Raw genomic sequence first — 56,922 nt, forward strand, 5'->3', positions numbered from 1 at the left:
GGAGAGGTGGTCGCCATGTCGACACACGCGTGGACCCGACGGTCCTACGAAGCCGACGTCCTGCTCGTCCCCCTCGACCCCACGGCCCGCGCCTCGCTCACCGCCCTGCGCGAGGAACTCCCCGGCATCACCGTCGCCGACGACCTGCCGCCCACCGACGTACTGCCCCGGTACGTCGAGGACGCCGACGTCATCACCCTGCTCGTACGGGACCTCGCCACGGTCGACCACGCCACGGTCGCCCGGCTCGGCGCGGCGGCCCGCGCCACCGGCACCCTGCTCGGCGCGGTGGTCGTCACACCCGACCTCGCCTGGAGCGGGGCCGAGGAGGACGCCGCCGCGGCGGTGGTGCGCGACCACGCCGACACCGTCGTCGTGGTCCCGGACATGCCGCCCGTCCTGCACCTGCTCCAAGTGCTCCGGGGCGGCAGCCGCGACACGGCGGAGGCGATGGCATGACCGGGCCGAACGAGGCAGCGGCCGACGGCTGGCTCGACACCGTCGTCACCGCGGCACGCCTCGAAGCCGAGGGCGTCGTCTCCCTCACCCTCGCCGCTCCCGACGGCAGCCGACTGCCGTCCTGGGAGGCGGGCGCCCACATCGACGTACGACTGCCTTCCGGCACCGTGCGCCAGTACTCGCTGTGCGGCGAGCCCGACGCCGCCGACTACACGGTCGCGGTGCTGCGGGAACAGGACGGGCGCGGGGGCTCCGCCGAGATCCACGACACCGCCCTCGTCGGCCGCGTCCTCCCGATCCGCGGCCCCCGCAACCACTTCCCGCTGCACGCCGCCGAGCACTACGTCTTCCTCGCCGGCGGCATCGGGATCACCCCGGTGCTCGCCCTCGCCCGCGAGGCAGCGCGCCGCGGCGCCTCCTGGGAACTGCACTACGGCGGGCGAAGCGCCACCAGCATGGCGCTGACCCGCGAGGTGCGCGCCCTCGGAGGTGACATCGATCTCGTCGAGGGCGCACCTCTCGACCTGGCCGGTATCGTCTCCCGCGCCCCGTCCGGGGCAGCGGTGTACGCCTGCGGACCCGCCGGACTCCTCGGCGCCGTACGGGAAGCCTGCGGCGACACCGGACCGACCCTGTACACGGAACAGTTCACCGCCGACCCGAACGCCAGCCCGACCCCGGTTGCCCCGACGGACGAGACGGCGAACCGGACGTTCGACGTCGAACTCGCCCGCACCGGCAGGACGGTCACCGTCGAACCCGGCACGTCCATCCTCGAAGCCGTGCGCACGGTGCACCCGGACGTCCTCTCCTCCTGCGAAGAGGGCTTCTGCGGAACGTGCGAGACCAAGGTTCTCGACGGTCGGCCCGTGCACGCCGACACCATCCTCAACGAGCGGGAACGCGAAGCCTGCACCTCCATGATGATCTGCGTCGGCGGCTGCGCCTCACGGCGCCTCGTGCTGGATCTCTGACCCCACCTCGCGCCCACCCACCGCAGCACCATGAACCGCGGAGGTTCGACGATGAACCTGCCCCACCCCTCTGTCCGCACGGCCGAGGTCCCCAGAGCCGACGGGGACACGGACACCATCCCCGCACCGCCCTCGCGCTACCGCTGGGTGGTGCTCACCGCCTGCTGGCTGTCCTTCACGCTCACCTCCATCGACCGCTCGACCTGGGGCCCCGCCTCCGTCTTCGTCGGGGACGGCCTCGGTGTGCCACTCGCCAGCCTCGGTGTGTTCGCCACCGCCTACTACGTCGGTTACGTCATCTCCAACGCGCTCGGCGGACTGGGCGTCGACCGGTACGGCCCCCGTATCGTCCTCACCGTCTCGCTGGCCGGCGCCGGAACGTTCATGACGGTCTTCGGCTCCACGCCCAACGCCGCCGTGGGCATCGCCGTGCAGGCCGTCGTCGGTCTCTTCGCCGGGGCCGACTACTCGGCGGGCGTGCGGCTCATCTCCAGCTGGTTCCCGTCCGGCAGCCTCGGTCTGCCCATGGGCATCTTCACCACGGCGACCTCGCTCGGCACCGCCATAGCGAACGCGGTCGTCCCCGCGATGATCGCCTGGCACGGCTGGGGCACCTCGTACCACGTGTTCGGGATCCTCTCGATCGTGGTGGCCGCGCCCCTGTTCCTGCTCCTGCGCAACGCACCGGGGCACGTCACCGAGAAGAAGAAGGCTGTGCCCAAGGCCGACGCGGTCCGCCGCGGCCGGCCCGACTTCTCCGGGATGGCCCGCAACCGTGACTACCTGCTGGTCTGCGTCACCGGCTTCTTCGCCTTCTGGGGCCTGTACGGCTTTGTCACCTGGGCCAACGCGCTCATGATCAGGGGACATGGTGTGTCGCCCGGCGACGCGGGACTCGTCGTGTCCGTCTTCGCGATCAGCGCGGTGGTGGTGAAACCCCTCGTCGGCTTCGTCACCGACCGGTTTTGCGGAGGCGCCCGCAAGGTGCCGAGCATCGTCATCTTCGGTGTCTTCGCGCTCGCCCTGCTCTGGTTCGGCCGGCTCACGACGGCGACCGGATTCATCCTGCTGTCACCGCTGCTGGGCGCGGCGGCCTACGGCTGGACCCCGCTGCTCGTCGCCCTCGTGCCCCGGCTGGTGCCGACGTCCGTGACCGGCACCGCGTCCGGTCTCGCCAACGCCATGTGGCAGCTCGGCAGCGTCCTCGTGCCGCTGGCGGTCGGCGCGGTGTTCTCGGCGACCGGTTCCTTCAACGCCGCGTTCGCCACGCTCGCCGCCGGACCGGTCCTGGCCGTTCTCGCCATCCTTCCGGTACGCGCCGACAGGACCCGGCGCGGTGTCCCGGAAGGGGTCTCGTAGGGTGCCTTCGAGGCCCCGCCGACCAGCGGGGCCGACGGAGGACCGAGCACGGGGGAGAGGCCTTGCGGATACGCGGACACGGCCGACGCTTTGGACGGCGGGGCGCGGCACTGGTGACAGGGACGCTGCTGGCCATGACCGCGGCGGCGGCCCCGGCCGTCGCCGCACCGGCAGCCGACGGACGGGCGCGGCTCACCCTCGACGTGCCCGAGAGGGCCGGGCTGTACGACGCCGACGAGGGCGCCGACGCGCTGTACGACGCGCCCAAGTGGCTGGTGGGGCCGCACGGCGGCGTGGCCCGCAACGTCGAGATCACCGTGGACGCCCGCGCCCTGCGGGACGTGGGCACGATGACTCCTGGACACCGCTGCACGGCGGACGACGACGTGTTCCGCTGCCGCTTCGCCCCGCGCTCGCTGCGCTACGCCGCCCACTTCAGCCCGTTCCACCTGCGCGGCAAGGAAGACGCAGCCCCCGGCGACGGGGGCACGGTGCACATCACCGCACGCGCCGACAACGCTCCGGCGGTGCGCGCGGACGTGCGGATGGAGGTGCAGCCGCCGGACCTGACCACGGGCGGGGCGCACCGGGTGCCCGGTCGCGTGAAGCCCGGCGAACCGGCGCTGCTGCGACCGGTCTTCGCGAACCGGAGCCGCTGGCGGGTCGACCGGTTCGCGCTGAACATGAGCACCTACGGGCGTCACCTCAGCATGGACCAGGAGTACCGCAACTGCTGGTACCCCGAGGAGGATTCGCGCGGGAGCGACCGCGTGTGGTGCGAGTTCGACACACCCCTGGCGCCGCACAGCGCGTGGCGGCTCGCCCAGCCCATCACCGGGCACCTGGACGCGGACATGCCGGCGGAGAGCGTCCGCTACGAACTGCCGTACGCGGCACGTGACAAGGCGGCCTATCCATGGCGGGGGAGCGGCCCGGAACTGAAGCTCGAACGTCTGCCCGGGGGCGACATCAAGGACGGCAGCCTCACCGGCTCACTGATCGTGCACGGCACCGCGCAACTCGACTACGCCCCGGTCGTCGAGGGAGCCGTCCACGGCAGGGTGGGCGACACCGTGACGGTGCGGATCGGCGCGCGCAACGTCAACGGCGGCAAGCTGCCCGGCATCAACCCGGACCGCGTGGAGATCGTCCCGCCCGAAGGCACCACCATCACCGGCACGCCCTACACGGTCGACGGCGACCCGATGTCCAACGCCTGCGAGCACCCGGCCAAGGGATCCCGTGCCTGGCGCTGCGCCCTGCGCGGCGACGCGTTCGAGTCGATCGACGGACGCAAGGGCGCCCGCACCACCGTGACCGCGCGTGTCCGTATCGACGAGAAGGTGCCCGGCGCGAGCGGCACGGTCCGCGTCGTCGGCAGGTACGACCGCACCCACGGCAACGACAGCGTCGCGCTGCCCGCCGACGTCGACGGCGTCCGGCGGTCCCCCTACGTCGTCGGCGGCGCGGCGGTGGGCGGCGCCGCGGCCGTGGCGGGCGGACTCGTGCTGGCCCGCCGGTACCTGCGGAAACGGCGCGGCTGAGGATCGCCCGCGCGATCCGCGCCGCCCCGCTCCACCGGCCGGGATCCGCTCAGCGCTTGATGCCGACCCCCGCGAGCAGGCTGATCTCGGCGTCCGCGATCTCCACGCCGTCGTCCGGGTGCTCGGGGCGCCAGCGGTGGCAGCAGATGATGCCGGGGTCGATCAGGTCGAGCCCGTCGAAGAAGTGGCGGACGTCGCTGTGCGAGCGGAACTGCACCGGGGAGCCGGACTTGGTGTACGCCTCCGCCACCGCGTTCCACTTCTCGGGGTCGAAGTCGGGCGTGCAGTGGTTCATGGCGAGGGCGCTGCCCGCCGGGAGCGGCTCCAGCAGCCGGCGCACGATCGCGTACGGGTCGTGCGGGTCGGTGACGAAGTGCATCAGCGCGTTCAGGGACAGGGCGATGGGCTTGCTGAAGTCCAGGACCTCGGCGTCCTCCACGGCGTCCATCAGCGAGTCCGGATCGGTGACATCGGCCTCGACGTAGGCCGTGCGTCCCTGCGACGTGCTGCGCATCAGACGCTCGGCGTACTTGAGCACCATCGGGTCGTTGTCCGCGTACACGACGCGGGCCTCGGGCACGAGTGACTGGGCGACCTGGTGCAGATTGGGCTCGGTCGGGATGCCGGTGCCGATGTCGAGCCACTGGCGGATGCCGTGCTCCTGCGCCAGCACGCGGGTGGCCCGGTGCATGAAGGCCCGGTTCTCACGGGCGGTCACGGGCAGGCCCGGATGCGCCTTGGCGGCGAGCATGGCCGCCTCCTTGTCCACCTCGAAGTGGTCCTTGCCACCGAGGAAGTAGTCGTACATCCGGGCCGAGTGGGCCTTGCTCGTGTCGAGGCCCCGCCCGGCCTGCCTGGTGGTCATGTGCTCCCCTTCGTAGGTGTGTCTTTCGGCCCACAGGCCGGGAACGCGACCGGTGTCGGCGCCCCTCCTCCAACCGGCCGCCGGTTCACCCGACGCCCAAGTGATCGGCCAGCCCCTGCTTGACGCCGCGGACGAACGCGGCGATCTCCTCCGGCGTGTAGATCAGCGCCGGTCCTGCCGGGTCGGTCGACTGCCGCACGGCCACGCGGCCGTCGGCGAGCTGTTTCGTCTCGACGCACTGACCACCGTTGGGCCCGCTCCAGGGACGCTCCCAGCCGTGCTCCCCGAGGTTGCGGGCCGGCATCCCGTTGTAGACGCCCTCTTGGGTGACCGTCATGTTGAGTACTCCTTGCGCATACGGTTCAAGAGCGCCCTGCTGTCCTCCGACGACGTCAACAGCGACATACGGGAGTGCGCCTCAAGATGGGCGACGACGTCCGCGCGCTGGTCCAGATAGACGGATGCGGACAGGAGTTCGCTGTAAACGATGTCGGGCAGCTCTGGTTCCTCGAACCGGAAGTATGTGAACGGTGCGCACGCCCCCACGTGCGCGCCGGCCGAGAAGGGCACGATGTCCACGCTGACGTGCGCGAGTTCGGACATGTCCAGGAGGCGCTCGATCTGCTCCCGCATCACATCGGCGCTGCCCACCTCCCGGTGCAGGACGGCTTCCTCCATGACCACCCACAACGTGGGGGCGTCCTCCTTCTCCAGGAGACTCTGGCGGCGCAGCCGCAGCGCCACTCGACGGTCGAGGTCCTCCTCCGTGCCGTTCGGCAGCCCGCCGCGCAGCACCGCGCGCGCGTATTCAGGGGTCTGCAAGAGGCCGGTGACGTACTGGGGTTCGTAGGTACGCAGGGTCTTGGCGTCGGTCTCCAGGCTGACGTAGGCGGTGAACCAGCTGGGCACGGCGTCCCGGTAGGAGTGCCACCAGCCCGGCTCGTTGGCCTGCTCGGCCAGGTCGACGAACTCGTCTATCTCCTGGCGGCCTGCGCCGAAGGTCTCCAGAAGCTTCTCCACATAGAGAGGCTTCAGCGCGACCTCGGCCTTCTCCAGCCGACGGATCGTCAGGGTCTTTACGCGCAGTGCCTTTGCCGCGTCCTCCAGTGACGCACCGGCAGCGAGTCGCATGTCCTGCAGCCGACGGCCGAGGATCATGCGCAGCACTGTCGGCGCACTGGTGCCGGAACGGGCCTCACTCACGCCCAACCTCCTGAGGGAATATCAACAAGACCATTCTTGCAGTGACTTGATGACGACGCCAGAGTGATACCCGCACTTCTGAAATTATCAGGGAGTCGGTTGCAGGGGGCGCACGATCACGCGCATAGTTGCACTGTGAGCGGTCGAGCCACGGTTTCGACGCAGCATCCGGCCCCGCGGGGGTCCGTGCTGCCGATGCCGGCGTCGGCATCCCCCGCAGGGCGCCGACCTGGGCATACGCCGCTCGCAGCTCGAGCTGTAGGCCGCACCCCCCACGCCGCGCCCGCCCCGCGGAAGGCACTGGAAGGCGACATTCGTGACTCTCCCCCCACCCCCGGCCCCGATCGCCGCCTTAGCGCGACCCGCTCCCGGCCGGGAGTACTGGTTCGGGCTGCCCGCTCTGCGGACCAGTGCGAGATCCGCCCGGGACACCGTGCGCGACCGGCTCCGGTACTGGGAGGTGCCGGGGGACACCTGTTGCGACGCGGTCCTGCTGGTCTCGGAATTGACCACGAACGCACTGCTGCACAGCGACAGCGGTCAGGTGCTGTGCGGCCTCAGTCTGAGCGACGACGAGCGGCGGCTGAGGATCGAGCTGCACGACGCCGGCCGCACCCCGATCGGCCCGCCCCGGCACCGGGCGGGCCCCGGCGAGGAGAGCGGGCGGGGTCTGTTCCTCGTCGAGCAACTGGCGGACCGCTGGGGCTCCGCGCGCTCCACGCGGGCCGACGGCAAGGTCGTCTGGGCGGAGTTGACCGCCTTCCCCTGATGCCGGGGGGACCGGCCGGCGCCGCACGGCCGCTCTCCCGCACCGTCGCGCGGCGAGGAATCCCTGCCCCTCGATCCCTCTATCGGAGGCGTCCATGATTTCCCACGGCGACACAGCTTCTCCCGCCGTGCTGTATGTATGTGCGGACCGGGCCCCCGGCGCTTCCGGGGCGGCCACGCAGTGCGCACAGACCGAAGGCCGCGCGTTCGCCCGGGAGCGCGGGCTGACGATCTCCGAGGTCGTCACCGACACGTTCGGCGAGCCCGATCCGGCCCGGCGCACCGGCTGGCGCCGGGTGCGCCAGCTCGTCCAGACGGGCGATGTCGCCGCGGTGCTCGTGCGCTGGCCCAGCGCCATCGCGCCGGAGTCCGCGCACGAACTCCGGCACCGCGAGACCGCCTGGCTCAAGGACCACGGCGTGCCCGTCCGCTACACGTGGGCGCCCCTCAGCCGTCCAGGCCACCTCGTTTGACGAGCTGCGCCGCGATCACGTTCCGCTGGATCTCGTTCGTCCCCTCGCCGACGATCATCAGCGGCGCGTCGCGGAAGTAGCGTTCGACGTCGTACTCGGTGGAGTAGCCGTAACCGCCGTGGATGCGGACCGCGTTGAGCGCGATCTCCATCGCCGTCTCGGACGCGTACAGCTTCGCCATCCCCGCCTCCATGTCGACGCGGCGCCCCGCGTCGTACTCGCGGGCCGCGTGCAGGGTCAGCTGGCGGGCCGCGGTCAGCTTCGTGGCCATGTCCGCGAGATAGTGCCCGATCGCCTGGTGCTGCCAGATCGGCTTGCCGAACGACTCCCGCTCCTGCGCGTAGGCGAGCGAGTCCTCCAGGGCGGCACGGCCGACGCCGAGGGCGCGCGAGGCGACCTGCAGCCGGCCGGTCTCCAGGCCCTTCATCATCTGGCCGAACCCCTTGCCCTCCGCCCCGCCGAGGACACTGCCGGCGGCGGCGACATGCCCGTCGAAGGACAGCTCGCAGCTCTCCACGCCCTTGTAGCCGAGCTTCGGCAGATCGCGGGAGACGGTGAGGCCGGGACCGTGCTCGACCAGAAGGATCGAGATGCCGCGGTGCGTGGGCGTGGCGTCCGGATCGGTCTTGCACAGCAGGGCGATCAGGCCGGAGCGGCGGGAGTTGGTGATCCACGTCTTCGAGCCGTTCACGACATACGTGCCGTCGTCCTGACGGCGGGCCGTCGTGCGCATCGCCTGCAGATCGCTGCCGCCGCCCGGTTCGGTGAGCGCCATCGTCGCGCGGATCTCACCGGTCGCCATGCGGGGCAGATACCGCGCCTTCTGCTCCTCCGTGCCGTAGAGCGTGAGCAGTTTGGCGACGACGGTGTGGCCGCCCATCGCGCCCGCGAGGCTCATCCAGCCGCGCGCCAACTCCTCGGTGATCAGCACATAGGCGGGCATGGAGACGGGGGTGCCGCCGAACTCCTCCGGGACGGCCAGTCCGTAGATACCCATCTCCTTCATCTGTGCGATGAGGGCCTCGGGGTAGGTGTTGGTGTGCTCCAACTCCTGTACGACCGGCTTGACGTGCTTGTCCACGAAATCGTGCACGGTCTCGACGACGAACCGCTCGTCGGGGTCCAGGGCGTCCAGGGTGCTCACGGGACTTCTCCTCTGCTCGCTGTGGTGTCGCTGTCGTGGTGTCGGTGTCGGTTCAGATCACGCCGTCGGCCCGCAGGCCCGCGATCTGCTCCGCGGTGCGCCCCCGCTCCGCCAGGAGCCGCTCGGTGTGCTCGCCGAGCGCGGGAACCGGATCCATCCGCGGGTCGATACCGGCCAGATCCGCCGGGGGCCGCAGCGCCCGCACGGGGCCGCCGGGCGTGCCGACCTCGTGCCAGCGCCCGCGGCCCGCGAGCACCGGGTGGTCGAGGAACTCGGCGACGTCGTTGACCCCGGCGTTCGCGACACCCGCCGCGTCGAGCACGGCGGCCGCGTCGGCACTGTCGCACTGGAGGAAGCGCTCCGCGACGAGGACGTTCAGCGCGTCGCGGTGGGCGACGCGGGCGGATCCGGTGGCGAAGCGCGGATCGTCGGCCACCTCGGGCCGCTCCAGGAACCGCTCGCACAGCGCGCGCCATTCGCGTTCGTTCTGTACGGAGATCAGGATCTGCTTTCCGTCGCGCGCGGTGTAGGCGCCGTACGGGGCGATGGTGGCGTGCTGGGTGCCGATGCGCGGCGGCTGCGTGCCGCCGTAGCGGGTGTAGTTGGCGGGCTGGCCCATCCACTCCGCGAGCGCTTCGAACAGCGACACCTCCACCGCGCGCGCCACACCCGAGGTCGCGCGGGTGAACAGGGCGGTGAGGATGCCGGTGTAGGCGTACATCCCGGCGGCGATGTCGGCGACCGACACCCCGACCCGCGCGGTGCCCTCGGCCGTGCCGGTCAGCGAGACCAGCCCGGTCTGGCACTGCACCAGCATGTCGTACGCCTTGCGGTCCGCCCAGGGGCCGCTGGTGCCGTATCCGGAGACGGTGCAGGGGATCAGGCGGGGGTACTTCTCGGCCAGCGTGGCGGCGTCGAGACCGAGGCGGGCGGCGGCGCCGGGGCCGAGGTTCTGCACGAACACATCGGCGTCCGCGAGGAGTTCGTCGAGGACGGCCCGCCCTTCCGGTGACTTCACGTCCAGGGTCAGCGACTCCTTGCCGCGGTTCAGCCAGACGAAATAGCTCGACTCGCCGTGCACCGTGGTGTCGTAGCGGCGGGCGAAGTCGCCGCCGTCAGGCCGCTCCACCTTGATGACGCGGGCGCCGAGGTCGGCCAGTTGACGGGTGGCGTAGGGCGCGGCCACGGCCTGTTCGAGGCTGACGACGGTGATTCCGGCGAGCGGGTCCTGCGGCGGCGCGGCGGCACGGTCGGGCGTCCCGGTCATGCGGTGACCTCCAGGAGCGGATGGCTGGTCGTGGTGTGTCCGGGGCGGTCGGCAGTGGGCCGCCACCTGACGAGTGACATCATGGGTCTTCATGGCGACGCTCGGGAAATAGCAAATGGTGATGCCGCCATGCGCGGCGCGGATGGCAGGGGAGGTTCGGAGCGCGATGGACATCAAACAGCTCAAGGCGCTGGTGACCGTGGCCGAGGTCGGCAGCGTCACACGGGCCGCGACGGTCCTGCACCTCGTGCAGCCCGCGGTCACCCGGCAGATCCGCACTCTGGAGGAGGAGTTGGGCGTGCCGCTCTTCGAGCGGACCCGGCAGGGCATGCGGCCGACCGAGGCGGGCGCGGCCGTCGTGGAGCGGGCCCGGCGTGCGCTGCACGAGCTGGAGCGGGCCCGCGCCGAGGTGCGGCCGACGCCCGGCGAGGTCTCCGGCATCGTCACCGTCGGCCTGCTGGAGAGCACGCTCGAACTGCTCGCCGAACCCCTGGTGACCGCCATGCGCGAGGCGCATCCGGGCGTGCAGCTGCGGGTGATGACCGCGTATTCGGGCCACCTCCAGCAGTGGCTCGACGACGGCGACCTCGATCTGTCGCTGCTCTACAACCTCGACCGGGCGCCCTCCCTCAACGTACGGCCGCTGGTGCGCGAGCGGCTGTGGGTGGCGGCCCCGCCGTCCGCCGGGCTGCGCGCCGAGCAACCCGTCCCCTTCGCCGAGGCGGCGGCCCGGCCGCTGGTGATGCCGACGTCCGGGCACGCCCTGCGGGCGCTCATCGAGTCGGCGGCGGCCCGCGCGGGCGTCCGCATCGAGGTGGCGGCGCAGACCAACTCGATGCCCGTGCAGAAACAACTCGCGCGAGCGGGCCACGGCTGGACCGTACTGCCGGGCGTGGGTATCGCCGAGGACGTCGCGGCGGGGGAGCTCAGCGCCGCCCCGCTGTGCGAACCCACCGCCTGGCGCTCCATCGTGCTCGGCACACCCCGCACCGGCCGCACCCCGGCCGCCGTCAACGTCGTCGCGCAGGAGTTGGTGCGCCAGGTCAACGCCGCCGTGGAGAGCGGCAGATGGCCCTCGGCCCGGCTTCCGGAGGCGGAGGACCGGACGGCGGGGGAGCAGTGACATCCAGTGACACCCGATGACCACCACACCGACCACGATCAGCGCCCGGGGAGAGCCATGCCCGACCACCACCACGTAGAAGCCGCAGAAGCCACAGAAGCCGTGGAAGCCACCACCACGGCCGCCGACGGCACCCTCCTCGCGTACCAGACCCGCGGCACCGGCCACCCGCTCGTCCTCCTCGCCGGGCAGGCCAACAACCACCACTGGTGGGACGCCGTGCGCGACGACTTCCACTCCAGTCGTCGCACGATCACCCTCGACTGCCGGGGCACCGGCGCGAGCGGCAAGCCCGAACCCCTGGAGAGCTACTCCACCGAGCGGTTCGCGGACGACGTGATCGCCGTGCTCGACGCCCTGGGCATCGAGCGCACCGACCTGTACGGCACCTCCATGGGCGGGCGGGTCGCCCAGTGGGTCGCCGTACGGCACCCGGAGCGCATCCGGCGGCTGGTCCTCGGCTGCACGTCGCACGGCGGGCCGCACGCGGTGGAGCGGGACGCGGAGGTGCGCCGCGCGCTGACCCGGACCGAACCCGGCGCCGCCCAGGAGGCGCTGACCGACCTCATGTACACACCCGCCTGGCGCGCCGCCCACCCCGGCCCGTACGGCACGCTCGGCGACCCCCGCATGCCGCCGCACGCCCGCCGCGGTCACCTCCGCGCCAGCAACCGGCACGACGCCCGGGACGCGCTGGCGGACATCAAGGCGCCCACCCTTGTCCTCCACGGGGACCAGGACCGGCTCACCCCGCCGGACAATGTGAGGCTGCTCGCCTCGCGCATCCCCGACGTCAGGACGCGGCTGTTCCCCGGCGCCCGCCACGCCTACTTCGAGGAGTGCAGGGCCGAGGCCGGGGCCGCGGTCGTCGACTTCCTCGACGCCGGGCAGCCGTAGCGGCAGCCGCGCGGACACACGCGACGACTCCCATGCCTGCGGCGCATGGAAGCATCACGAGTTTCTATTGTTCCGCATCCCGCATCAGCGCTCATGATGAGTGGCGTTTTGAGCCGCCCGACCACCTCGTTTCGAGCCCTGAGTACGGAGACGCCACGGATGAGTCAGACACCGGCCCCCAGCCCACCCTCCCGCGTCACCGCGAACGTCGTGCGCGGCTGCCTGGGCAATCTCATCGAGTGGTACGACTGGTTCGCCTACGCCACCTTCAGTGTGTACTTCGCCCCGGTGTTCTTCCCGGAGGGCAGCCAGACCGCCCAACTGCTCTCCACGGCCGTGGTGTTCGCGGTCGGCTTCCTGATGCGGCCGCTCGGCGGCTGGCTGCTCGGCGCCTACGCCGACCGGTTCGGGCGTCGGCGGGCACTGACCCTGTCGGTGCTGCTGATGAGCGCCGGTTCACTCGTCATCGCCCTGTCGCCCGGCCATGACGTGATCGGTCTGTGGGCGCCCGTCCTGCTCGTCCTGGCGCGACTGGCCCAAGGGCTGTCCGTCGGCGGCGAGTTCGGCTCCAGCGCCTCGTACCTCTCCGAGGTGGCACCGCCGGGACGGCGCGGCTTCTACTCCAGCTTCCAGTACGTCTCCATCGTGCTCGGCCAGCTCTCCGCGCTGCTCGTCGCGATCGTCCTGCAGAACGTGCTGACCGAGGCCCAGCTCGCCGACTGGGGCTGGCGCATCCCCTTCGTCGTCGGGGCCCTGGCCGGACTCACCGTGATGTACCTGCGGCGCACCATGGAGGAGTCCGAGCACTTCCGGCAGGAGCGGGCCCGCGCCACCACCGGCGAACGCAAGGGGCTCGTCGCCCTCTTCAAGGAGTATCCGCGCCAGCTCCTCGCCGTGTTCGGCCTCGCCATCGGCGGCACCGTCGCCTTCTACACGTACACCACCTACTTGCAGAAGTACCTCGTGAACACCGCGGGCATCGACAAGTCGACCGTGACGCTCATCGGCTTCGCCGCCCTCTTCGTGTACATGCTGCTTCAGCCGGCCGTCGGGGCGCTCTCCGACCGGGTGGGCCGCCGACCCGTCATGTTCGGCTTCTCGATCGGGTGCATGGTGCTCACGGTCCCGGTGATGACCTTCCTGGGACACACGAGCAACCCCTGGGTCGCCTTTCTCCTGATGACCCTCGCCCTCGCCTTCGTCACCGGGTACTCCGCCCTCGCCGCCATCGTGAAGGCCGAGATGTTCCCCACGAAGGTGCGCGCCCTGGGCGTCGGCCTCCCGCACGCCCTCGTCACCGCCACCTTCGGCGGACTCACCGAACCGATCGCACTGGCCCTCAAGCAGAACGGGCACGAGACCGTGTTCTTCTGGTACGTCACCGGATGCGTCGCCCTCACCCTCCTGGCCACACTCCTCGTGCGCGAGCCGTCCCGCGACTCCCACCTGGAGACCCCCGCGGCCCAGCCGTCCGAGGCCGCGCCCACCGCCCACGCGTAGCAACCGCCACCCACCGACGGAAGGCAAGCACCCCCATGGCACCCGCCGCCTCCCCACCCCCCATCGCCTCCTACGTGGAGTCCTGGGACCCCGCCGAGACCACGGATCAGGACCTCCTGCCGCCCGGCCCCGCCGCCGCCCTCTCGGCTGTCCTCGACCTGCCCGCACCGGCCGCCGAAGCAGGCGGCCTGCTGCCGCCGCTGTGGCAGTGGCTGTACTTCCTGGAGTGGCCCGCCCAGAGCGAACTCGGCCCCGACGGCCACCTGCGCGACGCCCGGTTCCTGCCGCCGATCCCCGACCGGCAGCGGATGTTCGCGGGCGGCCGGGTCACCGTCGAGGAGCCGCTGCGCCTCGGCGAACCCGCCGAGCGAGTCTGCAGCCTGGCCTCCGTCACCCCCAAGAGCGGCCGCAGCGGCGAACTGCTCTTCGTCACCGAACGCCGTGAGTTCCGCCAGGCGGGCCGCACCCGCCTCGTCGAGGAGCAGGACATCGTCTACCGCTCCGGGCGCAGCGCCGCGGCCGCCCACCCCGCCACGGTCGACACCGCGGCGCTCCCGGACTCCGCGGCCCCTTGGCGACTGCGCGCCCAGCCCGACGAACGCCTGCTGTTCCGGATGAGCGCGCTCACCGCCAACGCCCACCGCATCCACTACGACGCGCCGTACTGCCGTGACACAGAGGGCTACCCCGGCCTCGTCGTCCACGGGCCGCTCCTCGCGCTGCTGATGCTGGACCTCGTGCGCCGCAACGCGCCGGACCGACAGGTGAGTTCGCTCTCCTACCGGCTGCACCGGCCCGCCTTCGCCGGCGAACACCTGCTGGCCACCGGAGCGCCGACCGCACAGGGCGGGGGAGCGGAACTCGCCGTCGCCACCCACCGGGAGGCCCGGCACGCCAGTGCGGAGGTGACGTTCGCATGACCGACGCCCCCGTCACCCACGACGCGCACGCGGCGATCGCCGCCGCGCGCGGTCTCCTCTTCGTCCCCGGCGACCGCCCCGACCGCTACGCGAAGGCGCACGCCTCCGGAGCCGACCTGGTCATCATTGACCTGGAGGACGCCGTCGCCCCCGCCGGCAAGGACGCGGCCCGCGCGCACGCCGCCGCCTGGCTCGCCGAGGGCCACCGGCCGATCGTACGGATCAACGCCCCCGGTACCCCTTGGGCCGAGGCCGACCTGGCGATGGTGGCGGAGCACGGCTGCCCGGTGATGGTCCCCAAGTCCGAGGACCCTGCGGCCCTTTCGGAGCTCACCGCGCGGACGGCGGGCCGCTGCGTCCTCGTCGCCCTGATCGAGACGGCGCGCGGCGTGCTGCGCGCCCACGAGGTCGCCGGGGCCCCCGGTGTCGCGCGCCTCGCCTTCGGCAACGTCGACCTCGCCACGGACCTCGGCGTCGCCCACGACGACCGTCCGGCGCTGGCCCACGCCCGCTCTCAGGTGGTGCTCGCCTCGGCCGCCGCGGGCCTGTGCCCGCCGATGGACGGGGTCACCACCGCCGTACGGGACACCGACGCCCTCAAGGGGGACGTCGCGCACGGCCGCCGCCTCGGCTTCACCGGCAAGCTGTGCATCCATCCCGGACAACTGGCAGCCGTCGTCGCGGGGTTCGCGCCCACCGACGCCGAACTGTCCCGGGCGCGGGCCGTACTCGCCGCGGGGGACGCGGTGACCACGGTCGACGGCCAGATGGTCGACAAGCCGGTCCTGGAGCGGGCCCGGCGCATCCTGGCACAGGCCCGGCAGACACCGGCGGAGGGCTGAAGTCCCCGGCGGTCACGGCAGCTTGTGCCCCTGCACGATGCGCTCCACGCCGTAGTAGTCGGCGATGCAGGAGGCGGGCCACTTCGCCCGCCCGCCGTGCCGGAACGGCTCGGTCATCTTGCTCTGCGGCAGCCGCTTGTACGGCAGGGTCCGGGCGCCGTCCGCGGCCTGCGCGCTCATCCAGCGGTCCTGGCGGTCCCAGGCCCGCGCGTGCGTCTGCAGGGTCGTCGAGAGGTCCGCCAGCGACGCCGTCAGGGAGAGACAGACGGCGCCGGCCAGCAGGCCACCGGCGACCAGGACCGGCGCGGTCCGCCGGACCCGCCCCCGCGCCGCGTGGCCGGCGAGGGCGCCGACGTAGGCGAGGAGCAGGATGTAGAGCAGCAGGTAGTCGTTCCACAGGCGCGTCGACGTCACCACGTGCTTGCCGAAGACGGGGTACGTGATGACCGTGCACAGGTAGCCGGAGACGAGCAGGGCGCAGACCCCCGCGACGACGGCCGGCACATGGCTCCGCACGGTGGAGGCGCGGCCAGGCAGGCCCGGGGACGCCATGCCCAGGACGACACCCACGGCGACGGCGCCCAGGTACTGCCAGGTCGTGAGGACCGTGAAGGCGATCTCCGCGAACCCGTGCAGGGAAGCGAGGAGCGAGTCGGGGGTGAACATCGTCGACGCGTGCTTGCGCTCCCGACGGCGCGCGGCACCGGGGGAGGTGTACAGGATCAGCGTGCCGATCACGATGCTCGCGACACCGGCCGAGCAGCACAGCCGCAGGAAGCGCCTGCGTGCCATCGGGAAGACCCGGCCGCTGATCAGCACCGCGCACCCCAGGACGGTCGCGACGACGACGCTCGTCTCCTCCGAGAGCAGCCCCAGGCACACCCCGGTGAACGCGACGGTGGCCAGCGCCAGGACCTTTCCCCGCCGGGACGACGCCCGCAGCACCACGACGGCCGCCGCGCAGGCGAACACCGGGGGCAGGGTGTGGGAGACGGAGGCGGCCGGCCAGTAGAACGTCTTGTAGGTGTTGGGCGAGCCGAAGAGGAACAGGACCGTCACCATGGACGCCACCAGGAGCGGCACGCCCCGAGGCGTCCGCAACCGCGCGGCGCGCGCGGCGGCGACGAAGAACGCCCACAGCGCCGCGAGGACCAGCACACCGCTGACGGGCCCGAACCACTGCTGGCCCGCCTCGCCGAACCGCCCATAGGCCCACACCAGCACGGCGTTGACGATCCGTCCGTTGTCGTGGAGGTAGAACTTCCCCACCATCGCGGACAGTCCGCCCTCCCGGACCACCGGCAGGAAACACCAGTCGTCCCCACCGGTGCGCACCCACCGGGCGTTCCACGCCGCGAAGACGCACACGGCGAGCGGCAGCAGCGCCAGCAGACCGAGCGGCGCTGCCGTCCGCCACCGCGCCGTGCGCGGCTCTGGAGCGCCACCGGCGCGCCGGTCCCGTACGGCCGTCTCCGGTGCTTGGACCACTGGCTGCTGCCTTCCCGGTAGGTGCCAGGAAAGAAAACTCCGTGACACGAAAATACGGTTTGCGGTGTGCCGACGATTGGTTTCGCCGGTCCCCCGATCGAAAGATAACGCGACACGGGTAGCTACCGGCGCGTTCCGCCCCGCCTTCTTACCGTTGTCTTGACCTGATGCGTCATGGTGGTGGCCGTAGTCGTCGAATGCCGGACTCACACCTGCTGGGGTGGGCGAATGGAAACGTGCCAGATCTCCGTTGTCGTACCGTGTTTCAACGAAGAAGAGGTGATCAGCACATTTCATTGTGCGCTGATAGACGTCCTGCACGGGACGGGGCGCTCCTTCGAGATCTGTTACGTCGACGACGGGAGCCGTGACACCACCCGCGCCCAACTACGCACCCTCGCCTCCGCCGACGAACGTGTTCGCTATACGTCCTTCAGCAGGAATTTCGGCAAGGAATCGGCCATGCTCGCCGGGCTGCGCATGGCACGCGGTGACGTCGTGGCGCTCATGGACGCCGACCTTCAGCACCCGCCGGGACTCCTGGTGCGCATGCTGGAACTGCGACAGCACGGATACGACCAGGTCGTCGCCCGCCGGGACCGCTCCGGCGAGGGACTGCTGCGCAGGACCGTCAGCTCGGCGTACTACCAGGCCATGGGGCGCTGCATGGACGTCGGCGTCGTCGACGGCGAGGGCGACTTCAGGCTCCTGTCGCGGCGCGCGGTCGACGCGGTGCTCGCCCTGCCGGAGGCCAACCGGTTCTCCAAGGGGATCTTCTCCTGGATCGGCTACGACACCGTCAGCTTCACGTACCACAACGTCAACCGGGCCGCGGGCCGCTCGAAGTGGGGCGGCCGCCGCCTCCTCAACTACGGAATCGACGGGCTGATCTCCTTCAACAGCCGCCCGCTGCGCCTGGTCATCTACGCGGGCCTCGCCCTGGCGTTCACGGCCTTCGTGTACGCGCTGTGGATCGCGGCGAACGTGGTCATGCACGGAGCGGACGTCCCCGGATTCGCCACGCTGCTGATCGCCATCGCGGCCCTGGGCGGAATCCAGCTCGCCACGCTCGGTGTGATCGGCGAGTACGTCGGCCGGATCTACGGCGAGACCAAACGCCGCCCGCCCTACGTGGTCCGTGAGACGGAGGAGACCGCACGCCGGGGCGGCCCCGCGCCCGGCCCCGAAATCACTCCGCCACTCCCCGTGGGCGCGATCGTGCGGCCCCGGAGTGCGGAACGGCGAACTCCCCGCTTTCGCACCCTTCGACAGTTCTTCGTCTTCGGCCTGATCGGAATTGTCAATACCGGCGTGTACATGGCCGTGTACGCGTCGCTGAACCGCTGGATCCCGTATCTGATCGCCCACGTCATCGGGTTCTCGGTCAGCATCGTCGGGTCCTTCCTCCTGAACACCTACATCACCTGCCGTACGAAACCGACGTGGCGTGGATTCTTCCGCTTTCCGCTGTCGAGCCTCGTCAATATGGTGTTCAGCGGCGCCATCCTCTTCCTCGGCGTGCATTCCCTGGGCACGGGCAAGAACATCACGGCTCTGGTCGCGGGCGTTCTCGCCACACCTCTCTCCTTCCTGATCGCCCGCTGGGCCATCGACTCAGGCACCAAGAGCCCCCGGCAGGAGCCTGTCGACTGGGCGCCGGTGCCCGACAGCTCCGCCGGTCTCCTGAGGTACGAAGAGCGCCAGAACTCGTGAATCCGGGGGCGAGGATGGATCACGAGGCGATACCCGGTGCGCGGACCGTGGTGACGCGTCGGCGAGTGCTCGTGGGCGGCGTCGGAGCCCTCGCGTCCGCACTGGTCGTCGCCGGCGACCGGAGCGCACACGACGGGGTCGCTCCCGCGCCGGTCCGCGCGGTGAACCCGCGGGCGACCGGCTCCTTCGCGGCCGCCGGACGGAGCCTGCTGCTCCAGGTCGTCGCGCATCCCGACGACGACCTCTTCTTCATGAACCCCCAGTGCCGCCAACTGGTGGTCTCCGGGGTGCCGGTGGTCACCGTCGTGGTCACGGCGGGGGACTCCGGGGGCCGCAACCGCGTGCCCCACGAGCCGGTACCGGTGGTGGTCAACAGGGCGGGGTACTCCGGCGCCCGGCAACAGGGCATGCGACAGGCCTACGCCGAGATGCTCGGCCTCGACCGCTTCGCCCCCTGGGAACGCTCGGCCCTGGCCCTGCCGCACGGAGTCGCCGCGGAGTCGGACACCCTGGCGGCGGGCGACCGCAGGGCGTGGCTCGTCTTCCTCAACATCGCCATGCGGTGCGTGGGCGACGTGCGGCTGCCCGCCCTGTGGAACGTGCCGGGCGCCGTCATGAGCACCGTGACGGCGACCGACTCCCGGGTGTCCCGCACGTACACCTACGACCACCGGACCCTCGTCGACGTACTCGCCGGGCTCATGGACCGCTTCCGGCCCACCGTCATCCACACGCTGGACCCCGACCCCGACTACCAGCTGCACGACGCGGCCCACTTGAGGGGCAACGACCAGGCGGGGTTCTCCGACCACCGGGACCACACACCCACCGCCCTGTTCACATGGAAGGCGCTGTCCCAGTGGGTCGCCGACGCGGAGCAGCGTGACGGGCACGCTCCGCGCTTCACCACCATGGCGTTCCGCGGGTACTACAACCAGCGCTGGCCGCACAATCTCCCGCCCGCCGTCCTCGCCCAGAAGGTCCGCTACATCGCCGCGTACGGGGGCAGCCCGCGGTGGGCCTGCGACGACCCCGCCGGCTGCGGCGACTACATGCAGGGCGGCACCCACGCCCTGACCAGCCGCAAAGGCTGGGCCCGCAGCACCCATCCGCGCTATCCCGGCGCCGCGCCCGTGCCCACCGTCGACCGCCTCGGCCGGATCACCGCCTACGGGGTGCTCGGCACCCAGGCCGTCCGCTGGCGCGAGACCGCACCCGGCAGCGGACGCTTCGGCGCACCGGACAACCTCGGCGGCGGGCCCCTGGCCCCGGCCCTGTCCGTGGTCACCGACGCGAGCGCCCGGCACGTCGTCCTCGGGCTGCGGTTCGCCGCCCTCGACGGTCAGGGCCGCGCCGACACACGCGAGATCGTGGTTCTCGAACAGCACCGCGCCGGCGAACCGTTCGCGGCGTGGCGTCCCCTCGGCACTCCCGACCGCGGCGCCGAGCGGGCCCGGCGCGTCGGCTGCCCGGTGGCCGTGGCCACCCCGGACGGCCGGGTCCACCTCTTCGCCCGAACCGCCGCGCAGGGCCTCGCCACACGTGTCCGCGAGGCCCCCGGCCGGTGGAGCCCCTGGTTCCCGCTGGGCGGCGGGCAGGTACAGGACGAACCGACCGTCGTCCTCGACACGGCGGGACGCATCCACGTCTACGGCGCGGGGCACGACACCGTGCATCACTGGGCGCAGCGCCGACCGGGCGGGCCGGTCGGCCACCGTCCGCCCACCGGCCTGCCCGCTCCGGACGGCCCGCCCGCGGCCGTCCCCGAACCGGGCGGACACATCACGCTGATCTACCGCACCCCGGCCGCGACCGTGCCCGCCGCCCACGGCGCCGCGAGCGGCGCGACCGGCACACCGCTTCGGCACTTCACCGGCTACGGGCCGCTCGCCGCCCACCTGGCCGCGGGCCCCACGGGAGGGACCACCCCGGTGCTGCTCGGCCTGACCAACGACGGCCACGCCGAGATCCGGTACGGCACTTTCGGCGCACCCGCCGCGTCGACCACCGTCGTCCGCCCGGTCCCGGTGGGCACACCGTCCCTCCTGGCCCGGCCCGGCCACCCCGTCTCCGTGGTGGGGATGTCACCCGACGCGACACCGTGGATCTGGCGGCCGGGGGACATGGCATGACGACGTGGGGCCGCGTACCGGAGGCGACGGATCAGTCCGGTACCGCCGCGTTGGCCGTAAAACCGATCACGGCTCCGCCTCCGTCACGCCGCGCCGCGAACGGCACCCCGCCGTGGGCCGTCGCCACCTCCCGGACGATGGAGAGACCGAGCCCGGAGCCGGGTCTGCTGCGGGCGGCCGGAGCCCGGTAGAAGCGGTCGAAGATACGCCCCGTGTCGACCTCCGCGAGGCCGGGGCCGCGGTCCAGGACCTCCACGCGCACACCGGCACCGGGAATCCGGGTCACGGTGATCTCGATGGGACCGGTGCCGTCGGCGTCGAACTTGGCGGCGTTCTCCACCAGATTGGTCAGCGCGCGCTGGAGCTGGAGGGGGCGGCCCGTGATCGTCGTGTCCCGGTCGGCGCGGACCGTGACCGTGCGGCCCGTGCGGCGGCGGGCCAGGACGGCGACGTCCTCGGCGATCTCGGCGAGCGACACATCGGCGGGCGCCTCGTCGTCCTGATGGCCGGCCGCGAGGTTCACCAACTCGTTCACGAGATCCGTCAGTTCGCGGGACTCGTCGGTGAGATCGGCGACCAGCTCGTCGCGGGAGGCCGGCGGCAGCTCGTCGATGCGGCGCAGGAGGGAGATGTTCGTGCGCAGCGACGTGAGCGGCGTACGCAGTTCGTGGCCCGCGTCCTGGGCCAGGCGGCGCTGATCCTCCTTGGAGCGGGCGAGTCGGCCGAGCATCCGGTCGAAGGAGCGGCCCAGGCTGCCCACCTCGTCGGCGCCGGTGACCGGCACCGCGACATCCAGCCGCCCGGTGGACGCGACGCGCTCGGCGGTCTCTGCGAGGCGGACGAGCCGCGAGGTGATGCGGCGCGCGAGCCACCAGCCGAACAGACCCGCCGCGACGACCACCACGGCCGCGAACAGGAGGGTCCGCTTCTGCAGCTCCCGCAGCAGGTCCTCGGTGTCACTGAACTCCTGCGCCACCTGCACCGCGCCGCGCCCGTCGCCGAGCGCGACCGTCGCCATCCGGTACTCGTCGTCGCCGACCCGTACGTCGTCGTCCTCCGCGTGGGTGCCCGCGGTGTCCGCGTCGGCGACCCGGCGGGCCTCGGCGTCGACCGGGAGCGGCGGGCTGCCCTTGTCGATCGTCCGGCCGCCGGGGCCGAGGACCTGGACGTCCGTCCCGACGGGGCGGGTCAGGTCGTCGCGCGGGCCGTCGTGGTCCGGATCGGCGGAGGTGAAGTCCTCGGGCGTGAGTGTCTGCTGGCGCACCTGGGAGCGCAGATCGTGCACGACCTCGTCGAACACGGCCTCCTGGTCGACGCGGACGAGCCGGGCCGCCGAGTCGTAGGAGAGCACGCCGACGAGCGCGGTGACACCGGCCGCCACCAGGGCGAACGCGATGGCGAGCGTGGTGCGCAGACTCCGCGCCCGGCGCCCCTCGGGCCGCCGGGCATCGGCTGCGGTGCTCCGTGCCGCGCCGCTCCCGGCGCCCTGTCTCGTGCCCTTCCCGCCCCCACCTGGCATCCTCACGTCTCCCGCAGGACGTAGCCGACGCCCCGCACGGTGTGGATGAGGGAGGGTCCGTCCGGTTCGTCGACCTTGCGGCGCAGATACCCCACGTAGACCGCGAGGTTCTTGGAGCCGGGGCCGAAGTCGTAGCCCCAGATGCGGTCGTAGATGGTGGCGTGGTCGAGGACGATGCCGCTGTTGCGGGCGAGGAGTTCGAGGAGGTCGAACTCGGTGCGGGTCAGTTCCAGTTCCCGGCGGCCGCGCCAGGCGCGCCGGGCGGCGGGATCGATGCGCAGGTCGGCGGCGGTGATCTGCTGGTCGGCGGGTTCGTCGGGGGCGGGCGCGGTGCGGCGCAGCAGGGCGCGCAGGCGGGCGAAGACCTCCTCGACGTCGAAGGGCTTGGCGACGTAGTCGTCGGCGCCCGCGTCGAGGCCCGCGATCCGGTCGGGGGTCTCCACGAGCGCGGTGAGCATGAGGATCGGGGTGCGGTCGCCCTCGGCGCGCAGGACGCGGCAGACCTGGAGGCCGTCGATGCCGGGCATCATCACGTCGAGGACGAGGATGTCGGGACGTTGCCGGTGGGCGGCGGCCAGGGCCTCGACGCCGTCGGCGACGGCCGTGACCGTGTAGCCCTCCAGGGTCAGCGCCCGTTCCAGGGCGTGCCGGATCGCGCGGTCGTCCTCCGCGAGCAGCACCGCCGGAGCGGGCGTCGCGGACGACTGGGCGGCAGGTGAGGCGGCTGGTTGCGACACATGGCCCAGTCTGCCCTCCCCGGCCCGGCCGGATCGACCGCTGGGCCGCCGACCGGAGGGCTTCTTACCCGGCTCTCACCTGCGGAGGGCGGCTCCCTTACCCGTGGCCCGCAAGCTGTCGGCGACGGTCCGGGCCCGCACCGTGCGCCCGCCGGGGAAGGCTTTTGCACATGAAGATCGCGTTCCTGCTGCACAACGCGTACGCCATCGGCGGAACGGTGCGCACCACGCTCAACCTGGCCGCCGCGCTCGCCGAGCACGGCGGCCACGAGGTGGAGATCGTCTCGATGTCACGGCACCGGGCGAACCCCCGCTTCGAGGTCGACCCGCGGATCGCGCTCGTACCGCTGGTGGACACGCGGGCAGGCAGCGAGGACAGCCGCCTCGCCGCGTTCGGCGAGCCGGCGCTGGACTTCCCGGCCGCCGAGAAGCGCCACAAGCAGTACACGCTCCTGCACGACCAGCGGGTACGGGAGTACCTGGAGGAGCACTGTGACGCCGATGTCGTCGTCGGCACCCGCCCCGGCATCAATGTCTACCTCGCCCTGTGGGGGCCGAAGCGGGCGCTGCGGATCGGGCAGGAGCACCTGCGGCACGACGCCCACAGCAAGAAGCTGCGGGCCGTGCTGCGCCGCCACTACCGCTCGCTCGACGCGGTGGTCACCATGACGGAGGCCGACGCGGCCGTGTACCGGGAGCGGATGCCGCTGCCCGGCGTCGGTGTGCGCTGCGTGCCGAACATCGTCCCGCAGGTACCCGGACCGGCCTCCGACGGCACATCGAAGATCATCGCGGCAGCGGGCCGCCTCGCGCCGGGCAAGCGCTACGACCTGCTCCTGGAGGCCTTCTCGGAAGTGGCCGCACAGGCACCCGACTGGGAACTGCGGATCTACGGTGCCGGAGGCGAGGAGCAGCGGCTGCGCGACCTCGTCGACGCGCTCGGGCTCGTCGGCCGGGCCCGCCTGATGGGCGCCGTCGCGCCGATAGAGCCGGAGTTCGCCCGCTCCTCGCTCGTGGTCAGCGCCTCGGACGCGGAGTCCTTCGGCATGACGCTCGTCGAGGCCATGCGCTGCGGCGTCCCCGTGGTCAGCACGGACGCGCCGCTGGGACCTGCCGAGATCATCACCGACGGCGTCGACGGGCGCCTCGTACCCGTGGGCGACGTGCGTGCGCTCGCGGCGGCGATGCTCGACCTCATCGGGGACGAGGCGGCCCGCAAGGAGATGAGCGCCGCCGCCCTGGACTCCGCACACCGCTTCGACCCCGAGCCGGTCGTGGCGCGCTACGACGCGCTCTTCGCGGATCTGCGCGCGACCCGGCAGCGGCGCGCCTGGCAGCGGTTCAGTGCGCGGGCCACCAACTGGGTGCACAGGAAGACCCGTTCCGTGCGTGGTGCGCCGACCGCCGACGGGCGTCGGCGGCCGCGTGCGCAGGGGGCGGCGCGGCCCCGGCTGCCCTGAATCTCCTCTGCCCGAAGCCGCACCGGGGCTTCCCCGATCCGCTCGCCCCATCAAGGCCGCCATCCCCCGCGTGCCGATGGGGCGAGCCCCCGCGGGGCGGGTGGTGGGCCGACTTCGTCGGTGGCGGTCCGCCACCCGCCCCGCACTCCAGGGGTGCCGCGACAGGCCGCGCCCCGCATTCTTACCTTTCTCCGTACCTGCCCTTACTCCGCTGGTGACCTGCGCGCCTACGCTCAGCGCCCGTGAAACCTCGCCCCGCCGCCCTCGCCGGACACACCTGCCTGCTCATCGGGCTCGTCGACATCGCGACGGCCGTCTCCCCGCAGATGCGCGCCGGCCGGATCGAGCGCATAGCCGCCTACGTTCCCGGCCTCACCGAAGACCTGGCGCGCGCCGCCGCCCTCGTCTCCGGAGTCCTCCTCGTCCTGCTCGCGCGCGGACTGCGGCGCCGCAAACGGCGCGCATGGGTGGCGGCCGTCGCCCTGCTCGCCGTGAGCGCGCTGGTGCAGGGCCTGCGCCACCACGCCTTCGTCGCGGCCACCGTGTCCGCGCTGCTCTGCGCCGGACTCGTACTGCTGCGCGGCGAGTTCCGGGCCCTGAGCGATCCGCGCGGTCGCGCCCGCGCCCTGGGGAACCTGCTGCTGCTCGGCACGATCAGCGTCGGCCTCGGACTCCTGATCGTCGGCGTGCGCGCAGATCACGAGGCGGGGGAGGGCATCTCCTTCACCGACCGCATCCAGCAGGTCGCGTACGGACTCGTGGGCATGGCAGGGCCGTTGAGTTACGACAGTGACGGGATCGGCGACGCCGTGCACATGTCGCTGCTCGCCCTCGGACTGCTCACCGCGTCCACCACGGTCTACCTGGCGCTGCGCCCCGTCCGGCTCGACCCGGCGGACGGCGACGCGCGGCTGCGGGCACTCCTCGCGCGCGAGGGGCGGCGCGACTCGCTCGGCTACTTCGCGCTCCGCGGCGACAAGTCCGTCCTGTACTCGGCCACCGGGAAGGCGGCCGTCGCCTACCGCGTCGTCTCCGGTGTCGCACTCGTCGGCGGCGACCCCATCGGCGATCCGGAGGCCTGGCCCGGCGCCATCAAGGAGTTCCTCGACCGGTGCGCGCGGCACGCCTGGACGCCCGGTGTCATGGGCTGCAGCGAGCTCGGCGCCCAGGTCTGGCTCCGCGAAGGCGGCCTGCGGGCCCTGGAGCTGGGGGACGAGGCGATCGTCGACTGCGCCGACTTCAGCCTCGCGGGCCGCGCCATGCGCAACGTACGGCAGATGGTCAACCGCATTGAACGCGGCGGCTATTCGTGCCGGGTGCGCCGCGTGCGCGAGCTGCCCGACGAGGAGAAGCAGCAGTTGCGGGAGGCCGCGGCGGCCTGGCGGGGGAGCAGTACCGAGCGCGGATTCTCCATGGCGCTCGGCCGGTTCGGCGACCCGGCCGACAGCGACTGCGTCGTCGTCACCGCCCACCAGCGCGACGCCGAGGGCAACCAGCGCGTCCGCGCGCTGCTGCACTTCGTGCCCTGGGGCGAGGACGGTCTCTCGCTCGACCTGATGCGCCGCGACCGCACCGCCGATCCCGGCCTCAACGAACTCCTCATCGTCGCCGCGCTGCGCGCCGCACCCGGCCTCGGCGTCGCGCGGGTCTCGCTCAACTTCGCGGTGTTCCGGGCGGCGTTGGCGCGCGGCGAGCGGATCGGCGCGGGGCCGGTGCTCCGCGGCTGGCGGGGACTGCTGGTGTTTCTGTCGCGCTGGTTCCAGATCGAGTCGCTGTACCGCTTCAACGCCAAGTTCCGCCCGAGCTGGCAGCCCCGCTTCGTCGTCTACCCGACCGCCCGCGACCTGCCGCGCATCGGGTGGGCGTGCCTCCAGGCGGAGGCGTTCGTGGTGCTGCCGAGGCCGGCGGAGCGGCTGCGGCAGTGGGTGAGGCACGGGGCGCGACACGGTGGAAAGGGGGCTCCTCTGCCGCCGACTGCGGAGGAGCCCCTTCTGTGACAGCGCCGAACGAACGTTGCGTGTTACATCCACGTGCGGGCTCGCCAGGCGGCGCCGAAAACCCGAGGACATCCGGGGCCGCCGCAGGCTAGCGTCCGTGGGCATGGCCCCTTCCCTAGAACGTCCTCCGTTCCGGTCCGACGAGCGCACCGCACTGATCGGCTGGCTGGATCTCCAGCGCCGGATCCTGCGCTGGAAGTGCGAGGGAATGAGCGAGGAGGACGCGCGGCGCAGCGTCGTCCCGACCTCCCCGGCGATGACGATGGCCGGGCTGATCAGCCACATGCGGTGGGTCGAGCACCTCTGGCTCGAGGTGCTCTTCCTCGGCGGCGACAAGACGCAGAACCCGTCCTTCGACGAGGGCGAAGAGGACGCGGACTGGCGCACGGACGATGTCACGCTGAAGCAACTGCTCGCGGACTACGAGGCCCAGTGCGCCCGCAGCAACGAGATCGTGGCCGCGGCCTCCCTCGACGACGTCGGCCGCCACCCCGAGCACCGGGCCCGCCAGGTGGACCTCCGCTGGATGCTGATCCACCTCATCGAGGAAACCGCCCGCCACGCGGGCCACGCGGACATCGTGCGGGAACTGGTCGACGGGTCCAGGGGCTACTACTAGCGGGGCCGGCCGGCTCGTCCGCAGCCCGCCGGTCCGCGTTTCGGTATCGCGGCGCACGGGCCCGAGCCGACGCTATGCTGCGATCGAAGCGCTTCGACTGGCGGGCCTCGAACTCCCCCTGGGAGCAGCGTGATGCGTCCGGTGCCCGCCCGCTCCGATCTCCCGAGGAGAAGCCCGCATGACCTCGTCCGGATCAGGATCCGCGTCCGCGCAGCCCGGCCGCGCCCCCGCGAGCGGCCTCCTCCCGCGGGACCGTTTCCTGTTCGGCGGTGACTACAACCCGGAGCAGTGGGACGCGGCGACGCACGCCGAGGACCTGGAGCTGATGCGGCGGGCCGGCGTCGACACCGCCACCGTCGGGGTGTTCTCCTGGTCGTGGCTCGAACCGGCCGAGGGGCGTTACGAGTTCGGCTGGTTGGACGAGACGTTCGCCCGGCTCCACGAGGGCGGCGTCGGCGTCGTCCTCGCCACCCCGACCGCCTCCCCGCCACCGTGGTTCTCGCTGCGCCACCCCGACGCACTCCCGGTCCAGCCCGACGGCAGCCGGCACACCCACGGCAGCCGCGACACCTACGCGATCAGCGCCCCCGCCTACCGGGAGGCATCCCGCCGCATCGCCCGCAAGCTCGCCGAACGGTACGGAACCCACCCCGCGCTGCGCGGCTGGCACATCCACAACGAGTACGGCAGCCTCGACCACTCGGACCACGCGGCGGCCGCCTTCCGGCGCTGGCTGAGACAGCGGTACGGGACGCTGGAGGCGCTCAACAAGGCCTGGTGCACGGCCTTCTGGTCGCAGCGGTACGGCGACTGGGCGGAGATCTTCCCGCCCCGCCGGACCCAGTACCTGCACAACCCGACCCACGCGCTGGACTTCCGCCGGTTCACCGCCGACGAGTTCCGCGACGCCTACGCGGAGCAGGTCGCGGAGATCCGTGCCGCGGGCTCCACCGCGGCGGCGACGACCAACTTCATGCTGCCGGACTGGAACCACCTCGACCACTGGTCCTGGCGTCCGCACCTCGACACGGTCTCCATCGACCACTACCTCGACACCACCGGCGAGTCCGGCGAGACCCACGCCGCGTACGCCGGGGACCTGGCCCGCTCCTGGGCGGGCGGGAACCCCTGGCTGCTCATGGAGCAGGGCACCACGCAGATCGCGCTGAGCGACCGGCACGCCCTCAAGACCCCGGACAGGGTGCTGCGGAACACCCTGTCGTACCTCGCACGCGGCTCCCAGGGCGCCCTGTTCTTCCAGTGGCGGGCCTCCGCCGCCGGATCGGAGACCTGGCACGGCGGCATGGTGCCGCACACCGGCCCCGACACCGCCTGGTTCGCGTCCGTCGTGGAACTCGGCGCCACCCTGCGCCGCCTGGCCGAGGTCGCCGAACCGCCCGCAGAGGGACCCGTCGTGGCAGCGGACGTCGCGATCTTGTGGGAGGCCGACGGGTGGTGGGCCCTGGAGAACGACGGCCTGCCGTCGACCCGGCTCAGCTTCCCCGAAGCGGTGCGCCGCACCCATGCCGCGCTCTGGAAGTCCGGCATCCCGGCCGACTTCGTCGCCGCCGACGCCGACCTGTCCCGCTACCGCGTCCTCCTCGTCCCGTCGATGATGCCGGTTTCCGCCGAACTGGCCGCTCGCTGGCGGCGGTTCACCGAGTCCGGCGGCACCGTCGTGGTCGGCCACTTCACCGGGATGACGGATGAGCACCTGCACGTCGTCCGCGGCGGCTACCCCGGCGCCCTGCGCGATCTGCTCGGCATCCGCACGACCGAACTGTGCCCGCTGGGCGAGGACGAGCATGCCCGCCTGGACGACGGAACGCTCGCGACCCGCTGGAGCGAACACGTCGAACTGCGCGGCGCGCAGGCGGTCGTGCGCTACGAAGGCGGCCTCCTGGACGGCCTCCCCGCGGTGACCCGCCACCCGTTCGGTGCCGGGCACGCCTGGTACATCTCGACCCACCTGCCCGAGGACGCCCTGCGCCGCCTGCTCGACGACATCTGCGCACAGGCAGGGGTGGAACCCCCCGTCGCCGACCTCCCGGACCGGGTGGAGGCGGTACGCCGCCGCGGCCGCGACCACAGCTACCTGTTCGTGCTGAACCACGGCACGTCCCCCCTCCGCCTCACGGGCGGAGAACGGGAGCTGACACAGGACATCGACCCGTCGGCGGGACCGGTGCTCGTGCCGCCGCTCGGCGCGGCGGTCGTACGGGAGAACACCAAGCCCGTACGGGTGGAGGTCGAAGAGACGGGGAGCGGCACGCTGGAGTGAGGGCGGGACCCGCATCCCCGTCAAGAGCAGAGCACCCTCCGCCTGGCGTCTTGAGGAGCAGCGGGCTGATGATCCCTCACTTGGTCCACCCCGATGGACACGCAAGATCAATACGGTGAATTTGGAGCTACGAAGGTGGGCACGATCTACGTCGGCCTACCGGGCTGCCCCTCTCGGCACAGGCCATTTCGCGCACCTTTGAATCCGGCCGAGGCCCGGTAAACGCGACACGGATACCGACCCGCCCGACGCCCACCGGATCACGCGAGTCAGGAATCCCATGCACAAAGGCATCGCCGCGGCAGTCACCGGCGCCACTTCCACCGCTCTGCTCGGCGGACTGCTCTTCGCCGCACCGTCGGCGACCGCGGCCGCCGACGGCTGCAAGACGTACTCGAAGACGTACTACCTCTCAGAGGCGAAGGTGTCGCTGAGACTGGGCCACGTCCGGCTGAGGTTCGAGGTGTGCCTCAAGAGCGGGATCATCACCGAGACCAGGGCGTGGGCCGAGGACGCCACGACGGCGCCGGCGAAACTGGCCGGTTGGGAGATCAAGTTCAACAGCCCCTACCGCTCGATCAACGCCAAGACGGTCGCACAGTGGTCGGCCACCGGCAGGGCCCAGACCTGTCTCCTCGGGAAGGTGCCGGTGTGTAGCTATGCTGAGGATTTCAAGGTCTCCGGCACGTTCTACGCGCCGACCTTCATCGGCCCGAAGCCCGGGTACAACAACCTCTACTGGAAACCGCAGTGCACGAACAAATACTGCAAACTGAAATTCAACGCGACGGCGTAGAGACCCACTTCCGGCAGGAGCACACATGTCACAGGACGTCCGCCGCCGCCCCCGCGTGCGCACGCGACGATGGGCGCCGGTCTTCGTCCTGTGCGTGACGTTCGTGTTCTCCAGCATCGGCTGGGACCGCAACGGCGGCGAGCCGAGCGTGCCGTGGGCCCTTGCCGGGGTGGGGGTGGGCGTCGTGGCCGCGGGGCTTCTTCATGTGTGGCGGAACCGGGGGAAGGGCCGCGACTGACGGGGTGACCTCCGTCAACCGGCCTCCCGAGGACCTCACTCCGGCCGCTTGCGGGACTGCCTCACCTCCCGGTCCACGCCCACGCGTCGGCGACCGGGCCGAGGTGGCCGAGCTTGTCGGGGTTGATGACCGAGCGGATGGTCTGGATCCGGCCGTCGAGCAGGTTGAGGGCGAAGACGTGCAGGACCTTGCCGTCGCGCTCGTGGAAGATGGCGCCCGGCTGACCGTTGATCTCGCGGGGTTCGCAGGTGATGCCGGTCCGTGTCATCAGCGGGTGGACGGTGGCCAGCAGCCGGGCCACGTTCTCGGCGCCCGCGACGGCCCTGGCCAGCTGCGGGGCCTTGCCTCCACCGTCCCCGACGAGCTGGACGTCGGCCGACAGCAGGCTCCGCAGCCCGTCCACGTCCCCCTGTGACATGGCCTCGAAGAACCGCTCGGCCAACGCCTGTCGTTCCTCGCGGTCCGCCTCGAATCGAGGCCGCCCCGCGTGCATGTGGCGGCGTGCCCTGACGAGCAATTGCCGGCACGCCGCCTCCGAACGCCCGACCGCCGCGGCGACCTCGTCGAAGCCGAAGGCGAAGACCTCCCGCAGCACGAAGACCGACCGCTCCAGCGGGCTGAGCCGCTCCAGGAGCAGCAGCGCCGCCATCGACACCGAGTCGGCCAGTTCCGCCGCCCGGGCCGGGTCTTCGTACGGATCGTTCAGCAGCGGCTCGGGCAGCCACGGTCCGACGTACTGTTCGCGTCGCACCCGGGCGGAGCGCAGCACGTCGATCGCGATGCGGGTCACCGTGGTCGACAGGAACGCCTTGACCGACGCGGGCCGGGGGTCGAGGCGTCGTAGCGGAGCCAGCTCTCCTGCACCGCGTCCTCCGCCTCGGTCACACTGCCGAGGATCCGGTACGCGATCGAGAACAGCAGCGGCCGCAGCTCCTCGAACTCCTCGACCTTGCCCACGCGACTCCCCCTTGCCGTCCAAGTGCCCGGCCGGACTTCTGTCCGACCTGTCGCGATCATGGCACCGCCGCGGCCCGGACAGCGGGGGTTCGGCGGAACGGGGCGTCCGGAAAGGGCCGTTGCCTTGGTGCACCGCGTCGTGCGAGCCACGTCTCGTCGCTGCCGGGCCCGGGGATGTCACAGGCCGAGTCGCTGCCTCGTCTCGGGTGCGGAAGGTCCTCGATCAGGGAGTTGATGATGAACGTCGCGCTGTGGATCACCGCCGGAGTGCTCGCCGCCGTCTGCCTCGTGGGCAGTTCGAAGATGTTCGTGCCGCAGGCGAAGCTGGCCGCGGTGGGAGCCTCCGCCCAGTGGGTCCTGCAGTTCAGCCCCGGCGCGCTCAAGGCCATCGGCGCGGTCGAACTCCTCGCCGCGGTCGGCCTGGTCCTGCCCGCCGTGCTCGGCATCGCGCCGGTACAGGTGCCGTTGGCCGCCACCGGACTCGTCGTGTTGTTCGCGTGCGCGGTCGCCATGCGCCTGCGCCGTGGCGAGCGGGTCACGATCGTCGCCGACCTCGTCTACCTCGCTCTGGCCGCCTTCGTCGCATGGGGCCGTTTCGGTCCGACGCCTTTAACCGGCTGACCGCCGCATTCGTCGAGAGCACCGTCACCCTTTCCGGCTCACAGAAAGATCACTGGCATGGACATCCTTCGGTACGTCTTCCTCGTCTTCCACCTCTTCGGGTTCGCCGCGCTCATGGGCGGTGTCTTCTTCCACTGGCCTTGGACGTCCTGGTGGCGGTGACGGCGCTGGTGGGCATGCGCGACAAGAGACCGTGGGCCTTCTACGGCGTGGGGGTGTTCACCGCGGCCGCGGCCGTAGTGGCGGTCGCGTGGAGGTAGGCAGGGCCCGGAGCGGGCGGAGTGTCCGCTCGATGCCCGCGACCGTCATGGTCACCTCGTGGCCGGTCCGTCGTTGGACACGTGACCATGATCAACGTGTTCGAGGAGGCGACTGATGAGCAACAGTGCCAAGAAGAAGGGGCGTCGGCACCGTACGGTCAACCGCACCCCGCGGCCGGCGACTCGACCGACAGCCGTGGCACCGGAAGCGACGGTGACGGCGAGGGTGCCGGCGCAGGTCGGCGGCCCGGATTGGGACCGTGTGCTGCGCAGGCTCGGCTACGGGCGGCTGCGCGTCCCGGCACCGTCGGCACCCGAGGCCTCCCCGGAGGCGACGCCGCGAACGTACCCGGAAGCGAGCGTGGAGCCGGGCCCGGAGCCGGGCTCGGAGCCGGGCCCGGCCCTGGCGAAGAACACCCGAATGACGCTGCAAGCGCTGGAGCAGGCGGCACACGGGCTGACGCTTGAGCGGCTGTGCGAAGAGGTCGGCTGGACACCGCGCACGGTGACACGCCACCTCAAGAAGCTCGCGGACGAGGGGCTCGCCGAAGAGGCCGACGACGGCCGCTGGCTCGCGACCGCGCACGCGACCTCGCCGGCCGCTCGCTGAGCCGCACGAGCACGACGAGGGGCGCGGGCCGGACGGATACGACACTCTCCGGCCCGCGCCACACCGTCATGTCAGCGCTGAGCCACCGCGCCCGGAGCGGCGCCCACGCCCCAGTTCGTCGGCTTCTCCGAGAGCTTGACCTTGATCGTGCCCGCGCCGAGCAGGTCCTTGTGGGACAGCCAGCTCTGGCGCAGCGGGCCCTTGCCCGTGGACACGGACGACACGTACTGCAGCTTCGACGCGTCCGCGCCGGGCGCCTCGATGCCGATCTTGCGGCCGTGCGAGGGACGGATCTCGACCTTGTCGAACATCGGCGCGGACAGGACGTACTTCGCCGAGCCGGGCTGCACCTCGAAGACACCGGCCATGGCGAAGACGAGCAGCGACGACGTGGCACCGAGATCGTCGTTGCCGGGCATGCCGTACGGGTCGTCGGTGAACAGCGTCCGCATGGCCCGCAGCACCGAGGAGGTCTTCCACGGAGTGTCGGTCCACGCGTACATCCACGGGGCGTGGAAGTCCGGCTCGTTGTTCGGGTTGAACGCGAAGTTGTTGTGGTAGTCGTACGCGCCCGTCACCCAGGAGTCCTTGGCGGCCTTCGCCGGGTCGCTGAGCACGGTCGGCATGTCGAAGAACGTGTCGAGCCGCTGCTCGGCGGCCTTCTTGCCACCCATCAGACCGTAGAGGGCCTGCGGGTTCTGCTGCGCGAGCCACTGGTACTGCCAGGCCGTGCCCTCGTGGAAGGCGCCGGACTGGGTGGGGTCGGTGTCACCGGCGGCGCTGCCGTCCTCGTTCCTCGTCACCGGGAACCCGGTGAAGCCCTGCGAGGTGACGTCGGCGTCCCACAGCTTCGTGAAGTTGTCGCAGCGCGAGGCGAGCGTCGCGGCCTTGTCCTTGTGGCCGAGACCGTCGGCCATCGTGGACAGCGCGCAGTCGCCGAGCGCGTACTCCAGCGTGGCCGAACCGGCCTGCCGGCTGTCGCCGTACTTGTAACCGGGCAGGTCCTGGTAGCCGACGAAACCGTTCTTGACGTAGCTCGGGTTGCCGTCGCGGCCACGGAAGATCGACTGATCCTTCGGGACCTCGTTGACGTTCTTCCACAGGGCGTCGAACAGCTCGCGCGACGTACGGTCGTCGAGCAGGCCCCGGTTGTAGAGGTCGACGACGAACGGGGTGACGGGGTCGCCGCTCATCACGTTGGTCTCACTGTTGCCGAGCCCCCAGCGCGGCAGCCAGCCACCGTCCTTGTAGACACGCAACAACGACGTGGCCATGTCGGCGGCCTTGTCCGGGTGCAGCAGCGCCACCAGCTGGTTCTGCGAACGGTACGTGTCCCAGAGCGAGAACATCTGGTAGTACGTCGAGTCCGAGCGGTGCACCTTGTCGTCGAAACCGCGGTAGCGGCGGTCGACGTCCGAGCCTATCGAGGGGTGCAGCAGCGAGCGGTACAGCGCGCTGTAGTACGTCCGCTGGTCGGCGGTGGAGCCACCGGCGACGCGCATCCGGTTCAGTTCCTTGAGCCAGGCGTCGTGTGCGCCGGAGCGCGCCTTGTCGAACGAACCGGGCTGCTCGGCGCCGCGGTTGAGGCGCGCGCCGTCGACCGAGGTGTACGAGAGGCCCACCGACGCGCCGACCTTGTCACCCTTGGACGGGTCGAACGACAGCCAGGCACCGGTGCGCTTGTCGCCCCGTGAGGCCTCGCGCTGGTTCGGGGTCAGTGTGCCGTCGCTCCACGTGCCGAACTTCGAGAACGAGCGGTTGAACTTGGCGCTGAAGAAGACCCGGTAGCGCTCCTTGCCGGTCTCCCCGCAGAAGTTGCCGCCCTGGACCCAGCCCTCGACGGTGTCGTCGCCGACCACCTTGATGCCACCGGCGTAGGTGCTGCCGTTGCTCTCCCCGGCCTCGATGAGGACGTTCTCGGCGCCGGAACCGCTGGGGTACGTGTAGCGGTGCTGGCCGGTCCGCTGGGTCGCGGACAGCTCGGCCTTGATGCCGTTGTCGAACGTCACGCCGTAGTAACCCGGCGACCGGGTCTCGTTGTCGTGGCTGAACTTCGCGCCGTACTTCGCCGGGTCGGACGAGGTGACATCACCGGTCGTCGGCATGAACCGGATGTTGCCCATCGTCTGGCAGCCGACACCCGACAGGTGCGTGTGGCTGAAGCCGAGGATGGTGTCCTGCGCGTAGTCGTACGAGGCGTACTTGTTCAGCTGCGTGTCCGGGCTCAGCTGGACCATGCCGAAGGGGGTGGTGGCGCCGGGGAAGGTGGTCCCGTCGCCGTTGTTGCCGATCGACGTGTCGACCAGGCCGGTCGGATCGGCGGCGAAGCCGGGCCCCGCGTCCTCGGCGGTCGCGACGCCGGGGGTGAGGGTGGCGGCGGCGACGGCGGTGACGACGAAGGCGGCGGTGAGGGTCCGCCTCAGCGATCTGAGCGGTCCCCGCGGCCTGCGGGACGTCGACCGTCTCGGCGAAGGCAACGTTCGCATCGCGATCCTCTCGTTAGACAACGTTGTCGGTACGATTCCTTTCGATCTTCGTCTCGGGGGAGGGGGTTCGTCAATGCATACGGGTGGAGGGGCTGTTGAGCGCCTGGTGGAGGCGGCGGCCGGGGCGGGGTCTTGGTGCCCGCCCGGCCGCCGAGCCGGGTGACGGTCAGTCGTTCGGCAGATACGTCACCTGCGGTCGCCGCGTTCGTGGGTGGACGGTGACCTCCGCCGTCACCTCGTAGACCTCCGCGAGGAGCCGCGGCGTGAGGACGTCGGCCGGCGGTCCCGTGGCCACGAGTTCGCCCGCGCGCAGTACGTACAGGCGGTCGCAGTAGTGGGCGGCCAGGTTCAGGTCGTGGAGGGCGACCAGGACCGTGGCGGAGAGGCGGCGCAGAGCGGAGAGGATCTCCAATTGGTGGCGGATGTCCAGGTGGTTGGTGGGTTCGTCGAGGACCAGCAGGGACGGCTGCTGCGCCAGGGCCCGGGCGATGAGGACGCGTTGGCGTTCGCCGCCGGAGAGACGGTCGAAGGGGTGGTCGGCGAGGGCGGTGGCGTCGACGGACGCGAGCGCCGTGTCGATCAGTTCGGCGTCCTGTGCGGTGTCGCCCGCGAGCAGCCGTTTGTGCGGGGTGCGGCCCATGGCGACGACCTCGCGGACGGTCAGGTCCACGTCGGCGCCCGCGTCCTGGACGACGGCCGCCACGGTCCGCGCCAGTCGGCGCGTCGGCAGCGTCCACGCGTCCGCGCCGTCGACGCGGACGGTCCCGGAGTCCGGGCGCAGCACCCGGTACACGGACCGCAGCAGCGTCGACTTGCCGCTGCCGTTGGGGCCGACGAGCCCGATCGTCTCGCCCGGCCGCGCGGTCAGCGAGACATCGTCGACGAGCCGCCGCGCGCCCGCGGTGAGCGTGATGCCTTCGACCCGCAGATCGGTCGCCGTCATGCGGAGCCTCCCGCGTTCCTGCGCCGGGCGTCCCGGCGCATCAGCCACAGGAAGAACGGCCCGCCGCACAGCGCCGTGAGGACGCCGACCGGGATCTCCATGGGCGCGGCGACGGTCCGTGCGGCGATGTCCGCCCAGACGAGAAAGACCGCACCGCCGAGCGCGGCCGTGGGCAGCACCCGGCGGTGGTCGCCGCCGACCAGCAGGCGCACCATGTGCGGCAGGATCAGGCCGACGAAGCCGATCGGCCCGGCCGCCGCGACGAGCACGCCCGTCACCAGGGAGACCAGGACGAACATCCGGGCGCGGAAGCGGGCCACGTCCAGGCCCATCGTCGTGGCGGCCTCCTCGCCCGTGAGCAGCAGGTTCAGGTTCGGTGCCTGAGCGAGCAGCACGCCGATCCCGACGAGCAGGGCAAGGCCCGGCAGCCACAGCGCGCTCCACGAGACCCCGCCGAGACCGCCCAGCGTCCAGGCGAGGACGGCGCGCGCCTCGTTGCCGCGGTCCGAGGTGAGCAGCAGCAGGTTGAGCAGTGCGCTGAGCACCGAAGCGACCGCGACGCCGGACAGGATCAGGCGGCTGGACGTGATCCGCCCGCCGGTGCGCGCGCTCGCGTACACGAGCACGAGCGCCCCGAGGGCGCCCGCGAACGCCGCGGCGGACAGCGACATCGCCCCGAAGACGCTCACCCCGAACACGATGACCGCGACCGCGCCGAGCGAGGCACCGGACGAGACACCGAGGAGGTACGGCTCGGCGAGCGGATTGCGGACGAGGGCCTGGAGCGCGGTGCCGACGACCGCGAGTCCCGCGCCGGTGACGGCGCCGAGCAGGACACGCGGCGCCCGCACGTCGAGCACGATCGTCTCCCGAGCCCGGGTCCAGGTCGCATCGCCCCAGTCGGCGCCGACCGCATGCGTCACGATGCCCCACACCTGGGTCGGCGGCACGTGCACCGAGCCGATGGCGAGTCCGGCCGTGAGGGAGACGACGAGGAGGGCGGCGAGCAGGACCAGGACGGCGGTGAGCCGTACTCCCCGCCCGAACTGCCGCGGCCGCTCACGGGCCGGTCGTTCGTCGACCGCGACGGACGCCGTCACTTGAAGCTCTCCGGGTGCAGCCCGCGCGCCAGGTCGTCCACCGCGTACGCCGACCGGACACCCACCAGGGTCGCGGTCAACGGCAGCACGACGAACCGCTTGTGCTTGATGGCCGGAACGTCCGCGAGGGCCGGCTGGGCGAGCAGGTACTTCTTCTTCTGCTCGACGCTCCGCTCGCCTTCGTAGTCGTAGATCGCGACGACCTCGGGCCTGCGGGCGACGACCTGCTCCCAGGACACGTCGCCGAACACGTCGTCCAGATCGGCGAACACATTGCGGCCGCCCGCCGCGCGGATCAGTTGGGTGCCGAGGCTCTTGCCGCCGGCCGTGAAGGCGGACTTGTCGCCGCTGTCGTACACGAACACGGGCACATCCGGCCGGTCCTCGACGGCCGACGACGCCTTCGCGACCCGGGCCTTCAGATCGGCGACGAGGGCGTCGGCCCGGTCGGAGACACCGAAGATCCTGCCGATGGTGCGGATCTCGGCGTAGGTGTCCCGCATGGTCACGTTCTTCTTGCCGCAGTACTCGCGGTTGAGGTAGGTGTCGATGCCCGCGTCGGCGAACGCCTTGCGGGAGCGGCCCTCCTTCTCGTCGAAGGCGCTGGAATAGCCGCCGTAGACGAAGTCGGGCTCGGCATCCAGCACCTTCTCGAACGACGGTGCCTTGCCCGCCAGTTGTGGCACCGATTTGTAGGCCGTGCGCAGGCTCGGCAGAACCGTGGAGTCGGGGTAGGCCGTGCCGACCATGCGGTCCTTCAGGCCGAGCGAGAGCATGAGTTCGGCCGGATGCTGATGGATGGTCACCACGCGTGACGGCGGTCTGTCGTAGGTGGTCTTCACACCGCAGTTGTCGACGGTGACGGGGAAGCCCTCGGCGGTCGACGCCGCGGCCTCGGGATCCTTGGCGCTCCCGGCGTCCGCTCCGGACGGACCGCAGCCGGCAGTGAGCGTGATCGCGGACAGCGCCGCGACGGTGGCCACGAGCCGCGCCGCGAAGCGCCGTCGGCGGGACACATGAGGTGCAAGGGAAGGGGAAGGGTTCGGGGCGTCGTCGTAACGGGCGTACACGTAAAGCCTCCTGCGGAGCCCGCGCTCCTCGCGATGGGGCCGCGGGCCGGGGCACGGCAGGTGCCCGGGCCCGCGGTTCGGTGTGGGGTGGATCAGGCGGTGCCGAGGTCCGCGCGCACGGTCCGTGCCGCGGTCACCAGGTTCTCCAGCGCGGCGCGCGTCTCGGGCCAGCCGCGGGTCTTCAGCCCGCAGTCCGGGTTGACCCACAGCCGTTCGGCGGGGATGGCCTCAAGTCCCTTACGCAGAAACGCGGATGCCTCCTCGGCGCTCGGTACGCGCGGGGAGTGGATGTCGTAGACACCGGGGCCCGCCTCGCGCGGGTAGCCGTGCTCGGCGAGCTCGTGCGCGACCTGCATGTGGGAGCGGGCGGCCTCCAGGCTGATGACATCGGCGTCGAGGTCGTCGATGGCCCGGATGATGTCACCGAACTCCGCGTAGCACATGTGTGTATGGATCTGGGTGTCCGGACGCACGCCCGAGGTGGTCAGGCGGAACGCCTCGGTGGCCCAGTCGAGATAGGCGGCACGGTCAAGGGCGCGCAGCGGCAGTGTCTCGCGCAGCGCGGGCTCGTCGACCTGGATGACCGACGTGCCGCTCGCCTCCAGGTCGGCGACCTCGTCGCGCAGGGCGAGGGCGACCTGCCGTGCGGTGTCGCCGAGCGGCTGGTCGTCGCGGACGAAGGACCAGGCGAGCATGGTGACGGGCCCGGTGAGCATGCCCTTGACGGGACGGTCGGAGAGCGATTGGGCGTACGACGTCCAGCGCACCGTCATCGGTTCGGAACGGGAGATGTCGCCCGCGAGGACCGGCGGGCGGACGTAGCGCGTGCCGTACGACTGCACCCAGCCGTGCCGCGTGGCCAGGTAGCCGGTGAGCTGCTCGGCGAAGTACTGCACCATGTCGCCGCGTTCGGGCTCGCCGTGCACGAGGACGTCGATCCCCGCCTTCTCCTGGAAGGAGACGACCTCGCGGATCTCGCTCCTGACACGGTCCTCGTAGCCCGCGGTGTCGAGGCGCCCGGCGCGCAGTTCGGCGCGGGCGGTGCGCAGTTCAGTGGTCTGCGGGAACGACCCGATGGTGGTGGTCGGCAGCAGCGGCAGGCCGAGGAGCGCGCGCTGGGCGGCGGCCCGTTCGTCGTACGGCTGCGAGCGGCGGGTGTCGGAGTCGGTGACGGCGGCGGCGCGGGCACGGACGGCCGGGTCCCTGGTGATCGGCGAGGTGGCGCGGGAGCTCAGTGCGGCCCGGTTTCCCGCGAGTTCGGCCGTGATGGTGTCGATGCCGCCGGCCAGCCCCCTGGCGAGGGTGACCACTTCGTCGGTCTTCTGGCGGGCGAAGGCGAGCCAGCGCAGGATCTGCGGCTCGATGTCCCGCTCCAGGGACGCGTCGAGCGGGACGTGGAGCAGCGAGCAGGAAGGCGCGACGTCGACCCGGTCGGCGAGGCCGAGCAGGGTGCCGAGCGTGACGAGGGACCTCTCCAGGTCGTTGACCCAGACGTTGCGGCCGTCCACCACACCGGCGACCAGCCGCTTCCCGGGCAGCCCGCCGACCGCGGCGAGCGCGTCCAGGTTGGCGGCGGCCGGGCCGGTGAAGTCGAGGGCGAGGCCGTCGACCGGGGCCTTGGCCAGCACCGGCAGCGCGTCACCGAGTCGGTCGAAGTACGTGCCGACCAGGAGCTTCGGACGGTCGGTGAGGGCGCCGAGGTCGCGGTAGGCGCGGGCGGCGGCGTTCAACTCGGCCGGGGTGCGGTCCTGGACCAGGGCCGGCTCGTCGAGTTGCACCCACCGGGCCCCGGCCGCCCGCAGATCGGCGAGCACCTCCCCGTACACCGGCAGCAGCCGGTCGAGCAGGGTCAACGGGTCGAAGTCGGCCGCGACACCGGGCGCGGGCTTGGCGAGCAGCAGATACGTGACGGGTCCGACCAGCACAGGACGGGCGGCCAGACCGAGCGCGACGGCCTCCCGCAGCTCCGCGACCTGCTTGGCGGAGTCGGCGGCGAACACCGTGTCCGGACCCAACTCCGGCACCAGATAGTGGTAGTTGGTGTCGAACCACTTGGTCATCTCCAGCGGTGCGACGTCCTGCGTGCCACGCGCCATGGCGAAGTAGCCGTCCAGCGCGTCGGCGTCGACCTGGGCGCGGTGTCGCCGCGGGACGGCGCCGACCATGACGGTGGTGTCGAGGACGTGGTCGTAGTACGAGAAGTCGCCGGTGGGGACTTCGCCGATGCCGGCGTCGGCGAGCTCGCGCCAGTTGGCGCGGCGCAGGTCGGCGGCCGTGGAACGGAGATCGTCGGCGGTGCGGCGGCCCTTCCAGTACCCCTCGATCGCCTTCTTGAGTTCGCGGTCGCGTCCCTGGCGGGGGTAGCCGTACACGGTGGCCCGTGCTGCCGCCGCCGCGGTGTTGGTGGTCACGGAGTTCTCCTTCGAGACGTATCCCTGAGATCCCGCAGACCCGTGCGGCGCGAAGGAGTGGCACGACCGGCGGTCACGACCCGGCACGCGATGGCGCGGTCGTCCGCTCGGTGTGCACGCCGACCCGCCCACGAGGTCACCGGGATGTCCGTGCACGTGTCGTCCGCGCACGGGCAGATGGCAGGTCTTCGGACTCGTGGGCGCGTCCCGTACAGGTACGGAACTTCTACTGGCCGTCGCTTCCCGGGTCCCCTGTCGCGGGGCCCAGTGCGTATGACGGCGGTCGTTCCCACTCACCGCTGCGGGGCAGTCCCGGATTCCCACCGGGTTCCCTCTTGCGACGCATCCCGCCTGGCGGACGGGGCGAACCAGCTGCGTGCGCAACCCTACGGCCCCGCGCTCACGCCTGGCCACAGGGGGCCACAACTCGGCTGCGGCCCAAGGGCCGTGGCACACATGGCAGGATGGCCGAGGACATGGGCGACGGCGGCCCGAGGAAACCGGTGCGAATCCGGTGCGGTACCGCCACTGTGATCGGCGAGCGGATCCCGACGCGCCACTGCCCCGCAAGGGTGGGAAGGCCGGGACGAGCACGGACCCGAGAGCCAGGAGACTCACGCTGTCGCCCCCTCGAAGCGATCCGGGGCGGAACTCCCCGGCAAGAGGAGGGACGCGGCATGCCTGAACGGCTCGCGGACGAAGTGAGCACGGCGGCGGACCGCGCGGTCGCGTGCAGGGTGGTCGTGTGCCGTGACTGCTGCTGCGGCACCGTCAAGGTCGCCGGCGATCACGCGGCGCAGAAGGCGCGGCTCCGGGAGGTCGCGCCGGTGCGGATCTCCGAGTGCCTGGACGTGTGCGAGCAGGCCAACGTCGTCGTGGTGCAGCCCTCCGCCGCCGGTCGGGCGGCCGGCGCACGACCGGTGTGGCTCGGCCTGGTCAACGACTCCGACGCCACCGAGGACATCGCGCGGTGGGTGAGCGCCGGAGGGCCGGGAGTCGCGCCCCGGCCCGAGATCCTCGACCTGTACCTCATCGACCGGCCGCGCCGCGCCACGGCATCGTGAGCGCCCAAGTGTCCGGAGAGCCGGAAGAGGTGTCTACGGAGGAAGTGGCCGAGGTGCTGCGGGATGTGGCGCGGATCGGCGGTTTCTTCGCCCTTGATGTGGGCCGGGCGCCGGGCGAGCACGCTGCCGCCGACACCGATGGGCCCAGTCACGCGGGGTTCGCCGCCCGGGCCCGGACGGTCAACGAGCGCTACGCATCCCCCGAGGCCCGGATCGGTGTCTCGATCGCCCATCTGGGACTCGCGGCCCGGCTCTGGTCACCCGTCCTGGCCTGCGCCCTCGTGCACGGAATCGTGCCGACGATGCGCACCGTGGAGTGGGCGGGCGACGGCTCGGCCCTCCGCCTGGCCGAGCCGCGGGGGCTACGTGTCCCGGGGCTGCCCGCGCTCGCCGACGCCGTGCACGGGCAGGTCGAGGGAGCCCTCGAACGGATCGAGGACGGTCTCACCGTGAAGACGGCGCCGCGCCTGCTGGCGGGCAACTCCGCGTCGGCCCTTGTCGGTTCGGCGGCGCAACTGCTCAGGTCACGGCCGGGCCTGCGGACGGCGGTCACGGACCTGACGCAGACCCTGCTCGACACGGGCCGGCTGCGCGGCACCGGCCGCATCACCGGCCCGGAGCTGACGTTCCGGCGCCGCAGCTGCTGCCTGTACTACCGGGCGCCGGGCGGCGGGAAGTGCGGGGACTGCTGCTTGGTGCGATGACCGGCCGCGGGGGAGTACGGACAACGCGACAGCGCACCTGTCCCATTGTTCACTGGGACCATGTCCAGCAGCGCGGCCACGAGTCATCCGGACCCCGCAGGCGAGGATGCGGCGGTGCCGTGGTCCCTGCCGGTGCCGGCGGTGCTGGAGCGGTACGACACCTCCGCCGACGGACTCACCCGGGTGGAGGCAGCGCGGCGGCTCGCCGACAGCGGGCCCAACCGCCTCGCGCCACCCGCCCCGACCCCGCTGTGGCGGCGGATCCTCGCCCAGTTCCAGGACGTCCTGATCTACGTCCTGCTCGGCTCCGCCGTGCTGAAGGCGCTGCTCGGCGACTGGGTGGACTTCTCCGTCATCCTCGCCGTCGCCGTGATCAACGCCGTGATCGGCCTGGTGCAGGAGGGCCGGGCGGAGAAGGCGCTGAACGGGATCCGGTCGATGCTCTCCGTCATGGCGCACGCCCGGCGCGACGGGGCGTGGGTCGAGGCGGACGCGGAGGAGCTCGTGCCGGGGGACGTGGTGCGGCTGCGGTCGGGCGACCGGGTCCCCGCCGACCTGCGGCTCCTGGAGTCCACCGGGCTGCGCGCCGACGAGGCCGCCCTGACCGGCGAGTCGCTGCCGGCCGCCAAGCACGTGGATCCGGTGGACGCGGACGCGGGCGTGGGGGACCGCACCCCGATGCTGTTCTCCGGCACGCTGATCTCGGCGGGCACCGGCACCGGCGTCGTCGTCGCCACCGGCGCGGACACCGAGATCGGCCGTATCCAGACGATGATCGACCAGGTGGACTCGCTGGAGACACCGCTCTCCCGGACCCTCGCGTCCTTCGGGAAGCGGCTCGCGCTCCTGATCCTCGTCGCCGCCGTCGTCATGATCGTGATCGGCGCCCTGCACGATTTCAGCACGTCGGAGCTGCTGTCGGCGGCCATCGGCTTCGCCGTCGCCGCCGTCCCCGAGGGGCTCCCCGCCCTGGTGACCATCACGCTCGCGCTCGGCGTGCAGCAGATGGCGAGGCGCCGGGCCATCACCCGCAAGCTGCCCGCGGTCGAGACCCTCGGCTCGGTCACCACGATCTGCTCCGACAAGACCGGCACCCTCACCACCAACGAGATGACCGCCCGGCTCGTGCGCACCCGCGCCCACACCTACGACGTCAGCGGCCTCGGCTACGCCCCGGAGGGCGAGGTCACCCTGGACGGCGCCCCGGCCGCGCTCGCCGACCACGCGGATCTGCGCTCGCTGGTCGAAGTGATGGCCGAGTGCAACGACGCCCGTGTCGTCCGCGGCGACAGCGGCCGCTGGGAACTCGTCGGCGAGCCCACCGAGGGGGCGCTGCGCACCCTCGGCATGACCGCCGGTTACGACACCGGCGCGAACCGGCGGCGCGCGGTGCTCCCGTTCGAGTCCGAGACCAAGTACATGGCGGTCCTCGACGAGACCCCCGACGGCTCGCGGCACATCCTCCTCAAGGGCGCCCCGGACCGGGTGCTCGCCCGCTGCACCACCCAGACGGCGGCGGACGGCTCCGCCGAACCGCTGGACGCCGCGTTCTGGGAGGACCGGATCGACGAGATCGGCGACCGCGGGCTGCGGGTCCTGGCCGCCGCCCGGACCCGTGCCGACGCCGGGCGCACCGGCCTCGAACCGGCGGACGTCGAGGGCGGGCTGGAGTTCGTGGGCGTCGTCGGCATCGTCGACCCGCCGCGCCCCGAGGCCGTCACCGCCATCGCCGAGTGCCGCCGCGCCGGTGTCCGGGTCAAGATGATCACCGGTGACCACGCGGGCACCGCCGTCGCCGTCGCCCGCGAGATGGGCATCGGCGACGGCCCCGCGCCGCACCACCTCACCGGTGCCGAACTGGAGGCCATGGACGACGCCCGGCTGCGCGAGGCGGTCCGCGACGTCGACGTCTACGCCCGCACCTCGCCCGAGCACAAGATCCGGATCGTCTCCGCCCTCCAGCACCACGGCGAGGTCGTCGCCATGACCGGCGACGGCGTCAACGACGCCCCGGCGCTGACCCAGGCCGACGTCGGCGTGGCGATGGGCATCAAGGGCACGGAGGCGACCAAGGACGCCGCCGAGGTGGTGCTCGCCGACGACAACTTCGCCACCATCGAGCGGGCGGTCGAGGAAGGCCGCCGGATCTACGACAACCTGCGCAAGTCGCTGCTCTTCCTGCTGCCGACCAACGGCGCCCAGTCGCTCGTCATCCTCGTCGCCGTGGTGTTCGGCTGGACGCTGCCGCTCCAGCCCGTCCAGGTGCTGTGGATCAACATGGTCACCGCGGTCACGCTCTCGCTCGCCCTCGCCGGGGAGAAGGCCGAGCACGACATCATGACCAGGCCGCCGCGCGCCCCCGACGCCCCGCTGCTCGACGCGGTGTTCGCCCGACGGATCGCCGTCACCTCGGTGCTCATCGGCGCCGCCACGATGGCGGTCTTCTACCTCGACACCGCGCGTGGGGTGCCGCTCCCTGAGGCGCAGACGACCGCCGTGACCATGCTGGCGCTCGGACAGCTGGCGTACCTGTTCAACTGCCGCTTCCTGGACCGCTCCAGCCTCACTTTGGACGTCCTGCGCGGGAACCGGGCCGTCTGGTGGTCCTGCGGAGCGCTCCTGGCCCTCCAACTGTTCTTCACCTACGTGCCGTTCATGCACGACTGGTTCCACACCGCCGCGATCGGCCTGCGTGAGTGGGGTCTCACCGCCGGGTTCGCGGTGCTGATCTTCCTGCTGGTCGAGGCGGAGAAGGCGTGGGGCTCGCGGCGTCGGTGACCGGCGCCGCGCCGCCCACCCGACGGGTCAACTCCCGCGCCGTCTGCGCCACATGGCCCGCGATCCGCCGCTGCTCCGCCTCGTCGACGTCCTCGTCGGGGAACGTGACCGCGATCCCGGCGATCGGATGTGCGTGATGGTCGAGGACGGGCGCGGCCACCGAGGACAGGCCCGGAACCACCTCGCCCTCCTCCGTCGCGTACCCGCGGCGCCGCGCCTGGGCGAGCAGCGCGCGCAGCGCGGTCAGCGACGCGGGACCCGCCCCGTGCCGCTGCACGAACGCCGACTTGTCCGGGAAGATCGCCCGCACCTGGGCGGGCGGCAGCAGCGCGAGCACCGCCCGGCCGCTCGCCGTGAGGTGGGCGGGCAGCCGGACGTCGACCCCGCTGATCAGCGGCGCCCGGCCGGGTGCGCGCTCCTCGATGACGTAGATGACCTCGCGGCCGTGCAGCACGGCCAGGTTCGCGTTGTGCCCGGTGCGGTCCACGAGCGCGGCGAGCGGGGCCCGCGCCAGGCGCTGGAACGGGGCCTGGCGCTCGTACCCCGAGGCCAGTTCGAAGGCGCTGACCCCGAGCCCGTAGCGCCGCTCCTCCGGCAGATGGACCACGAAGCCGTCCGCCGCCAGGGTGTCGAGCAGGTGGTACGTCGTCGAGCGCGGCAGCCCCACGTCGCGGCTGATGGCGGCCGCGGGGACGGGGGCGGCCTGGCGGGCCAGATAGCGCAGGACGGCCAGCACCTGGGCGGCGGCCGGGACGATACTCATGGGGCGACAGTAGACCAGAGATGACACACACCTTCTGTCTGGGATCACAGACAATGTGTCTCGGATCCAAGACACAACACCCGTGGCGGGTCTCGCGCACCCCTGCCCACCTGCGCGTTCAATAGGGGCATGACCGTTGTTGTTGGTGTCGGTGCCCTTGCTGCCGACGAAGTTGTGTCCGTTGCCCGTCATGGCGCCCCGGTGGTCCTCGCTCCCGAGGCCCTCCAGGAGATCGCCCGCAGTCGCGAGGTCGTCAAGGCCCTCGCCGACGACGTCAAGCCCCACTACGGCGTCTCCACGGGCTTCGGCGCCCTGGCCACCCGCCACATCCCCACCGAGCTGCGCGCCCAGCTCCAGCGCAGCCTCGTGCGCTCGCACGCGGCGGGTTCCGGTCCCGAGGTCGAGCGCGAGGTCGTGCGCGCCCTGATGCTGCTGCGCCTGTCCACCCTCGCCACCGGCCGCACCGGCGTCCGCACCGAGACCGCCGAGGCGTACGCCGCCGTCCTCAACGCCGGCATCACCCCGGTCGTCCACGAGTACGGCTCCCTCGGCTGCTCCGGCGACCTGGCCCCGCTCGCGCACTGCGCGCTCGCCGTCATGGGCGAGGGCGTCGTGCGCACCGCCGACGGCGAGCAGAAGCCCGCCGCCGAGGCGCTCGCCGCGGCCGGGATCACCCCGGTCGTCCTGGAGGAGAAGGAGGGCCTCGCCCTCATCAACGGCACCGACGGCATGCTCGGCATGCTCCTCCTCGCCGCCCACGACCTGCGCCGCCTGCTGAGCACCGCCGACATCGCCGCCGCCATGAGCGTCGAGGGCCAGCTCGGCACCGACGCCGTGTTCGCCGCCGACCTCCAGGCCATGCGCCCGCACCCCGGCCAGGGCGACAGCGCGGGCAACCTGCGCTCCCTGCTCGCCGATTCGGGCATCATCGCCAGCCACGCGGGCCCGGACTGCACCTACGTCCAGGACGCCTACTCGCTGCGCTGCACCCCGCAGGTCCACGGCACCGCCCGCGACACCCTCGGCCACGCCGAACTCGTCGCGTCCCGCGAGCTCGCCAGCGCGGTCGACAACCCGGTCGTCACCCTCGACGGCCGCGTGGAGTCCAACGGCAACTTCCACGGCGCCCCCGTCGCCGCCGTGCTCGACTTCCTCGCGATCACGGTCGCCGACGTCGCGTCGATCTCCGAGCGCCGCACCGACCGGTTCCTCGACCCCGCCCGCAACCGCGGTCTGAACGCGTTCCTCGCCGACGACCCGGGCGTCGACTCCGGCCACATGATCGCCCAGTACACGCAGGCCGCGATCGTCTCCGAGCTGAAGCGGCTCGCCGCCCCGGCCTCCGTCGACTCGATCCCCTCCAGCGCCATGCAGGAGGACCACGTGTCCATGGGCTGGTCGGCCGCCCGCAAGCTGCGCCGCGCCATCGACGGCCTCGGCCGCGTGCTCGCCGTCGAGCTCTACACCGCCGCCCGCGCCCTCGACCTGCGCGCCCCGCTGACCCCCGGCCCGGCCACGGCCGCGGTGCGCGACGGACTGCGCGCGACCGTCGAGGGCCCCGGCACCGACCGGTGGCTCGCCCCCGAGATCGAGGAGGCCGTCCAGTACGTCGCCTCCGGCCGCGCCCTGGACGCCGCCGAGTCGGTCACCGGCACCCTGGCCTGACCGGCCTGCCCCCTGTCGCACGTCCCCGGGATCCGCCGGGCCCCGGGGACGTGGCAGTGTGCACCTTCCCGCCCCGTCCGAGGCGGGCCCGTACAGGAAGGACACCCACCCCCATGGCACCCCGAATACTGCGTGCGCGGGAGCGGACTCCCGCACCGTGGAAGAACGGTGGCGGCATCACCACCGAGGTCCTCGCCCACCCCGAGGGCTCCGGCACCGACGATTTCACGTGGCGGATCAGCGTCGCCGACGTCGCGGGCAGCGGACCGTTCTCCGCGTTCGAGGGCATCGACCGGATCATCACCGTCGTCGAGGGGGCGGGCATGGCACTCACCGTCGACGGGACGGAGCACGTCGTCGACACCCGCTTCGCGCCGCTCGCGTTCTCCGGGGACGCCGCCACCGACTGCCGGCTGCTCGACGGCCCCATCGTCGACTTCAACGTCATGGTCCGTCGCACCGAGGCCAAGGCCGACGTCCGCATCGAGCGCGGCACGACCGTGCTCGAACCCGCACCGGGCACGAGCGTCCTGGCGATCGTGCTGGACGGCACCGCGACCCTGGACTCCGTCGGTCTCGACCGGCTCGACGCTGTCCTGCTCCACGGCGACGAGGCCCCCACCGGGGTCACCGTCGACGGAAGCCTCGCGGTCGTCTCCCTCACCGCCGTGCACTGAGCGCCGCCCTTTAGGATTCTCCCCGGGCAGCAGGCCTGGAGCAGCTGGCCTGAACAGGTGGAATCCGCGGGGGAACGATGGCGAGGACGGTGGGCGGCATGACCGTGGGCCCGGCGGAGCTGGCCCGCTGGTACGAGCAGGGCACCAGCGGCACGCTGCCCGCGTACCAGCGCGTCAAGGAGCTGGTCCGGCGGCAGATCGCCGACGGCCGCTGGCTGCCGGACGACGCCCTGCCCTCGGAGAGCCGGTTCGTCGACGCGCTCGGCCTGTCCCGCATGACGGTCAACCGCGCGCTGCGCGAGCTGGCCGCCGAGGGGGTCATCCGGCGCGTCATGGGCGTCGGCAGCTTCGTCGCCCACCACAAGGCCAGCTCGGCGCTCCAGGAGGTCCACAACATCGCCGACGAGGTGCACGGCCGCGGCCACCGCCACACGGCCCGTGTGCTCTCCCTCGGCGCGGAGCCGGCGGAGAGCAGGACCGCCGCACACCTCGGCCTCGGCGAGGGGGAGCCCGTCTTCCGCTCGCGGGTCGTGCACTACGAGGACGGCGTGCCGCTCCAGTTGGAGGACCGGTACGTCAACCCGGCCTTCGCGCCCGGCTATCTGGAGCAGGACTTCTCGCTGCAGACGCCGTTCACGTTCCTGTCGAAGGTCGCGCCGCTCGGCCGTGGCGAGCACATCGTGGAGGCCGTCCTGGCCTCCGCGGAGGAGTGCGGGATCCTCGGCGTGGGCCCGGCCGAGCCGTGCCTGCTGATCCACCGCCGCACGTGGTCACGGGACGCGCTCGTGAGCATCGCGCGCCTGCTTCATCCCGGTTCGCGCTACCGCCTCGAGGGCGCGTTCGACACGCACTGAAACCTCGTCCGCCCAGCCACCGGACCACCTCTTGACTCGCCTGTATAGACAGGCATATACAGGCTGCCGTTCGTCGTCGGGAGCCCGGACAGCAGGTCCTGCCACACGTCCGCCGCCCCCACCCCCGAAGAGGGAGACACTCGTTTGCGTACCGACAAGGCCGGCCTGAGCCGAGGGCTCAACTCACGGCACATCCGCTTCATCGCGCTCGGCTCCGCCATCGGCACGGGGCTCTTCTACGGCTCCTCCGAGTCCATCCAGGCCGGCGGCCCCGCGGTCCTGCTCGCCTACCTGATAGGCGGCGCCGCCGTCTTCCTGGTCCTCAGGTCGCTCGGCGAGATGGCCGTGGCCTCGCCCACCGCCGGCTCCTTCGGCGAGTACGCGAACCGGTACCTCGGCCCGCTGGCCGGCTTCGTCACCGGCTGGACGTACGCCTTCGAGATGGTCATCGTGGCCGTCGCCGATGTCACCGCCATCGGCGTCTACATGGGCTTCTGGTTCCCCGACGTGCCCCGCTGGATCTGGGTGCTCGCCGCCGTCGTCCTCGTCGGCGCGCTCAACCTGGTCAGCGTCAAGGTCTTCGGCGAGCTGGAGTTCTGGCTCTCCCTCGTGAAGATCGTCGCCATCGTCGCGATGATCCTCGTCGGCGTCGCGGTCATCGCCTTCGGCCTCGGCACCGGTCACGTCCACGTCGGCCTGGACAACCTCTGGGGCCACGGCGGCTTCTTCGCGGGCGGCGTCGACGGCTTCGTCCTCTCCTTCGCCATCGTCATGTTCGCCTTCGGCGGCACCGAGATCATCGGCGTCACGGCGGGCGAGGCGCAGTCTCCGGAGAAGACGATCCCGGGCGCCGTGAACTCCATCCCGCTGCGGATCATCCTGTTCTACGTACTGACCCTCGCCGTGATCATGTCGATCACGCCCTGGCAGCAGATCAGCGACTCCGGCAGCCCCTTCGTGCAGATCTTCGCCGGGGTCGGCCTCAAGTCCGCGGCCGCGGTCCTCAACGTCGTCGTCCTCACCGCCGCGCTGTCCGCCATCAACAGCGACATCTTCGCCGCGGGCCGCACGATGTACGGACTCGCCGAGCGCGGCCACGGACCCGCGGCCATGCGGCGCACGACCCGCAACGGCGTGCCGTGGGTGACCACCCTCGTGATGATCGGCGCCCTGCTCTTCGGCGTCGTGATGAACGCCGTGGTCCCCGGCGAGATCTTCCTGATCATCTCCTCGATCGCCACGTTCGCCACGGTGTTCGTCTGGGTGATGATCCTGCTCACCCACATCAAGGCGCGCAGCGCGATGTCGGCCGAGGAGTCCGCGGCCCTCAAGTTCCCCGCCCCGTTCTGGCCCTACGGGCAGATCATCACGCTCCTGTTCATGGCCGCCGTACTCGTCCTGCTCGGCCTGCACGAGAGCACGCGCGTGGCGCTGGAGGTGGGTGTGGTCTGGGTGGCCCTGCTCACGGTGGTCTACGCCCTCGCGATCCGCCGCAGGAACGGCACGGGCCCGCAGTCCGTACCGGCCGACGGCGGCGCCGAGGACGAAGCCGCCACGGCCCCGGAGAAACCGGCCGAGGTCAACGGCTGACCTGCCGGGCCCTCAGGGCTGCTCGGCCAGGTCCTTCTCGAGGGCGTGCGCCGCGGCCTCCAGCGTGGCGACGATGGGGCGCAGCCGCTCGGGGTCGTAGCGCACGCCGGGCATCGAGACGGAGAGGCCGGCCAGGGCGGTGCCGTCCTGGCCGCGCACCAGGACGCCCACGGCGACGAGTCCGCGTTCGGACCGCTCCCTGTTGACCGCGAAGCCGCCCCGGCGCACCCGCTTCAGCTCCGTGCGCAACCGCGCCAGATCGGGGCGGTCCGCCGGGCGGTCGCGGTAGCGCTCGGCGGCGTAGACCTCCTCCAGCTCGTCGCCGCTCAGATCGGTGAGCAACAGGAGACCCGCCGTGGTGCGGTGGGCCGGGAAGACCATGCCCTCGCGGGAACCGACCCGCAGGGACTGCCGGGACTCGACACTGGCGATGAACCGCGCGGTGTCCCCGGTCCGGACGATCAGGTTCGTCGTCTCGTGCAGCAGGTCGACGACCCGGTGCAGATGGGGGAGGGCCGCCGTGCGCAGCCGTGACACCAGCGACTGGGAGTGCGCGGCCAGTTCGAGCACCGGACCCGCGCGATAGATCCGGTCCTCGCCCCGCACCGCGAAGTCCCGGTAGACGAGCATCGCCAGGACGCGATGGGCCGTCGACCGGGCGACCCCCAGGCGCTCCGCCAGCTGCGCGACGGTCGCGCCGCCCTCCAACTGCAGGATGGTCGCCGCCCGCAGCGCGTGGTCCACGCTGGCGATGGGGTACGGCGGCGGTGTCTTCAGCGGCTTGTCCACGATGGCCCCTCGAACTCTGTGCGCACACTCTGCGCCCGAACCCTGCGCCGACCCCTCGAATTCTGCGGAGCAGAATCTCCATGTTCGGTCAGCGGACCCGCCGCACGCTGACCCTGTGACTGAGTCCTTCCTCACCCAAGACACCGCTACGGGCTCCCCGGTCCGGCTCCAGGCCGTCACCGCAGAAGGGCAGCCCGAGGTCACCCCGGCGCTCCACGAGCTGTACCGGGGCTTCGAGCAGGAACTGCTCGTCCCGCTGTGGACCGAGATCGGCGACCTCATGCCCCAGCACCCGCGCTCGCGCGCCGTGCCGCACCTGTGGCGCTGGGAGAAGCTGCGGGAACTCGCCGCCAGGGCGGGCCATCTGGTCCCCGTGGGCCGGGGCGGCGAGCGCCGCGCCATCGCGCTGGCCAATCCGTCCCTCGACGGCCGCCCATTCGCCACCCCGACGCTGTGGGCGGCCATCCAGTACCTGATGCCCGGCGAGGACGCCCCCGAGCACCGGCACACCCAGCACGCCTTCCGCTTCGTGGTCGAGGGCTCGGGCGTGTGGACGGTCGTCGGCGGTGACCCGGTGCCGATGAACCGCGGCGACTTCCTCCCGCAGGCGGGCTGGAACTGGCACGCCCACCACAACGCCACCGCCGAACCGATGGCCTGGATCGACGGCCTCGACATCCCCCTCCAGTACGTCACCGAGGCCCAGTTCTTCGAGTTCGGCCGCGCCGAGATAACCGACGCCGAGCGCACGACGCCCGAGCGCTCGCGCTCCGAACGGCTGTGGGGCCACCCCGGCCTGCGGCCGCTGTCCGCCGCCCCGGCGACGCCCGGCAGCCCGCTGCTGGCCTACAAGTGGCAGTACACCGACGCCGCACTGGCCGATCAGCTCCTGCTGGAGAAGGAGGGCTTCGGCGGCACCGTCGAGCCCGGCCACGCCGCAGTGCGCTACGCCAACCCGCACGACGGCTCCGACGTGCTGCCGACGATCCGCGCCGAGTTCCACCGCGTCGCCCGCGGCGCCGAGACCGCGCCGGTCCGCGAGACCGGCTCGTCCGTGTACCAGGTCTTCGACGGCTCCGGCGTGGTGACCGTCGGCGACACGTCCTGGACGGTGACCCGCGGCGACCTGTTCGTCGTCCCGTCCTGGGAGCCGTTCTCCGCCCGGTCCGAGGCCGGCGGCACCGACTCCGACTCCGGCGCACTCGACCTCTTCCGCTTCTCCGACGCGCCCGTCTTCGAGGCGCTCCACCTCGACCGCACGCAGGTCGACCGCACCCAGAAGGACGCCTGACCATGAAGCTGGCAACGCTCCGCACCGCCGAAGGCACCCGCGCGGTCCGCCTCGACGGCGAGGCCCTCGTCGACCTCGGCCACACCGACCTGGGCGCCCTGTTCGCCACCGACGGCTGGCGGGACACGGCCGCCGCCGCGACCGGCACCACCTACCCCGTCGCGGGCGCCGACTTCGCGCCGGTCGTACCGAACCCGTCCAAGGTCGTCTGCGTCGGCCACAACTACACCAACCACATCAAGGAGATGGGCCGGGACCTGCCCAGCCACCCGACCCTCTTCCCGAAGTTCGCCGAGACCCTCACCGGCGCCCACGACGCCATCGTGAAGCCCGCCGAGACCGAAGCGCTCGACTGGGAGGTCGAGCTGGCGGTCGTCGTCGGCCGGCGGGTGCGCCGCGCCGACGAGCGGCAGGCGGCCGACGCCATCGCCGGTTTCACCGTCATGAACGACATCTCGCTGCGCGACTGGCAGTTCCGCACCATCGAGTGGACCCAGGGCAAGATCTGGGAGGCCACCACGCCGGTCGGCCCCTACGTCGTCACCCCCGACGAGGTCGGCGGTGTCCGCCCCGCCCTCGAAGTGAAGACGGCCGTCGACGGCGAGGTGATGCAGCAGGACGACACCGGCACGCTGCTGTTCGACCCGGTCTTCCTCGTCCAGTACATCTCCACCGCCATCACCCTGAACCCGGGCGACATCATCGCCACCGGCACCCCGGCCGGCGTGGGCAACGCCCGCGACCCCAAGGTCTTCCTCCGCCCCGGCCAGCGGGTCGTCACCGAGATCACCGGTCTCGGCGCCTGCGTCAACGAGGTGGTCGCGGCATGACCACCGCCACCCGTACCCTCACCGAAGCACGTGCCTGGGCCCGCACCGGCACGCAGTTCCTGCTCGACGCGGCCGCGGCCCTCGACGAGGACGCCTTCGCCGCCCCCAGCGCGCTGCCCCAGTGGACGCGCAAGCACCTGGCGGCACACGTCGCCGCCAACGCCGACGCCCTGTGCAACCTGGTGCACTGGGCGGCCACCGGCGAGGAACGGCCGATGTACGCCTCCGCCGACGAACGCGCCGCCGGAATCGCCAAGGGCCCCACACTGACGGCCGACGAACTGCGCACCTGGCTGCACGAATCCGCCCGGCGGCTCGCCGACGGACTCGACCGGCTCATCGACGAACAGTGGCACCACGAGGTCGTCACCGCACAGGGCCGCACCGTCCCCGCCACCGAACTGCCCTGGATGCGCGCCCGCGAGGGATGCGTCCACGCCGTCGACCTCGGCACCGGAGTCACCTTCGCCGACCTGCCGAGCGGGTTCCTGGCCGCCCTGGCCGAGGAGATCCGTGCCAAGCGCGGACTCGACGAACTTCCCGAGGGGCCGCTCCCCGAGGTCGTCGCCTGGCTGGCGGGCCGGCCCCACGCGCTCACCGACGCCCCCGAACTCGGCCCCTGGCTCTGAGAGGTGAACCCCGTGTCCCAACCTGATGTGATCGTCGTCGGCGGCGGCATCGGCGGCCTCGGAGCGGCGTACTCGCTGACCCGCCGGGGCCTCGCCGTCCGCCTCCTGGAGAGCGCCCCCGCCTTCGGCGAGGTCGGCGCCGGCATCCAGCTCGCCCCCAACTGCACCCGCATCCTCGACGACTACGGCCTGCTGGAGGAGGCGAAGAGCCTCGGCGTCGTCCCGGACGCCATGGTCATGCGCGACGCCGTCGACGGCGAAGAGCTCACCCGACTCGATCTGCGGGACCTCGAACGGCGTTACGGATACCCGTACCTGGTCATCCACCGCAGCGACCTGCACGGCCTGCTGCTGCGCGCCTGTCGACGCGTGGGCGTCGAGCTGATCAACAAGGCGCAGGTGACCTCGTACGAGAACACCGACGGCGGCGCCCGCGTGACCCTCGCCTCCGGTGAGCGCCACGAGGCCGGGCTCGTGATCGCGGCGGACGGGCTGCACTCCGTGGCCCGCAAGCAGTTCGTCGACGACGAGCCGGTGTCCTCGGCGTACGTCGCCTACCGCGGCACCGTCCCCGCCGAGCAGCCGCGGGTGCGCGCCGCGGACCTCGCAGAGGTCGTGGTGCACATCGGCCCGCGCTGCCACTTCGTCCACTACGGGCTGCGCGGCGGCGAACTGCTCAACCAGGTCGCCGTGTTCGAGTCACCCAAGGCCCTGGCGGGGGAGGAGGACTGGGGCACGCCCGACGAGCTCGACGCCGCCTTCGCGGACACCTGCGACTTCGTGCGGGACGGCCTGCCGTTCATGTGGCGCGACAAGTGGTGGCGAATGTTCGACCGCGATCCGGTCATGAACTGGGTGCACGGCCGCATCGCCCTGCTCGGCGACTCCGCGCACCCGCCGCTGCAGTACATCGCCCAGGGCGCCATCATGGCCATCGAGGACGGCTGGGTGCTCGGCGAGCACGCCGCCCGCCACCGCGACGCGAGCGGCGACGTCGACTGGAGCGCGGCGCTCGCCGCCTACGAGGCCGTCCGCCCCGAACACTGCCGCCGGGTGCTGACCACGTCCCGCACGTGGGGCGAGCTGTGGCACCTCGACGGCCTCGCCCGCGAGCAGCGCAACACTTTGCTGCGCGCCCGCGACACGTACGACTACTCCTTCACGGACTGGCTGTACGGGCCCACCGCGCTCACGCCGGACGAGGAGCCCGAGATGTTCACGCCGATCCCGCTGACCTCGGCGGACGTCCCGGAGGGCCGGTGCGTGGCGTGACGTTAGGATTTCCGCCATGGCGAACCTTCGACAGGCGCAGAAGCAGATGACGCGCCGCCTCCTGCTGGAGTCCGGCCTCGACCTGTTCACGTCGAAGGGCTACGCCGCCACCAAGGTCGACGACATCGCGACCGCCGCGGGCACCACCCGTGTGACCTTCTACGCGTACTTCCCCTCCCGCACCGATCTGATGCGGGCGCTCATCGACGAGCGGCTCAACGAGGCGCTCCAGCGGGTCCGTTCCCCCGAGCACGGCTCCACGGCCCGGGACCTCGTCGCCACCGTGGCCGACGGGACGGCGGAGGGGATCCGCGCCTGGCTGCGGAGCACCGCGGACAGCTGGCCGGAGATCCGGCCGATCATCCGCGTGGGCCGGGACGCCGCGGCGGTCGACCCGGAGCTGCGCGATCTGGTGGACCGCTGGATGGAGGAGGCCATCAGCGACATCGAGGACGGCCTGACGCGGGCCGGACGCTTCGCACCCCACCAGCGCCGCTTCAAGGGTGTGCTCGCCATGGCCGAGCTCGACTACGTCGCCCAGCACTGGGGCAGCGCCGACTGGAAGCTCACCCGCGAGCAGCTGCTCGACGAGCTGAGCGCCAGCTGGGTACGGCTGCTGACCTGACCCGGCGGGCGCGCGCCCACCTCGTACCAAGGCTCCTCCGAGGCCCTTCACGGCCTCGGAGGAGCCTTTTTGTGCTCACACATCACGCCCCGGCGCAACGTCATGACCAGTGAGTTCTCATGACGTTTGTTTCCTTGACGCCATGTAAAGCGAATGGCTAGCGTGACGGCAGCCACAGGGTGCACAGCCGCACCCACACCGGACACGTGAGGCAGGCATGAGCGTGAACAGCACCACCGTGAACACCGTCCTGGGCCCGGTGCCGGCCGACGAGTTGGGTGTCGTCTCCGTCCACGAGGCGCTGCTCTCGGTGCTTCCGGGCGCCGAGCACGCCTTCGACATCACCCTCGACCGCGCCGAGATCTTCGAGACGCTCGCCGCCAAGCTGCGCGACTTCCGCGCCGCGGGCGGCGGCACGGTCGTCGACGGCACCGGCATGTTCCACGGCCGGGACCTCCGGCTGTACGAAGCCCTGTCCCGCGCCACCGGCGTGCACATCGTCGCCTCGACGGGACAGGGCCCCGAGGAACTGCTCGGCGGCTACTTCCTCACCCCGCAGACCAACCCGCCGACCCCCTGGCCGGCCGAGAAGTTCGCCGACCTCTTCGGCCGCGA

General features: G+C 71.9%; 49 protein-coding genes, 1 pseudogene and 2 riboswitches (1 of these 52 running past the window's edge). Of the genes and pseudogenes, 34 read left to right on the forward strand and 16 right to left on the reverse strand.

The genetic code is table 11. The features are described from left to right. The first annotated feature begins 15 nt into the window (after nucleotides 1–15). The 4 genes from ACY34M_RS28770 to ACY34M_RS28785 all read left to right on the forward strand — a co-directional run bounded on the left by ACY34M_RS28770 (nucleotide 16) and on the right by ACY34M_RS28785 (nucleotide 4,336). Nucleotides 16–459: a hypothetical protein gene (locus ACY34M_RS28770; RefSeq protein WP_462721225.1), complete on the forward strand. Its 444-nt coding sequence runs from the start codon at nucleotides 16–18 to the stop codon at nucleotides 457–459. Beyond that, on the forward strand, nucleotides 456–1,433 hold the full coding sequence (locus ACY34M_RS28775) for a PDR/VanB family oxidoreductase (protein WP_462721226.1): 978 nt from the start codon (nucleotides 456–458) through the stop codon (nucleotides 1,431–1,433). The genes ACY34M_RS28770 and ACY34M_RS28775 overlap by 4 nt, the downstream gene beginning before the upstream one ends. 51 nt (nucleotides 1,434–1,484) lie before the next feature. After that, a complete protein-coding gene (locus ACY34M_RS28780) occupies nucleotides 1,485–2,792 on the forward strand; it encodes an MFS transporter (RefSeq protein WP_462721227.1) in 1,308 nt (435 codons plus the stop codon). A 134-nt stretch (nucleotides 2,793–2,926) separates the two neighbouring features. Then, entirely contained in the window at nucleotides 2,927–4,336 is a 1,410-nt protein-coding gene (locus ACY34M_RS28785) for a hypothetical protein (protein ID WP_462721228.1), read from the forward strand. A gap of 49 nt (nucleotides 4,337–4,385) precedes the next feature. Here ACY34M_RS28785 and ACY34M_RS28790 read toward each other — a convergent pair whose 3' ends face one another. The 3 genes from ACY34M_RS28790 to ACY34M_RS28800 all read right to left on the reverse strand — a co-directional run bounded on the left by ACY34M_RS28790 (nucleotide 4,386) and on the right by ACY34M_RS28800 (nucleotide 6,404). Further along, complete coding sequence (locus ACY34M_RS28790) at nucleotides 4,386–5,201, reverse strand: SAM-dependent methyltransferase (protein ID WP_462721229.1); 816 nt, start codon at nucleotides 5,199–5,201, stop codon at nucleotides 4,386–4,388. Between the two features lie 85 nt (nucleotides 5,202–5,286). After that, nucleotides 5,287–5,538 (reverse strand): DUF397 domain-containing protein, encoded by a 252-nt coding sequence (locus tag ACY34M_RS28795; RefSeq protein ID WP_462721230.1) that lies wholly within the window; start codon nucleotides 5,536–5,538, stop codon nucleotides 5,287–5,289. Next, entirely contained in the window at nucleotides 5,535–6,404 is an 870-nt protein-coding gene (locus ACY34M_RS28800; RefSeq protein WP_462721231.1) for a helix-turn-helix domain-containing protein, read from the reverse strand. Before ACY34M_RS28800 ends, ACY34M_RS28795 begins: the two co-directional genes overlap by 4 nt. Before the next feature lie 316 nt (nucleotides 6,405–6,720). Between ACY34M_RS28800 and ACY34M_RS28805 the strand changes: the two genes are divergently transcribed. Both ACY34M_RS28805 and ACY34M_RS28810 read left to right on the forward strand, forming a co-directional pair. Next, on the forward strand, nucleotides 6,721–7,173 hold the full coding sequence (locus ACY34M_RS28805) for an ATP-binding protein (protein WP_462721232.1): 453 nt from the start codon (nucleotides 6,721–6,723) through the stop codon (nucleotides 7,171–7,173). Nucleotides 7,174–7,267: 94 nt separating this feature from the next. Beyond that, nucleotides 7,268–7,645 (forward strand): recombinase family protein, encoded by a 378-nt coding sequence (locus ACY34M_RS28810; protein WP_462721233.1) that lies wholly within the window; start codon nucleotides 7,268–7,270, stop codon nucleotides 7,643–7,645. Here ACY34M_RS28810 and ACY34M_RS28815 read toward each other — a convergent pair. Continuing rightward, nucleotides 7,620–8,789, reverse strand: coding sequence for an acyl-CoA dehydrogenase family protein (locus ACY34M_RS28815; RefSeq protein WP_462721234.1), 1,170 nt, complete (start codon nucleotides 8,787–8,789; stop codon nucleotides 7,620–7,622). The genes ACY34M_RS28810 and ACY34M_RS28815 overlap by 26 nt on opposite strands. A 52-nt stretch (nucleotides 8,790–8,841) precedes the next feature. Beyond that, entirely contained in the window at nucleotides 8,842–10,056 is a 1,215-nt protein-coding gene (locus ACY34M_RS28820) for a CaiB/BaiF CoA transferase family protein (protein WP_462721235.1), read from the reverse strand. A 166-nt stretch (nucleotides 10,057–10,222) separates the two neighbouring features. On the opposite strand from ACY34M_RS28820, the gene ACY34M_RS28825 reads away from it, so the two are divergent. The 5 genes from ACY34M_RS28825 to ACY34M_RS28845 all read left to right on the forward strand — a co-directional run bounded on the left by ACY34M_RS28825 (nucleotide 10,223) and on the right by ACY34M_RS28845 (nucleotide 15,338). Next, nucleotides 10,223–11,179, forward strand: a complete 957-nt coding sequence (locus ACY34M_RS28825; protein WP_462721236.1) for a LysR family transcriptional regulator — start codon at nucleotides 10,223–10,225, stop codon at nucleotides 11,177–11,179. A 102-nt stretch (nucleotides 11,180–11,281) separates the two neighbouring features. Continuing rightward, nucleotides 11,282–12,076 carry an alpha/beta fold hydrolase gene (locus ACY34M_RS28830; protein WP_462721237.1) on the forward strand — a complete coding sequence of 265 codons (795 nt, stop codon included), beginning with the start codon at nucleotides 11,282–11,284 and terminating at the stop codon, nucleotides 12,074–12,076. Between the two features lie 159 nt (nucleotides 12,077–12,235). Next, complete coding sequence (locus ACY34M_RS28835; protein ID WP_462721238.1) at nucleotides 12,236–13,576, forward strand: MFS transporter; 1,341 nt, start codon at nucleotides 12,236–12,238, stop codon at nucleotides 13,574–13,576. A gap of 35 nt (nucleotides 13,577–13,611) precedes the next feature. Then, nucleotides 13,612–14,496, forward strand: coding sequence for an HTD2 family dehydratase (locus ACY34M_RS28840; protein WP_462721239.1), 885 nt, complete (start codon nucleotides 13,612–13,614; stop codon nucleotides 14,494–14,496). After that, nucleotides 14,493–15,338 carry an HpcH/HpaI aldolase/citrate lyase family protein gene (locus ACY34M_RS28845; RefSeq protein WP_462721240.1) on the forward strand — a complete coding sequence of 282 codons (846 nt, stop codon included), beginning with the start codon at nucleotides 14,493–14,495 and terminating at the stop codon, nucleotides 15,336–15,338. The genes ACY34M_RS28840 and ACY34M_RS28845 overlap by 4 nt, the downstream gene beginning before the upstream one ends. A gap of 12 nt (nucleotides 15,339–15,350) precedes the next feature. On the opposite strand, the gene ACY34M_RS28850 is transcribed toward ACY34M_RS28845, so the two are convergent. After that, nucleotides 15,351–16,826 carry a DUF6056 family protein gene (locus tag ACY34M_RS28850; protein WP_462721241.1) on the reverse strand — a complete coding sequence of 492 codons (1,476 nt, stop codon included), beginning with the start codon at nucleotides 16,824–16,826 and terminating at the stop codon, nucleotides 15,351–15,353. A gap of 228 nt (nucleotides 16,827–17,054) precedes the next feature. Between ACY34M_RS28850 and ACY34M_RS28855 the strand changes: the two genes are divergently transcribed. Then, nucleotides 17,055–18,539, forward strand: coding sequence for a glycosyltransferase (locus tag ACY34M_RS28855; RefSeq protein ID WP_462721242.1), 1,485 nt, complete (start codon nucleotides 17,055–17,057; stop codon nucleotides 18,537–18,539). Between the two features lie 50 nt (nucleotides 18,540–18,589). After that, nucleotides 18,590–20,671 carry a PIG-L family deacetylase gene (locus ACY34M_RS28860; RefSeq protein WP_462721243.1) on the forward strand — a complete coding sequence of 694 codons (2,082 nt, stop codon included), beginning with the start codon at nucleotides 18,590–18,592 and terminating at the stop codon, nucleotides 20,669–20,671. A 31-nt stretch (nucleotides 20,672–20,702) separates the two neighbouring features. On the opposite strand, the gene ACY34M_RS28865 is transcribed toward ACY34M_RS28860, so the two are convergent. Both ACY34M_RS28865 and ACY34M_RS28870 read right to left on the reverse strand, forming a co-directional pair. Then, nucleotides 20,703–22,190 (reverse strand): sensor histidine kinase, encoded by a 1,488-nt coding sequence (locus tag ACY34M_RS28865; protein ID WP_462721244.1) that lies wholly within the window; start codon nucleotides 22,188–22,190, stop codon nucleotides 20,703–20,705. A 2-nt stretch (nucleotides 22,191–22,192) separates the two neighbouring features. After that, a complete protein-coding gene (locus ACY34M_RS28870; RefSeq protein ID WP_462721287.1) occupies nucleotides 22,193–22,870 on the reverse strand; it encodes a response regulator transcription factor in 678 nt (225 codons plus the stop codon). A 227-nt stretch (nucleotides 22,871–23,097) separates the two neighbouring features. Here ACY34M_RS28870 and ACY34M_RS28875 point away from each other — a divergent pair, with 227 nt between their 5' ends. The 6 genes from ACY34M_RS28875 (at nucleotide 23,098) to ACY34M_RS28900 (ending at nucleotide 30,318) form a co-directional block, all read left to right on the forward strand. Continuing rightward, complete coding sequence (locus ACY34M_RS28875) at nucleotides 23,098–24,387, forward strand: glycosyltransferase family 4 protein (protein ID WP_462721245.1); 1,290 nt, start codon at nucleotides 23,098–23,100, stop codon at nucleotides 24,385–24,387. A gap of 242 nt (nucleotides 24,388–24,629) precedes the next feature. Then, the gene (locus tag ACY34M_RS28880; protein WP_462721246.1) at nucleotides 24,630–26,384 is read left to right on the forward strand and encodes a phosphatidylglycerol lysyltransferase domain-containing protein; all 1,755 of its coding nucleotides are present in this window, start codon (nucleotides 24,630–24,632) and stop codon (nucleotides 26,382–26,384) included. A gap of 103 nt (nucleotides 26,385–26,487) precedes the next feature. After that, on the forward strand, nucleotides 26,488–27,003 hold the full coding sequence (locus ACY34M_RS28885; protein WP_462721247.1) for a DinB family protein: 516 nt from the start codon (nucleotides 26,488–26,490) through the stop codon (nucleotides 27,001–27,003). 178 nt (nucleotides 27,004–27,181) lie between these two features. Further along, the gene (locus tag ACY34M_RS28890; RefSeq protein WP_462721248.1) at nucleotides 27,182–29,284 is read left to right on the forward strand and encodes a beta-galactosidase; all 2,103 of its coding nucleotides are present in this window, start codon (nucleotides 27,182–27,184) and stop codon (nucleotides 29,282–29,284) included. Nucleotides 29,285–29,564: 280 nt separating this feature from the next. Continuing rightward, nucleotides 29,565–30,080, forward strand: a complete 516-nt coding sequence (locus ACY34M_RS28895; RefSeq protein WP_462721249.1) for a hypothetical protein — start codon at nucleotides 29,565–29,567, stop codon at nucleotides 30,078–30,080. 25 nt (nucleotides 30,081–30,105) lie between these two features. Next, nucleotides 30,106–30,318: a hypothetical protein gene (locus ACY34M_RS28900; RefSeq protein WP_462721250.1), complete on the forward strand. Its 213-nt coding sequence runs from the start codon at nucleotides 30,106–30,108 to the stop codon at nucleotides 30,316–30,318. A gap of 35 nt (nucleotides 30,319–30,353) precedes the next feature. Here the strand turns inward: ACY34M_RS28900 and ACY34M_RS28905 are convergent. Then, a pseudogene (locus ACY34M_RS28905) lies at nucleotides 30,354–31,275 on the reverse strand (RNA polymerase sigma-70 factor). 237 nt (nucleotides 31,276–31,512) lie between these two features. On the opposite strand from ACY34M_RS28905, the gene ACY34M_RS28910 reads away from it, so the two are divergent. Both ACY34M_RS28910 and ACY34M_RS28915 read left to right on the forward strand, forming a co-directional pair. Then, entirely contained in the window at nucleotides 31,513–31,896 is a 384-nt protein-coding gene (locus ACY34M_RS28910) for a DoxX family protein (protein ID WP_462721251.1), read from the forward strand. Between the two features lie 375 nt (nucleotides 31,897–32,271). Beyond that, a complete protein-coding gene (locus tag ACY34M_RS28915) occupies nucleotides 32,272–32,766 on the forward strand; it encodes a winged helix-turn-helix domain-containing protein (RefSeq protein WP_462721252.1) in 495 nt (164 codons plus the stop codon). A 71-nt stretch (nucleotides 32,767–32,837) separates the two neighbouring features. Here the strand turns inward: ACY34M_RS28915 and ACY34M_RS28920 are convergent, their stop codons facing one another. The 5 genes from ACY34M_RS28920 to metE form a co-directional block, all read right to left on the reverse strand. Continuing rightward, nucleotides 32,838–35,252: a GH92 family glycosyl hydrolase gene (locus tag ACY34M_RS28920; protein ID WP_462721253.1), complete on the reverse strand. Its 2,415-nt coding sequence runs from the start codon at nucleotides 35,250–35,252 to the stop codon at nucleotides 32,838–32,840. 166 nt (nucleotides 35,253–35,418) lie between these two features. After that, complete coding sequence (locus ACY34M_RS28925) at nucleotides 35,419–36,195, reverse strand: ABC transporter ATP-binding protein (RefSeq protein ID WP_462721254.1); 777 nt, start codon at nucleotides 36,193–36,195, stop codon at nucleotides 35,419–35,421. Then, nucleotides 36,192–37,295, reverse strand: coding sequence for a FecCD family ABC transporter permease (locus ACY34M_RS28930; RefSeq protein ID WP_462721255.1), 1,104 nt, complete (start codon nucleotides 37,293–37,295; stop codon nucleotides 36,192–36,194). Before ACY34M_RS28930 ends, ACY34M_RS28925 begins: the two co-directional genes overlap by 4 nt. Beyond that, entirely contained in the window at nucleotides 37,292–38,311 is a 1,020-nt protein-coding gene (locus ACY34M_RS28935; protein WP_462721256.1) for an ABC transporter substrate-binding protein, read from the reverse strand. The genes ACY34M_RS28930 and ACY34M_RS28935 overlap by 4 nt, the downstream gene beginning before the upstream one ends. A gap of 146 nt (nucleotides 38,312–38,457) precedes the next feature. After that, nucleotides 38,458–40,776, reverse strand: a complete 2,319-nt coding sequence (metE, locus tag ACY34M_RS28940; protein WP_462721257.1) for a 5-methyltetrahydropteroyltriglutamate--homocysteine S-methyltransferase — start codon at nucleotides 40,774–40,776, stop codon at nucleotides 38,458–38,460. A 162-nt stretch (nucleotides 40,777–40,938) separates the two neighbouring features. After that, nucleotides 40,939–41,164: riboswitch (cobalamin riboswitch) on the reverse strand. A 105-nt stretch (nucleotides 41,165–41,269) separates the two neighbouring features. Next, nucleotides 41,270–41,392: riboswitch (cobalamin riboswitch) on the forward strand. 61 nt (nucleotides 41,393–41,453) lie between these two features. On the opposite strand from metE, the gene ACY34M_RS28945 reads away from it, so the two are divergent. Genes ACY34M_RS28945 through ACY34M_RS28955 form a run of 3 tightly spaced genes read left to right on the forward strand, consistent with a single transcriptional unit; the run spans nucleotide 41,454 to nucleotide 45,322 of the window. Next, on the forward strand, nucleotides 41,454–41,840 hold the full coding sequence (locus tag ACY34M_RS28945; protein WP_462721258.1) for a (2Fe-2S) ferredoxin domain-containing protein: 387 nt from the start codon (nucleotides 41,454–41,456) through the stop codon (nucleotides 41,838–41,840). Nucleotides 41,841–41,869: 29 nt separating this feature from the next. Beyond that, nucleotides 41,870–42,544, forward strand: coding sequence for a (2Fe-2S)-binding protein (locus tag ACY34M_RS28950; RefSeq protein ID WP_462721259.1), 675 nt, complete (start codon nucleotides 41,870–41,872; stop codon nucleotides 42,542–42,544). 60 nt (nucleotides 42,545–42,604) lie between these two features. Continuing rightward, nucleotides 42,605–45,322, forward strand: coding sequence for a cation-translocating P-type ATPase (locus ACY34M_RS28955; RefSeq protein ID WP_462721260.1), 2,718 nt, complete (start codon nucleotides 42,605–42,607; stop codon nucleotides 45,320–45,322). Here the strand turns inward: ACY34M_RS28955 and ACY34M_RS28960 are convergent. Beyond that, complete coding sequence (locus tag ACY34M_RS28960) at nucleotides 45,249–46,085, reverse strand: IclR family transcriptional regulator (RefSeq protein WP_462721261.1); 837 nt, start codon at nucleotides 46,083–46,085, stop codon at nucleotides 45,249–45,251. The two genes, ACY34M_RS28955 and ACY34M_RS28960, sit on opposite strands and share 74 nt — an antisense overlap. Nucleotides 46,086–46,214: 129 nt before the next feature. Here ACY34M_RS28960 and hutH point away from each other — a divergent pair, with 129 nt between their 5' ends. The 4 genes from hutH (at nucleotide 46,215) to ACY34M_RS28980 (ending at nucleotide 50,871) form a co-directional block, all read left to right on the forward strand. After that, entirely contained in the window at nucleotides 46,215–47,750 is a 1,536-nt protein-coding gene (gene hutH, locus ACY34M_RS28965) for a histidine ammonia-lyase (protein ID WP_462721262.1), read from the forward strand. A 113-nt stretch (nucleotides 47,751–47,863) separates the two neighbouring features. Beyond that, a complete protein-coding gene (locus ACY34M_RS28970) occupies nucleotides 47,864–48,427 on the forward strand; it encodes a HutD/Ves family protein (protein ID WP_462721263.1) in 564 nt (187 codons plus the stop codon). 98 nt (nucleotides 48,428–48,525) lie between these two features. Next, nucleotides 48,526–49,281: a histidine utilization repressor gene (gene hutC, locus ACY34M_RS28975; RefSeq protein ID WP_462721264.1), complete on the forward strand. Its 756-nt coding sequence runs from the start codon at nucleotides 48,526–48,528 to the stop codon at nucleotides 49,279–49,281. Between the two features lie 144 nt (nucleotides 49,282–49,425). Further along, nucleotides 49,426–50,871, forward strand: coding sequence for an amino acid permease (locus tag ACY34M_RS28980; protein ID WP_462721265.1), 1,446 nt, complete (start codon nucleotides 49,426–49,428; stop codon nucleotides 50,869–50,871). A gap of 12 nt (nucleotides 50,872–50,883) precedes the next feature. Here the strand turns inward: ACY34M_RS28980 and ACY34M_RS28985 are convergent, their stop codons facing one another. Further along, on the reverse strand, nucleotides 50,884–51,660 hold the full coding sequence (locus ACY34M_RS28985) for an IclR family transcriptional regulator (RefSeq protein WP_462721266.1): 777 nt from the start codon (nucleotides 51,658–51,660) through the stop codon (nucleotides 50,884–50,886). A 115-nt stretch (nucleotides 51,661–51,775) separates the two neighbouring features. On the opposite strand from ACY34M_RS28985, the gene ACY34M_RS28990 reads away from it, so the two are divergent. The 6 genes from ACY34M_RS28990 to ACY34M_RS29015 all read left to right on the forward strand — a co-directional run. After that, entirely contained in the window at nucleotides 51,776–52,951 is a 1,176-nt protein-coding gene (locus ACY34M_RS28990) for a cupin domain-containing protein (RefSeq protein ID WP_462721267.1), read from the forward strand. A 2-nt stretch (nucleotides 52,952–52,953) separates the two neighbouring features. Next, on the forward strand, nucleotides 52,954–53,781 hold the full coding sequence (locus ACY34M_RS28995) for a fumarylacetoacetate hydrolase family protein (protein WP_462721268.1): 828 nt from the start codon (nucleotides 52,954–52,956) through the stop codon (nucleotides 53,779–53,781). Next, nucleotides 53,778–54,410 (forward strand): maleylpyruvate isomerase family mycothiol-dependent enzyme, encoded by a 633-nt coding sequence (locus ACY34M_RS29000; protein ID WP_462721269.1) that lies wholly within the window; start codon nucleotides 53,778–53,780, stop codon nucleotides 54,408–54,410. Before ACY34M_RS28995 ends, ACY34M_RS29000 begins: the two co-directional genes overlap by 4 nt. Before the next feature lie 27 nt (nucleotides 54,411–54,437). Further along, nucleotides 54,438–55,682: an FAD-dependent monooxygenase gene (locus tag ACY34M_RS29005; protein WP_462721288.1), complete on the forward strand. Its 1,245-nt coding sequence runs from the start codon at nucleotides 54,438–54,440 to the stop codon at nucleotides 55,680–55,682. A 16-nt stretch (nucleotides 55,683–55,698) separates the two neighbouring features. Next, the gene (locus ACY34M_RS29010; protein WP_462721270.1) at nucleotides 55,699–56,307 is read left to right on the forward strand and encodes a TetR/AcrR family transcriptional regulator; all 609 of its coding nucleotides are present in this window, start codon (nucleotides 55,699–55,701) and stop codon (nucleotides 56,305–56,307) included. A gap of 217 nt (nucleotides 56,308–56,524) precedes the next feature. Beyond that, on the forward strand, nucleotides 56,525–56,922 hold the start of the coding sequence (locus tag ACY34M_RS29015) for a phosphotriesterase family protein (protein ID WP_462721271.1). Its footprint extends 577 nt past the window's final position; only the first 398 of its 975 coding nucleotides appear in the window; the start codon lies at nucleotides 56,525–56,527; its stop codon lies off the right edge, out of view.

Source organism: Streptomyces sp. EDA2-14 (genome assembly GCF_054963755.1).

What these genes read in the sequence shown, in the direction of transcription:
- ACY34M_RS28785 (WP_462721228.1), top strand. Translation starts at nt 2,927, where the DNA reads ATGACCGCGGCGGCGGCCCCGGCCGTCGCCGCACCGGCAGCCGACGGA.
- ACY34M_RS28795 (WP_462721230.1), bottom strand. Translation starts at nt 5,538, where the DNA reads ATGACGGTCACCCAAGAGGGCGTCTACAACGGGATGCCGGCCCGCAAC.
- ACY34M_RS28995 (WP_462721268.1), top strand. Translation starts at nt 52,954, where the DNA reads ATGAAGCTGGCAACGCTCCGCACCGCCGAAGGCACCCGCGCGGTCCGC.
- ACY34M_RS28945 (WP_462721258.1), top strand. Translation starts at nt 41,454, where the DNA reads ATGCCTGAACGGCTCGCGGACGAAGTGAGCACGGCGGCGGACCGCGCG.
- ACY34M_RS29010 (WP_462721270.1), top strand. Translation starts at nt 55,699, where the DNA reads ATGGCGAACCTTCGACAGGCGCAGAAGCAGATGACGCGCCGCCTCCTG.
- ACY34M_RS28865 (WP_462721244.1), bottom strand. Translation starts at nt 22,190, where the DNA reads ATGCCAGGTGGGGGCGGGAAGGGCACGAGACAGGGCGCCGGGAGCGGC.
- ACY34M_RS28955 (WP_462721260.1), top strand. Translation starts at nt 42,605, where the DNA reads ATGTCCAGCAGCGCGGCCACGAGTCATCCGGACCCCGCAGGCGAGGAT.
- ACY34M_RS28970 (WP_462721263.1), top strand. Translation starts at nt 47,864, where the DNA reads ATGGCACCCCGAATACTGCGTGCGCGGGAGCGGACTCCCGCACCGTGG.
- ACY34M_RS28810 (WP_462721233.1), top strand. Translation starts at nt 7,268, where the DNA reads ATGATTTCCCACGGCGACACAGCTTCTCCCGCCGTGCTGTATGTATGT.
- ACY34M_RS28845 (WP_462721240.1), top strand. Translation starts at nt 14,493, where the DNA reads ATGACCGACGCCCCCGTCACCCACGACGCGCACGCGGCGATCGCCGCC.
- ACY34M_RS28915 (WP_462721252.1), top strand. Translation starts at nt 32,272, where the DNA reads ATGAGCAACAGTGCCAAGAAGAAGGGGCGTCGGCACCGTACGGTCAAC.
- ACY34M_RS28910 (WP_462721251.1), top strand. Translation starts at nt 31,513, where the DNA reads ATGAACGTCGCGCTGTGGATCACCGCCGGAGTGCTCGCCGCCGTCTGC.
- ACY34M_RS28960 (WP_462721261.1), bottom strand. Translation starts at nt 46,085, where the DNA reads ATGAGTATCGTCCCGGCCGCCGCCCAGGTGCTGGCCGTCCTGCGCTAT.
- hutH (WP_462721262.1), top strand. Translation starts at nt 46,215, where the DNA reads ATGACCGTTGTTGTTGGTGTCGGTGCCCTTGCTGCCGACGAAGTTGTG.
- ACY34M_RS28885 (WP_462721247.1), top strand. Translation starts at nt 26,488, where the DNA reads ATGGCCCCTTCCCTAGAACGTCCTCCGTTCCGGTCCGACGAGCGCACC.
- ACY34M_RS28775 (WP_462721226.1), top strand. Translation starts at nt 456, where the DNA reads ATGACCGGGCCGAACGAGGCAGCGGCCGACGGCTGGCTCGACACCGTC.
- ACY34M_RS28770 (WP_462721225.1), top strand. Translation starts at nt 16, where the DNA reads ATGTCGACACACGCGTGGACCCGACGGTCCTACGAAGCCGACGTCCTG.
- ACY34M_RS28890 (WP_462721248.1), top strand. Translation starts at nt 27,182, where the DNA reads ATGACCTCGTCCGGATCAGGATCCGCGTCCGCGCAGCCCGGCCGCGCC.
- ACY34M_RS28835 (WP_462721238.1), top strand. Translation starts at nt 12,236, where the DNA reads ATGAGTCAGACACCGGCCCCCAGCCCACCCTCCCGCGTCACCGCGAAC.
- ACY34M_RS29000 (WP_462721269.1), top strand. Translation starts at nt 53,778, where the DNA reads ATGACCACCGCCACCCGTACCCTCACCGAAGCACGTGCCTGGGCCCGC.
- ACY34M_RS28895 (WP_462721249.1), top strand. Translation starts at nt 29,565, where the DNA reads ATGCACAAAGGCATCGCCGCGGCAGTCACCGGCGCCACTTCCACCGCT.
- ACY34M_RS28820 (WP_462721235.1), bottom strand. Translation starts at nt 10,056, where the DNA reads ATGACCGGGACGCCCGACCGTGCCGCCGCGCCGCCGCAGGACCCGCTC.
- ACY34M_RS28825 (WP_462721236.1), top strand. Translation starts at nt 10,223, where the DNA reads ATGGACATCAAACAGCTCAAGGCGCTGGTGACCGTGGCCGAGGTCGGC.
- ACY34M_RS28855 (WP_462721242.1), top strand. Translation starts at nt 17,055, where the DNA reads ATGGAAACGTGCCAGATCTCCGTTGTCGTACCGTGTTTCAACGAAGAA.
- ACY34M_RS28875 (WP_462721245.1), top strand. Translation starts at nt 23,098, where the DNA reads ATGAAGATCGCGTTCCTGCTGCACAACGCGTACGCCATCGGCGGAACG.
- ACY34M_RS28840 (WP_462721239.1), top strand. Translation starts at nt 13,612, where the DNA reads ATGGCACCCGCCGCCTCCCCACCCCCCATCGCCTCCTACGTGGAGTCC.
- hutC (WP_462721264.1), top strand. Translation starts at nt 48,526, where the DNA reads ATGACCGTGGGCCCGGCGGAGCTGGCCCGCTGGTACGAGCAGGGCACC.
- ACY34M_RS28780 (WP_462721227.1), top strand. Translation starts at nt 1,485, where the DNA reads ATGAACCTGCCCCACCCCTCTGTCCGCACGGCCGAGGTCCCCAGAGCC.
- ACY34M_RS28790 (WP_462721229.1), bottom strand. Translation starts at nt 5,201, where the DNA reads ATGACCACCAGGCAGGCCGGGCGGGGCCTCGACACGAGCAAGGCCCAC.
- ACY34M_RS28920 (WP_462721253.1), bottom strand. Translation starts at nt 35,252, where the DNA reads ATGCGAACGTTGCCTTCGCCGAGACGGTCGACGTCCCGCAGGCCGCGG.
- ACY34M_RS28925 (WP_462721254.1), bottom strand. Translation starts at nt 36,195, where the DNA reads ATGACGGCGACCGATCTGCGGGTCGAAGGCATCACGCTCACCGCGGGC.
- ACY34M_RS28900 (WP_462721250.1), top strand. Translation starts at nt 30,106, where the DNA reads ATGTCACAGGACGTCCGCCGCCGCCCCCGCGTGCGCACGCGACGATGG.